Raw genomic sequence first — 57,671 nt, 5'->3', positions numbered from 1 at the left:
AATGCACGTGTTCCCGCCCGCGTCGGATCGCGATGCCGCGCGTGCGGTCACCGCTGCGGACGATGTCCTGCGTTTGCTCGCGCGGTACTGCGGTGCCGCGTGAGCGGCGACCGCTGCAGAGGCGTGGTCCTGGTCCGCGCGGCGCCGTAACGCCTGCGCCCTCGCCAGCACCTCTTCATGCAGAGCCTTCACGCAGTGTCCGAGACGACATCACCGGCGGCGCTGATGCGCGACCGTGACGCCGCGAGGTTGTGGGCTGCGGCCTGCAACGGTCGTGCGCTTCGCGGTGCACGTGTGGGTATGCCACGCACATGTGGGTATGCCGCATCGCGCAGCGGCAGAACGCCTGCCGAGGACGCCCTACGCCCCGCGAGGGCGGGATTAGCGTCGGTTTCCCCGCGGGCAGCACCCATCGCGCAGCGTCTCGCGCACTGCTTCGGTTATTCGCCTGCGTCAGTTATGCCGTTGTCCGGTCTATCCCACTGTTCGCCCGTTTCCCCGTCGGAGTCCCCGTGTCCCGTCGGTCTTCCTCGTCGTGAACCGGTTTTAGGCGGCCACCGATCGCGGCCGCGGTATCCGGCGGCCGAAGGACCGGCCGAAGCCGATCTCCCGGTCGGTCTCGCTCAACCCGCCCCAGACCCCGAACAGCTCGGGAGTCTGCAGCGCGTGGTTCCGGCACTCCCGCAGCACCGGGCAGGTGGCGCAAACCCGCTTCGCGGCGCCCTCGCGCGCCTCGCGATCCCGGATCCGCTCCTTCTCCGGCCCGAAGAACAGCTTCGCGTCGGAACCCTGGCAGGCCGCCTGTTCCTGCCAGCCCAGCCGCAGCTGCGCGACCGGGGGTATTCGGGCGGCGTTGCGCGCCGACCGCCGTTCCGGCAGGACTGTCATCCGCATCCGCGCGGCCCCGTCGCACGTCTCGGTGGCGACCCGGTGCGCCGGCGCGCCACCGTTCGCGGTCTCGTTCTCGTCGACCAACACATTCCCCTCCATGCGTGTCCTTGATCCTGACAACGGATGTGGCGTCACTGGTGTTCCGGTGCGCCTGACCGCACTCCCGCCCTCGCCGGTTGAGACGTCCAAACCCCCTCGAACGTTCCCGCTAAATTCCGGTCATCCCCGCTCCCGCGTGCAGTGCCGCCGTGCCGGACGATCCGCTGCCGCTCCCGGAGAGATCCGGGGGGACTCTCGCCGGACGTCGCCATCCCACGATCGGGTGGAAACAGCAGCCCGGCCGCCGATTGGCCGCTAACGTCTTCCGCGACGATGCCACGCCCCGCGCACACAGCGCGACACTCCACGGTGACCACGGGCACCGGCCACGGCGGAGTGGACGCCGGAGAACCACCGCACGCACCGAACGATGGGAGGCCGGGAAATGCCGCAGACGTCACCGTCACGGCTCGACCGGACGCACGACCGGTCCGCCGGGGCGCCGTCAGGCAACAACGCGCTGCGTCAGCTGAGGCTGCGCCGGTTCTGGACCCAGGCCGACCTGGCCGCGGCGTTCGAAAGCCGCTCCCGCCAGATCGGCCGGCCGCTCTCGCTCTCCGTGCGGCAGGTGCGCCGCTGGGAGAGCGGGGACCCGCCGCTGCCGCTGCCCGCGTACCAGGCGGTGCTCGAGGCGTTGTTCGGGGTGCCGATCGAGGAGATGGGCTTCCAGCCGGAGTGGGCGCGGCGCACGGAGATCTCGGAAGCCGTACCGTATTCGGCGCGGACATTCGGGGAAGCGCCGGTTCCGGCGCGACCCCGGGTGCAGGAACCCGGCGTCGAGTACGACGACGCCGGGCATGGGGGAGCGACAGGGTCAGCACGGTCGTCGCAGGCTGACCAGGAAAGGCAAGACCCTGTGAAGAGACGACAGTTCATGGCGGGCGCGGTGGCGCTCGGTTCGGGCGCCTTGGGCTCCCTCCCACAGCAGGCGACGGCCGCGACCTCGGTCCGCGCGCGCGTCCAGCCCTCCGCTGACACGCCCCAGTCCGTACCAGAATCCGTGGACAAGCCGCCAGCCGTCCCGGGCATGTCAGACGCCGACGGCGCGGGCCTGGCCAACGGATACGCGGTGATCACCTCGCAGCACCGCGCGCTCTACTGGTCGATCCCGGCCGCCGCGATGTTCGCCCCGGTGGCGGCGCACTCCGACCTGGGCCTGGGACTGCTGCGCTCGACCGGTTCCCCGGCGCTGCGCGCGCGCCTCGCCGCGACGGTCGCCGAGACCGCGCTGCTGGCCGCCCGGCTGGCCTTCTTCGACCTGCAACAGCCGCGGCTGGCCGACAGCTTCTTCTCGGTCGCGCTCGACGCCGCCCGCGAGTCCGCGGACCGTCCGCTGACCAGCGCCGTGCTCACGCACATGGCGTTCGTGCCCGCATACGCCGGCCAGGCCCGGCACGCCAGGGACCTGATGGCCGAGGCGCACCGGCAGGCCCGCGGCGCGGTCGGCGCCACCCAGCTGTCGTGGATGTGCGCGGTCGAGTCGGAGGTGGAGGCGAAGCTCGGCGACGGCCGCGCCGCCAACGAGATGATCGCCCGCTCCGAGGGCGCGCTCGGCGGGCTCAGCGGTGCCCGCTCGGCCGAGCCGGACCCGGAGTGGCTGGACTTCTACGACAGCTCGCGCCTGACCGGGTTCAAGGGATTCAGCCAGCTGTCCACCGGACGCTGCGCCGACGCCGCCACCGCGCTGGAGCAGACCCTCCGCACGCTTCCGGCCGGCGCCTCGAAGCAGCGCTCGATCACGCTCGCCGACCTGGCCCGGGCGCGCGCCGGGCAAGGCGAGCTGGAAGAGTCCGCGCTGCTGCTCGGCGGCGCCATCGACCAGCTGCGCAAGCACTGGTATGCGACCGGGGTCGACCGGGTCGACACGGTGCGCCGCCGTCTCGCCGCGGCGGGCGCCCCGGCGCGGGTCCTGGCCCCGGTCGACGAGGCCCGCCACGCCTTGGAGGCCGCCCGCCCGTGCGGCTGAGGCTGCGGAAAGTCCTCTCCAAGTCCGCTCCGGGTCCGATCGCAGACCTCTCAGTCACCGTAGCGCGCCACTCCGCGCCCGTGTCAGCGTAGGTTCCCGTCACGAGTCGAGGCCGCCCGATCGCAGTCGGTGATCGGGCGGTCCCGCGTCAGCGCGGACGGAAGGCGTTGCCGAATCGATGGTCACCAGGTCAGCAACGCGGGCGAAGAATGGTGCGGCGGATGACCGGGAGAGGGATCGGGGACGGTGCCCAGTGCTGGCCGGCGACCTGCCGCCGGGGGAGGCGCCCGCCGGACGCCTCGACTCCGCGGGTCCGGTCGACGCATCGGCCGCTGAGAGCTTCCTCGAACTCTTCCACACCGAGACCGCGAACCTTGCCGCGCTGGACGACCGCCTTTCCCAGGTGCGCGCGGAGATCTCCCGCTACGGCACGTATCAGCACACGCAGGCCGAGCTTCAGTTCGGCGCGCGCGTGGCCTGGCGCAACGCGAACCGCTGCATAGGCCGCCTCTACTGGCGTTCGCTGCGAGTGCGCGACCGGCGCCACGTCGTCGCCGCCGACTGTGTGGCCGCCGAGTGCGTCGAGCATCTGCGCGAGGCGACCAACGGGGGCAGGATCCGCCCGATCATCACCGTCTTCGCCCCGGACACGCCGCACCACCGCGGGCCGCGGATCCACAACTCCCAGCTGGTGCGCTACGCCGGGCACCTTCGCCCGGACGGCGCCGTGCTCGGCGACCCGATGAACATCGCGCCCACGATCCAGGCCCGCGCGCTCGGCTGGGCGCCCTCCCCGCACACCGCCTTCGATCCGCTGCCCCTCATGATCAGCCCGGGACACCGCGAGGACGAGCCGGCCCCCGCGCCGACCGCGTTCCCGCTGCCGTCTGACGCGGTCCTCGAGGTGCCGCTGTCCCATCCCGTCCTGCCCTGGTTCGCCGAACTCGACCTGCGCTGGCACGCCGTGCCCGCGGTCAGCGACATGTGCCTGGAGATCGGCGGGATCTGCTACCGGGCCGCCCCGTTCAACGGCTGGTATCTGGGCACCGAGATCGGCGCGCGCAACCTCGCCGACGAGGACCGCTACGACCTGCTGCCCGAGATCGCCAAGCGGCTGGGCCTCGACGTGTCCACCGAGCGCTCGCTCTGGCGCGACCGGGCGCTGGTCGAGCTCAACCTCGCGGTGCTGCACTCCTTCGACGGCGCCAAAGTCACCCTCGCCGACCACCACAACGAGTCCCGCCGCTTCCTGAGGCACCTGGAGCGCGAGGAGCGGTCCGGGCGCACCGCGCCGGCCGACTGGACCTGGATCGTGCCGCCCGTCTCCGGCAGTGCGACCCCGGTCTTCCACCGCTACTACGACAATCCCGACCTGCGTCCGGCCTACGTGCGGCATTGAGTGTCCCCGAGAGCGGCAGGGTGAAGTTTCGGTCAACTACGGCCTCTTACCCGCCGGTACAGTTGCCATCGCCCAGCTGGCTATTACTGTGACGCGAAGGTGACGGCCCGTACCCATGCCGTCAAATCAGGGAGGGATTATGCGAGCTAAGCTCCGCGTGGCCGCGGTGATCCTCGCCGCCGCGCCGCTAGCCGTTTCGGGGACCGCCTGGGCGCACGCCGACTCCGGCATCGTTCAGGCATCGTCCGGGGATCCGACCGCCTCGTGCACCGTGGGCGCCGAGAGCGGGACCAACTACCCGAACACTGAGGTCGAACCTTACGTGTCGGTCAACCCGTTGAATGCGAGACAGGCGATCGGAGTCTTCCAGCAGGACCGGTGGAGCAACGGCGGCGCCCACGCCGGCGGCGTGGTGCGGACCCGGGACGGCGGCGAGCACTGGTCCGAGGGGCTGCTGCCGTTCGGCACCTGCGGCGCCCCCGGCGGCACCAGCTACGATCGCGTCTCCGACCTCTGGGTGAGCTACGGCCCGGACGGCACCGCCTACGCCGGCGGGCTCGAGTTCGACGCCGCCGACGCCCGCAACGGTGTCGGCGGGGCGACCTCGTTCGACGGCGGCAAGACCTGGAAGTTCGCCCAGCCGGTCATCGCCGACACCGACCCCGCAGTCATCGACGACAAGAATTCGGTGACCGCAGACCCGGTCCACCCCGGCACCGCGTACCAGGTCTGGGACCGAATCGACCAGCCCTTCGACGCGAACGGCAACCCGATCTCCTACGACGGGCCCGGATACATCTCCGTCACCCACGACTACGGCCGCACCTGGTCCACCCCGGCCGTGATGGTGAACACCACCGCCGTGCCCAACTCGCAGACCATCGGCAACATCATCGTGGCCGACCCGCACACCGACACCCTGTATGACCTCTTCGACTGGATCAGCTTCAGCGACGCCACCGCGAACACCGTGACCGACGCCCACTACGCCGTCGAGACCTCCACCGACGAGGGCAAGACCTGGTCCGCGCCGACGCGAATCTCCAACGACACCTCCATCTTCGACGCCGACCCGAACGACCCGACGAACTTCCTGCGCACCGGCAGCGGCCTGCCGAACGTCGCCATCGACCCGGTCACCGGCCAGCTCTACCTCACCCGTGAGGGCACCGATTTCACCGGCGGCCAGGTCGACCAGGTCGAACTCCAGGACTCGACCGACGGCGGCAAGACCTGGTCCGCGTCGACCGTGATCAGCCACGGCGCGCAGGCCCCGTCCTACACCCCGTCGATCGCGGTGGACCCCACCGGGACGGTCAGCCTGACCTACTACGACGTGCGCGACCTGCAGCCCGGCAATGTCACCACCCTGCCGACCTCGACCTGGCTGTACTCCTTCCCGCGCGGACAGCAGCAGAAAGCGACGGAGCGGCGCATCGCCCCGGACTTCGACTGGCTGCTGGCCCCGTCCGCGGGCGGGCACTTCCTCGGCGACTACGAGGGCCTCGCGGCCAGCGGCATCGACAACGCGCAGCCCTTCTTCTCGACGACGATCAACGCGCCGCAGACCAACGTGTACTCGGGCGTCTTCGAGGCCTCAGGCGACTCGTTCGTGCCGCCCGCCGCCTCGCCCGCGCTGCACGGCCAGCTCGGGCCGGTACTCTCCCCGGCTCTGGTGGAGGCGCACGCCTTGGCGCGTAGGACCTCGCGCTAAGCACTGAAAAACGTAGAGCAGGGGCCGCGCGGCCAGCGCGGCCCCTGTGTTTGAGAGCACTGTGCTTATGAGCCCAGTGTTTGAGAACCCTTTGACGTCACCGGGTCGTATGAGTCCCGTAGAAATTCGCGAAGGTCCCTTCTCAGGGCGCGCATACCCGGTGGACATTGTGCGCCGTGACCATACTCGTGCACAGCCGCCCGGCCGGGCCCTCCTCCGCCGTGCGCCGCGCGTTCTCGGGGACGCCGCGCCGCCTGACCGCACTCGGAGCCGGGCTCGTCGCCGCGATCGCGGTGTTCATCGTGGTCCTGACATCGGGGATGGCGGGGGCACGCGGGGGAATGTCGGCGATCTCGGCCAAGGCGGCCGAGGCGAACGCCGCCAACGAACTCTACTTCCGGCTCACCGACATGGACGCGCAGGCAGCCGACGCACTGCTGGTCGGCTTCAACCCGACCACACTCGTGCCCACCGCCGTCAGCGCGGCCGCCGCGATGAAGACCTACCAGGACGACCGCGCCGCCGCGGGCGTCCAACTCCAGCTGCTCGGCCTCAACCCGGCGCTCTCCGGACCGGAGACCGGGCTGCTCGACGACCTCGGCGACTACGAGTCGCTGATCGGCCAGGCGATGAACATCGACCAGAACACGGCGAACGAGGCGCCCGCCGCCCCGCCGGGCGCCGCGCTCACCCTCTATCAGAGCGCTTCGACCGAGATGCACAACCTCGTGCTGAAGGACGCCGCGAAGATCCGGGACGAGGACTTCAGCGAGATCGACAGCCGCTACACCTCGGCGCACGACGCCGCGATCGCTTTCACCGGCGCGATCGTCGTCCTCGGGCTGCTGCTCCTCGCACTGATCGTCGGCGCGAACCAGTACCTGAGCCACAAGTTCCGCCGCATCGTCGGACCGGCGCTGGCGCTCGCGGCCGTCACGGTGATCGCGACCACCGCGGCGGCCGCCGCCGGCCTGGGCCACGAGGCACACCAATACAAGGTCGCGAAGCTCAACGCGTTCGACTCGGTCAGCGCCCTGACAACCGCCAAAGCGGACTCCTACGACGCCAACGCCGACGAGAGCCGCTGGCTGCTCAACCGGACCGAAGACAACCAGACCGGCTTCTACTCCAACGTCGACCAGATCGCCCACCTGCCTGGCCTCGACGTGAGTACCGAGGCCGGGGACCCCGGTGCCTACGACGTCGCCCTGGCCAACGCGGTCCACGCGTTGACGCTGAACAGGGACTCGAACACCGTCTCCAACGTCACGCTCACCGGCGGTTTCCTGGCCACCGAGCTGAACAACATCACCTTCGACAACGAGGCGCAGGGCGCCTACAACAGCGCCCTGGCCTTCAGCCGCTACATCCACGACGACGTGACGATCCGCGACTACGCGGACAACGGGAACCTTTCCGCCGCGGTCGCCGTCGACATCGGGCTCGACAAGGGCCAGTCGAACTACGACTTCGGCCAGTACATCGACGACCTGCAAGGCGTCATCGGCATCAATCAGCAGGCGTTCACGGCCGCCGTCTCAGACGGACAGAGCACCGCAGCGCCGTGGACCTGGCTGCCGTACGTCATTGGCGTCCTGCTGCTGGCACTTGTCGGAGTCGCGCTCTACCCGCGGCTGGCCGAGTACCGGTAGCACGCTGCGCAAAACGCTTGCGGCCGCCCGAGCGGGGCGGCCGCAAGGTGTCTTGATCGGAACTGCGTTCAACCAATCACGAGTGGTGCCATGTGCAGCTGAACGCCGTGCCTCCGGAGATCCCGCTGCACGACGCCTTGGTCGTCGAGCCCGACACCATGTTGATCTCGGTCGGGCTCGAGGCGCCCAGGGTCCCGCCGTTTATCTGTGAGCCGCTGAACGAGACGGTGCCGAAGTTGGCCAGGGGCAGTACGCCGGTGCTCGACGACGGGGCCTCGGCGATCACCTCGGCCGAGGAGCGGGCCAGCGAACTGTTCGTCTTGTGGATCGTGTGGCTCCACCCCCGGGTCGAGTCCTTCAGGATGAGGGTGAAGGCGCCGGACGAGGTCGCGGTGACCGTCGCGGTCACCGTGTCCCCGGCGACGAGGCTGTTGCTGAAGTACACCGGGTTGGCCGGATACATCTCGTACCACGACAACTGACGCGGCGTGCCGCCGACGCACTCGACCAGGGTCCCGGTCTGCTCGACCGAGGAGCTGTTGTAGCCGTCCAGGCCGGTCCAGAAGCTGGCGTACGTGGTGGCCGAGCCGCAGCTCGCGCTCGGCTCCCGCCACGTCGCGGTGACGGAGGTGTACTTCGTCGAGTGGGCCGCGTATCCGGACCAGTTGGTGCTGGTGGCGTTCCGGATCGCTCCGACGGCGCCCGGATCCAGCCGGGCCGCCGCCGAGTGCGGGGCGAACGAGAGCGAGGGGATGCCGGCGGCGAGAGCCGGCGCGGACGCCGCGGGCAGCGCGGCGAGCAGGAGGGCCGCCAGGACCGCACGGGGACCGCGGCGCGGGCGGCGGGTGGCAGCAGCGGTGGGATTTTCCTTTCGGCGCAGGCGCATATGTGCTCCCTGATCCGGTGTGGGCAGGAGCGCGGGGTGCGGGCGGCGGCGGTCCACCTGCCCGGCCACGCGGCTGCGATTGAAGTTAATTCAGAAGTCGGGTAGCGGAAAGGGTGAACAGGATCGTCGACGGTCGAATCGTTGCGAAACGGAATGATCGGGCGCGGCGCTCGTCGGCGCGCCGTGGAGGGACATTGTGGAGCCGGGCGGCGACCGGAGCAGTCGCGGTCCACAACCGCCGGTCAGCGGTGGGAGGATCTGAGTATGCGCGGCAAGCTGCGGGTCTACTTGGGGGCCGCCCCCGGCGTAGGCAAGACCTACAAGATGCTCGAAGAGGCGCACCGCCGGGCGGACCGGGGCGCCGACGTGGTGGTAGCCCTCGTCGAGACCCATGGTCGCGAGCGCACCGAGGCGCTGCTCGAAGGCCTGCCGGTGGTGCCGCCGCTCCCCCGCGTCTACCGGGACCGCGAGTTCAAGGAGATGGACCTGGACGCGGTGCTCGCCCGCCGTCCCCAGGTCGCGCTGGTGGACGAGCTCGCGCACACCAACATCCCCGGCGGGCGGCACGAGAAGCGCTGGCAGGACGTGCAGGAGCTGCTGGACGCGGGGATCGAAGTGATCACCACCGTCAACGTGCAGCACCTTGAGTCGCTCAACGACGTCGTGCAGCGGATCACCGGGGTGCCGCAGCGCGAGACGGTTCCGGACGATGTGGTGCGGGCCGCCGACCAGATCGAGCTGGTGGACATGTCGCCGGAGTCCCTGCGGCGGCGTCTCGCGCACGGGAACGTGTACGCGGCGGAGAAGATCGACGCGGCGCTCGGCAACTACTTCCGGGTCGGGAATCTGACCGCGCTGCGCGAGCTGGCTCTGCTCTGGGTCGCCGACCGGGTCGACGAAGTCCTGCAGCGCTACCGCGAGGACCACGGGATCGGCCGAGTCTGGGAGGCCCGCGAACGGGTCGTCGTCGCATTGCCCGGCGGCGACGCCGGGGACCTGCTCATCCGCCGCGCCGCGCGGATCGCGTCACGCTCGGCCGGCGGCGAACTGCTGGCCGTCCACATCGCCCGCTCCGACGGACTGGCCGGGGACATGAGCCCCAACGCCCTGGCCGCGCAGCGCCATCTCGTCGAGTCGCTCGGCGGCACGTACCACTCGATCATCGGCGACGACGTGCCCCGCGCGCTGATCGAGTTCGCCAATGCCAAGAACGCCACGCAGCTGGTCCTGGGCACTTCGCGGCGCAGCCGGGTGAACCGGTTCCTGACCGGGCGCGGCATCGGCGAGACCACGATCCGGCTGTCCGGCGACATCGACGTGCACATGGTCACCCACGAGGAGCCGAATCAAGAACGCCAGCGCCCCTGGTGGCTGCCGCCCAACCCGCTGCGTGAGGCGGCGTGGGGGAGTGGCGGCCTGCGCGGGCACGTCGCGGCCGTCGTGGTGCCCCCGGCGCTCGCGGCGATCCTGGCCAACGTGCCGCGCGGACTGAACCTGACCAGCAAGACGCTGATCTTCCTGGTCGCCGTCGTGGCCATCGCCCGGCTCGGCGGCCTGCGCTCCGCGTTCATCGCCGCCGTGTGGGGCTCGATCCTGCTCAACTACTACTTCATCCCGCCGGTCCACACGTTCACCATCGCCGAGGCGAACAACTGGATCGCCCTGATCGCGTTCACCGTCGTCGCGCTGACCGTCGCCTCCGTGGTGGACCTGGCGATCAAGCAGTCGCGGCGGGCCGCGAACGCCGCCGCGGAGGCGGAGACGCTGAACGCCTTCGCGGTCTCGGTACTGCGCGGCGACTCGGCCATTTCCGCGCTGCTCGAACGCTTCCGCGAGACCTTCGGCATGGAGTCGGTCGTCATGCTCCAGCGCACCCGCGAAGCGGCCGACGCCGGAGCCCGTGGTACCGGAATACATCGGCCCGACGACAACGACGACCCGGGCCGCTGGACCGTCGTCGCATCCACGGGCTCCACGCCTCCGGCGTGCCCCGGCCAGGCGGACACCGTCGTCGAGGCCGGGCCGGACGCGGTGATCGCGCTGCGAGGGCGAACCTTGCCGGCCGCCGACCAGCGCGTCCTGGCCGCGTTCGCCGCGCAGGCCACGGCAGCCCTCGAACGCCGCCGGCTGGTCAGGGCCGCAGCCGAGGCGGAGACCCTGGCGGCTGCGGACCGGATGCGCACCGCGCTGCTCGCCGCGGTCTCGCACGACCTGCGCACCCCGCTGGCCGCCGCCATGGCCGCCGTCGGCACCCTGCGCGATCCCGATCTCGACGTGTCCGCCGCCGACCGCGCCGAGTTGTTGGAGGCCGCGGAGCAGTCGCTCGACCGGCTCGCCCGGCTGGTCGAGAACCTGCTGGACATGTCGCGGCTGCAGGCGGGCGCGCTCAAGCTGAATCTGGAGTCGGTGGACCTGGTCGAGATCGTGGGGCGGGCCGTGGACGACGAGCCGGACGCAACAGGCCGGGTCACCCTCGAGCCGCCCGCGCCCGGCACCCCGCCGGCCCTGGCGGACGGAGCGCTGCTCGAACGCGCGGTGGCGAACCTCATCGGCAACGCGGCCAAGCACACCGACTCCGATATCATGATCAATATCTCGGCCCTCGGCATTCACGTCGAGCTGCGGGTGATCGACCGCGGCCCGGGCATCCCGGCAGGCGAGCGCGACCGGGTGTTCCGCCCGTTCCAGCGGCTCGGCGACCGGGACAACACCGCGGGCGTGGGCCTCGGCCTCGCGTTGGCCCGCGGACTGGTCGAGGCGATGGACGGGACGCTCACCCCCGAGGACACCCCGGGCGGCGGTGTCACGATGGTGGTGTCGCTGCCCGCCGCGCGCACCGCGCCGGTCCCGGTCAGCGCCGAGGACGAGGAGTTGCTGGCGTGATCCGGGTACTCGTGGTGGACGACGAGCCGCAACTGCTGCGCGCCATGCGGATCAACCTGTCCGCGCGCGGCTACGAGGTGGCGGTCGCGGTGGACGGGGCCTCCGCGCTCGAGGCCGCCGCCAAGCACGTGCCGGACGTGGTCGTGCTGGACTTGGGCCTGCCGGACATGGACGGCACCGATGTGATCGGCGGGCTGCGCGGCTGGACCAAGGTGCCGATCCTGGTGTTGTCCGGCCGCGCCGACTCGGCGGACAAGGTGGACGCGCTCGACGCGGGCGCCGACGACTACGTGACCAAACCCTTCTCGATGGACGAGCTGATGGCGCGGCTGCGGGCCCTGCTGCGCCGCTCCGACGCGGAGAACACCGCGGAACCGGTCGTCACGATCGGGCACTACACGGTCGACCTCGCCGCCCGCACGGTGCGGCGGATGCCGGATGCCCCCGAGCAGGTCCCCGAACAGGTGCACCTGACCAAGACCGAGTGGGCGGTGCTCGAGGTCCTGGTGCGCAATCAGGGGCGGCTGGTCTCCGGCCGGCAGCTGCTGCAACAGGTCTGGGGCCCGGCGTATCACACGGAGACGAACTATCTACGGTTTTATCTCGCGAAGCTGAGACAAAAGCTCGAACCGGAGCCGTCGCGCCCGCGCCAGCTGCTGACCGAGCCCGGAATGGGCTATCGATTCCAGCCTTGACGCCGCGTCGGGTGCGACGCCGCGCTTGCATCAAGGCCGGGTAAAGACACGGTTTAGTGCAACTGTGCATCTGCACTTGACGAGGGTCCCGACCTGGGTACATGCTTGGGCACGGTCATTTTGTAGGTGTTGTGAGCGGTGCGCCCGTGGGGTAGCGGGACATCTGCTGTTCACCTATTGTTTGACTTCACGTTGGCCGTGCGTCACGGCGCACCGGACGAGGGGAGGCGAGACGACGATGGAACCCAGCAGTCCCGGCCATAGTACGGGCCCTGCGAAACCTGGGACCGTCCCCGCGAACACGCCCCTCATCCGCCTTGGCGTGGTCCGCGCCGGCCGCCTGATCTTCTGACGCACTGAGCCCCCTGCGACGCGCTCTGCTCATCGAGCAGCGTCGCCTCCGTGTGTCCGAACGGGTCCGCGGCCGTGGCCCATGGACGACGCCGCCCGACCGCACGCACGCATTCGATCGCGCCAAGTTCCCAACCCTCCTGGCGCGGCCGTGTGCGTGGCGTGGAGGAAGGACGCGCCATGACCGACCTGACTCTTGCCCCCAACGGCTCCGCGACCGTCCCCGTCGTGCGCCACGCAGTGCTCGACGACGCCCACGTCGGCGACATCCGCGGCGCCCTCGGCACCATCAAGCTCGGCGACACCGCCGCCCGCACCGGCCTGTCCGCGAAGGTCAAGACCCTGCTGGCGATCGTCGGCCCCGGCCTGATCGTCATGTGCGGCGACAACGACGCCGGCGCCTTCTCCACCTACGGCCAGACCGGCCAGAACTTCGGGACGCACCTGCTGTGGGTGCTACTGCTGCTGATCCCGGTCCTGTACGTCAACCAGGAGATGGTCGTCCGGCTCGGCGCCGTCACCGGCGTCGGCCACGGCAAGCTGATCCTCGAGCGCTTCGGCAAGTTCTGGGGCGCGTTCAGCATCATCGACCTCTTCCTTCTCAATGCCCTGACCCTGGTGACCGAGTTCATCGGCATCACCCTCGCGGTCGGCTACCTCGGCCTGCCCAAGGTGCCCTCGGTGATCGCCGCCGGGGCCGTGGTCATCGCCGCCGCCTCCACCGGGTCGTTCCGCCGCTTCGAGCGGGTCGTGATCACCCTGTGCGCCGGCACCCTGCTGCTCATCCCGCTCGCGCTGGCGCTGCACCCGGGCGCGGGGCAGATGGCGCGCGGATTCCTGGTGCCCGGCGTGCCCGGCGGCGCGCAGATGTCCACCGTCATGCTGCTGGTCATCGGGCTGGTCGGCACGACCGTCGCGCCCTGGCAGCTTTTCTTCCAGCAGTCGTACGTCATCGACAAGCGGATCACCCCGCGGTTCATGAAGTACGAGAAGGCCGACCTGTGGATCGGCATCGTCGTCGTGGTGATCGGGGCCGCGGCGATCATCGGCTTCTCCGCGGCCGCCGTCGCCGGGACCCACCTGGCCGGCGGCTTCACCGACGCGCAGGGCCTGGCCGGGGCGATCGCCGCGAAGGCCGGGCACCTGGCCGGGATCGTGTTCGCGATCGCGCTGCTGGACTCCTCGATCATCGGAGCGTTCGCGGTGTCGCTCTCGACGGCCTATGCGATCGGCGACACCTTCGGCGTCAACCACTCGCTGCACCGCGGGGTCAAGCAGGCCAAGGGCTTCTACGGGGTCTACGTCGGCCTGATCGCGGCGGCCGCGGCGATCGTGCTGATCCCCGGCTCGCCGCTGGGCGTGATCACCAACGGGGTGCAGGCGATGGCCGGGGTACTGCTGCCCTCCGCCTCGGTGTATCTGCTCGTGCTGTGCAACGACAAGCAGGTGCTCGGGCCGTGGGTGAACGGGCGCAAGACCAACCTGTTCACCTCCACGGTGCTCGGCGTGCTGGTCACCCTGTCGATCATCCTGGTGGCCGCGGTGTTCTTCCCGAACATCACCGCCGGGCAGATCACCGACATCGTCACCGCCTGCGCCGCGGCCGGGTTCGGCGCGGCCGGGTACGTCGTGGCGGCGCGGCGCCGCCGCCCGCACGCGGCGCCGATCGACCGGACCGGCGCCGCGGACTGGCGGATGCCGCCACTGGCGGTGATCGGCCGGGCGACGATGGCCACCAAGCAGAAGGTCGGGATGGGCGTGCTGCGCCTGTACCTGGCGGTCGCTTCAGTCCTGGTTGTGGTGAAGATCGTGGAACTGGCCCTCGGCGGCCACTGAACCCGCAGCAGCTGACCAACGCTGCATTTGGACCAACGCCGCGCCTGAACCGACGCTGAGTCTGAACCAGTTGGCCGACCGCGCCGTGTGCTCCGGCGGCGCTTCGAACATACGAGCCCATTCGGCGCCCGGCCCCCACCACGGCCGGGCGCCGTTGTCTGCCACACCGTCACACGTACGAGTGGTTGTCGGGGTAGAAGTTGTGCCAGTCACCTCGTAGGGTGCCTACACTCGCACACGGGATGGAAAAGCACGTGCAGCCGCAATTGCACGTCTTTCTTCGAGCCCTACAATCCCAGACACAGCGTCAGGAGCCTGATCGTGTCGACCACCCCCACCCCCCTGATCACTCCCGCCCCCGGCCCCGCGCCGCGGGAGGAGACCCGCCACCCTTTCCCCTTCCCGAAGTCCCGCACCGTCGACGCCGTCGTGTTCGACGTCGGCGAGACCCTGGTCGACGAGACCGTCGAGTACCACGCCTGGGCCGACTGGCTCAGCGTGCCCCGCCACACCTTCTCCGCCCTGTTCGGCGCGGTGGTCGGCGCCGGCCGCGACCACGTCGCCGTGTTCGAGTACTTCCGGCCCGGCTTCGACCTCGAGGAGGAGCGCGAGCGCCGCGCGGTGGCCGGCCGCGCCGAGGGATACGGTGAGCCGGACCTCTACTCGGACGCCCGCCCGACCATGCAGGCGCTGCGCGACGCCGGATACCTCGTGGTGATCGCCGCGAACCAGACGGCGCGGTCGCACGACATCCTCGAGTCGCTGCGCCTGCCGGTGGACCTGGTGACCACCTCCGCGGCCTGGGGCGTGGCCAAACCCGATCCGCGGTTCTTCACCAAGATCGTCGAGGTCTGCGCCACCCTGCGGCCGGGCGTGACCGCGCAGCGGATCTGCTACGTCGGCGACCGCCTTGACAACGACCTGCGCCCGGCCTGGGAAGCCGGCCTGCGCACCGCACACGTACGCCGCGGCCCCTGGGGCTACTACTACGCCGATCACCCGGACGTCATAGCCAAGGCCGACTTCCGTCTCAATGCCCTGACTGAGCTGCCCGCCCTGCTCGCCGAAGTCTGAGCCGCGCCGATCGCATCCCTCAGCGTCCGTCCCCGTGTGCCCGCCCCCTACCCGGGGAATGGAATATGGTGGATGCGATCGCCCGGCGACGGCGCGACGCGCGAAATCGGGGAGGGGCGGGGTGGCGACGACGGCGGATACGCCGGCGGTGGAGCCGGGCTGCGCACGGTCGGCTTCGAACTGTTGCCGCCGCTGCGGGTGTGCCGACTAACGTGGTGGCCATGGCATTCCCGGTCTTCGGCCCGCCGACCCGCGAGGCCGTGGACGCCGAGCTGGCCCGGCTCGGCGCCGACGCGGCCCGCATCTCCGAGGCGCTGCTCGCGCTCGCCGACAACTCCGGCTACAAGCTACTCGACAGCGCTCCGCTGACCGGCGTCACCGCGGAGCGCTGGCAGCGCGCCTCGGGCCGGATCGCCGCGCTGTGGGACAACTACACCGCCTACCAGGACGTGCTGAACCGGGCCGGGGAGATCCGCGGCCGACGCCCCAAGCCCAGGCCCGAGGAACTGCTGGCCATCGCCGACCTGCTGCGCGGCAAGTCGATCACGCTGTCCAGCAAGGCGGTCACGCTGTCCGAGCGCACCCTGCTCGGCCCGTCCGTCGTCACCGAGACCTCGACACTGGCCGAGACGCTCTCCCGCATGGAGAACGACTACCAGCTCGCCGCGGACTTCGTGGGCGCCGTCGAGGCCGCCTGGAACCGGCTGTTCCAGCAGGCCGATCCGGTCCAGGAGCGGCTCAAGCAGGTGATCGCCGCCGTGCGCGGCCTCGACGACCGGACGCTGGCCGCCGCCGTCGCGGGCGTCGGCGACGCGTACAGCGCGCTGCGCCGCGAGATCTTCGCCGATCCGATCGGGCTGAGCGCGCCGCGCTCGGATTTCCCGGCCCGGCTGGCCCGGATCCGCGAGGACCTGGAGTCGGTCGCCGCCAGCGTGTCCGGCGCCGCCGACCTGCGCGCGGACTTCGAGCGCCGGGCGCAGCACCTGGCCCGGCTGATCGACCGGATCGACGAGGTCGAGGAAGCGCAGCGCACCGCCGAGGCCCGCGTCCGGGAGAAGATCCTGGTCGCCGCCCTGCCCGCGCGCACTTACCAGGCCGCGGCCCTGCGCGCCCGCCTTGCCGCGCTGACCGATCTGCGCGAGCGCGGCCTGTGGCGGCGGCTGGCGGAGGAGGCGGCAGCCCTCGAGAGCGCCATCGACGCCGCGTCGGCCGTGGCCAACCGCACACATCAGGCGCTGACCGGGCTGTTAGAAAGGCGCGAGGAATTGCGGGGCAGACTCGCCGCCTACCGGGTGCGCGCGGCAAGATTCGGAGCGTCGGAGGATGCCGGACTCGAGGCGTACTATCAAGCCGCGAGGGAGCTGCTCTGGTCGCAACCGTGCGATCTGGCGGCGTCCACGAAGGCGCTCTCGGTGTACCAGAAGGCGGTTCTGGCGCTGGACGAGACCAGTGGTCGAGGGGGAGTGGGAGCATGAGCGGGGCGGTCAAATGCGGTCGGCCCGGCTGTGACGGCACGATCGAAGACGGGTACTGCGACACCTGCGGGCTGGCGCAGAAGTCGGGGACGACGGCGACGGCGGGCCCGCAGCGCTGTGCACGTCCCGGCTGCGGCGGCACCATTGAAGACGGGTACTGCGACACCTGCGGCATAGCCGCGCAGCCGGGCGTCGCCCACACCGGCACCGCTGCCAGCGGACGCACCACCAGCGGCACCCGGAGCACCGGGCGCACCAGCACCGGCCGCACCCGCGGCTCGGCCCGCTCCGCGCGCACGACCACCTCCCGCAGCACGTCCTCCAGCCGCGGCTCCCGCTCCACCGGACGCGGCGGACTCGGCCTCGGACTGGTGGACATCCCCGAGGTCGAATACCGCGACCCCAGCGAGGCGGTGCTGGCCAACCCGCAGGTCCCCGAACACAAGCGGTTCTGCTCGAACTGCGGCACGCAGGTCGGCCGCGGCCGGGACGGGCGCCCGGGCCGCACCAGCGGCTTCTGCGCCAAGTGCGGCGGCGCCTACGACTTCACCCCCAAACTGTCCGCCGGGGAGGTCATCGGCGGACAGTACGAGGTGCTCGGGTGCATCGCCCACGGCGGCCTCGGCTGGATCTACCTGGCCCGGGACAACAACGTCTCAGGGCGCTGGGTCGCGCTCAAGGGCCTGCTCGACACCGGCGACGCGGACGCGATGTCCGCCGCGATCGCCGAGCGCCAGTTCCTGGCCGAGGTCGAGCACCCCAACGTGGTGAAGATCTACAACTTCGTCCAGCACGCCTCCGGCGACTACATCGTCATGGAGTACGTCGGCGGAAAGTCGCTCAAGCAGATCGCCCTGGACTACAAGGAGCAGAACGGCGGCGCCCCGCTGCCGCTCGCGCAGGTACTGGCCTACGCCATCGAGATCCTTCCCGCCTTCGGCTACCTGCACTCGATCGGCCTGCTCTACTGCGACTTCAAGCCGGACAACATCATCCAGTCCGAGGAGCAGCTCAAGCTGATCGACATGGGCGCGGTGCGCGCCTTCGACGACGAGGACTCGGCGGTCTACGGCACCGTCGGCTATCAGGCCCCGGAGATCGCCGACGTGGGCCCGACGATCGAGTCCGACCTGTTCACCGTCGGCCGGATGCTCGCGGTGCTCGCCTTCGACTTCAAGGGCTACACCTCCACCTACGCCACCTCGCTGCCGCCCCGCAAGGACGTGCCGCTGCTGGCCAGGTACGAGTCCTTCGACCGGGCGCTGCGGCGGGCCACCCACGCGCGCCGCGAGCGCCGCTTCTCCGCCGCGGTGGAGATGGCCGCGCAGCTGACCGGAGTGCTGCGCGAGGTCCTCGCCCTGGACAGCGGCCGGCCGCGGCCGGCGATCTCCACGCTCTTCACCGGCGAGCGCGCGGCCGTCGGCACCGACCTGGGCACGCCGAGCGGCGCGCAGTTCGCCGCCGGGCTGCCCATCCCCACCGTCGACCCGACCGACCCCAACGCCGGCACGCTGGCCACCCTAGGCGGGCCGCCCGCCCAGGTCATCAGCGCCCTGAACCGGCTGCCGAAGCCGTCCACCGAGGTCTACTACCGGCTGGTGCGCGCCGCGATCGAGGGCGGCCAGTTCAAGGACGCGTCCGACTGGCTGGACATGCTGCACCAAGAGGACGCCTTCGACTGGCGGGTCGACTGGTACCAGGGCCTGCTCGCCCTTGCGCAGGCGGACACCGACGGGGCCCGCCGCCACTTCGAGCTCTGCTACGACGAGCTGCCCGGCGAGACCGCCCCCAAGCTGGCCATCGCCGTCACGGCGGAACTGGCCAGGCTGCCCGACGACGCCCAGCACTACCACCGGCTCGTCTGGGCGGTCGACCGCTCGTACGTCACCTCCGGGTTCGCCCTGGCCCGGCTGCTCGTCGCGCAGGGCGACCACACCGGCGCGGTCGGCGTGCTCGCGCAGGTCCCCGAGTCGTCGATCCACCACACCGCCGCCGAGATCGAGGCGATCAGGATCCGGATAAACTCGCCGGGCTTCGCCGGTGCGGCCACCCCGACCGAGCTGGGCGACCTCGGTGCCCGCGTCAGAGCGCTCGGCCTGGACGGCGAGGCGTACGAATCCCTGGTGTGCACGGTGCTGCACGGCGCGCTGGAATGGACCTCGGCCAACCCGAGGCTCGCCGGCGACCACCACCGGGTGTTCGACGCCGGCCTCGGTGAACGGGACGTGCGCCGGGCCCTGGAGCGCGCGTACCGGGCCCGCGCCCGGATGGCCCCGGACCGCGCGACCCGGATCGAACTGGTGGACCGGGCCAACTCGGTGCGTCCCAGGACCGTCGTCTGATGAACCCCGACGCCGCCGAGCCGCCCGTCCAAGCCGCCTCCGCCACCCCGGCCTGCCCCGCCTGCGGCGCCGAAGTGCTGCCCGACGACGGGTTCTGCGAAGCGTGCGGCGCCGACCTGAAAGTGCGCCGCGCCGAACCGGTCGGCGACGGCGTGCTGCCCTGCCCGGCCTGCGGCTCGACCGAGTTCACCGACAGGTACTGCGACCAGTGCGGGCGGCTGGCCCCCTCGGCCCGGGACCGGGTCGAGCGCGACCTGGGCGCCGTCGCCGGCGTCAGCGACAAAGGGCTGCGCCACAGCCGCAACGAGGACGCGATGGCGCTCGCCGTGCTCGGCGCGGACACGGACGCGCCGGCCACCGTCGTCGTGGTCTGCGACGGGGTGTCCACCTCCGACGACCCCGACCGCGCCTCCCAGATCGCGGCCGACACGGCGCTCGACGACCTGGTGGCCTCAATGCGCGGCGGCGGGCCCGCGCTCGAGTCGACCGGCGCGGCGATCGAGGCCGCCCAGCGCGCGGTCCTGGAGCTGGCCGAAGGCTATCCGGACCGCGCCAACGCCCCTTCCTGCACCATCGTCGCCGCCGTGATCCAAACGGACCGGGTGACAGTCGGCTGGGTCGGCGACAGCCGCGCCTATTGGCTGGCAGGCGCCGACGGCCAATCCGCGCGCCTGACCGACGACGACACCTGGGCCGGGCAACTGGTCGCGGAGGGCGACGTGGACGAGGGCGAGGCGTATAAGGCCCCGCACGCCCACGCCATCCTGCGCTGGCTCGGCCCGGACGCCCCGGAGGAGCCGCCGAACCTGCGCGAATTCGTCCCCGACGGCCCCGGCCTGGTCCTCGTCTGCTCCGACGGCCTGTGGAACTACGTCTGGGACGCCGCGGATCTCTCCCGGCTCGCGGCGGGCGGCTGGGGCGGCCTCGCGGCGGGCGCGGCGTCGCTGACCGCGGTGGCGCTCGACGGCGGCGGCCAGGACAACATCACCGTCGTGCTGGCCGCCTCCCCGCCGAGGACGCCCGAGCCGGTCGGCGACACCGCGACGATCGAATTACCCGAGATCACAGCCGACATCGACGCGCAACGTGTGCCGTCTGTCGAGGGGAGCGACCAGTGAGCGCGCAGCCACAGTTCAGCGTCAGCGTCTACCAGAACGAATACCTCTCCGACGGGGCGGCCGAGGTCAACGCGATCGTGACGGTCACCTCGACCGGCACCCCGGCCGGGCCGTCGACCGCCCGCGCCGCGCAGATCGTCATGGTCGACTGCTCCGGGTCGATGGACTATCCGCCGACCAAGATGGCCGCGGCCCGGCAGGCGACCAAGGCGGCGATCGACGCGATCCGCGACGGCGTGCCGTTCGCCGTGGTCGCCGGGACGCACGTGGCGCGCATGGTCTTCCCCGGCACCGAGTACCTGGTTCCGGCCGACGCCTCCACCCGGGCCGCCGCGAAGGCCGCGGTGGACCGGCTCACCGCGGGCGGCGGCACCGCGATCGGCCAGTGGCTCGCCCTCGCCGACCGGCTGTTCACCGGGCACGAGGGCGCGATCCGGCACGCGATCCTGCTGACCGACGGCAAGGACGAGCACGAGTCGCCGCCGGACCTCGACGCCGCGATCGCCCGCTGCGAGGGCCGGTTCACCTGCGACTGCCGCGGCGTCGGCACCGACTGGGTGGTGGCGGAGCTGCGCCGGGTCGCCCAGGGACTGCTCGGCACGGTGGACATCGTCGCGGACCCACGGGGCCTGGCCGCGGACTTCGAGGCGATGATCGGCAACGCGATGGGCAAGGCGGTCGCCGACGTGCGGCTGCGCCTGTGGTCGCCGCAGGGTGCCTCGGTGAAGTTCGTCAAGCAGGTCGCCCCGGCCGTCGCGGACCTGACCGCGAAGCGGGTGGCCACCGGACCGCTCGCGGGCGACTACCCGACCGGGGCGTGGGGCGCAGAATCAAGGGATTACCACGTCTGCGTGGCCGTGCGCCCCGGCACCGTCGGAGACGAGATGCTCGCCGCACGCGCCTCGCTGGTCATGATCGACAGCTCAGGCCAGGCATCGGTCCTCGGCCAGGGCCTGATCCGGGCGGTGTGGACGGACGACGCCGCGCTCTCCACCAAGATCAACCGGCAGGTGGCGCACTACACCGGGCAGGCGGAACTGGCCGACGCGATCCAGTCGGGCCTGGAGGCGCGCAAGAACGGCGACCTCGACACCGCGACGGCGAAGCTCGGCCGAGCGGTCCAGCTGGCCGCCCAATCAGGCAACGAAGACACGGCGAAGCTGCTGTCGAAGGTGGTCGACGTCGAGGATCCGGCCACCGGCACGGTGCGGCTGAAGGCACGGGTCGCGGACGCGGACGAGATGGCGCTCGACACCCGGTCCAGCAAGACCGTCAGGGTCGGCAAGGGCTCGAAGAACTAGCGCGCACGTCTCACGGCCACAGGCGGCGGCCGCCGGACACGCGCGGAACCCGGGGAGGATTCCATGGCACGCTGTCCCTCAGGGCACGAATCACAGACCACCGACTACTGCGACACCTGCGGCGCGGTGATGGGTGGCGCGGCGATCACGCCGTCTGCCGCCGCGGGCGTGGCCGAGGGAGCGGGCGCGGCGGAAGCAGGCGGGGGAGCGTTCGCGGCGACCGCGACGGCGGGCCGGCCCGGCGAGGTGTGCCCTGTGTGCGGGGCGGCCCGCAGCGGCCGCTTCTGCGAAGAGGACGGGTACGACTTCGAACTCGCCGCCCTCGTGCCGCCCGGCGCCGAGCCATCTTCCGCCGAGCCATCCTCCGCAGCCAGCGGGCCCCTCACCCCGCCGCCCGCATCCGCCGACCCACTCGCTTCGACCTCCGTCCTCGGGCCCGACCTCGACCTCGAGGCAGAACTCGAGAAAGCCGAGCGCGCCGCCGCTGCTGCCGCCGGGTCCGGCGCTTCAGCCGCGCCTGACCCTGGACTGTCCAGCAGCGCACCATCCGAATCGACACCGTCTGCGCCCGCGCCCACCATCAGCGAGCCGGTGTCGCCTTCCGCGCCGACGGCACTCGCCGCCGTCGTCCACGCCGACCAGGACTACTACACGGCCCAGGTCCAGCGCGGCGACATCGTCGAATCCGAATTCCCCTTCCCCAAGTACACGTCCGAGCGGCGTTTCGCCCTCAGCGGCGATCGGGTGCGCATCGGCCGTGCGTCGGCCAGCCGGGGCATCGTGGTGGAGATCGACCTGACCGGCCCACCGCTCGACCCGGCTGTCTCGCACCTGCACGCGCAACTGCTTCGCGCCCCGGACGGCACGTGGTCGCTGGTGGACCTCAATTCGGCCAACGGAACCCGGCTCAACGGCGCTGAGGACCCGCTCCCCGCCGAGACCGAAGTCCCGGTCAAGGCGGGCGACCGCATCCACGTCGGCGTTTGGACCACCCTCACCCTCGAAGAGGCCTGACGCCGCCTCCCGGTCCCTGCGGCTATGGTTCTGGCTGTGCGCACAGGGCGGTTCACCTACGCCGGTCACGTTCTTCCTGACCGTCAGCACGCTCGCGGCCCCATCAGCAGCCTTCAGCTGAGCTTCTCGGCCAGCGCGACGATGTTCGCCACCGCCCGGGAACCGGCAGCCTCCGGGTATGCCAGCCGACCGCGCGAACTGTGGGGCCCCAGCGCCGGGGCGGGTGGGGGTTCAGCCCGGATCAGTGCACGTGGTCGCTGAGGAATGCCTCGATGTGTTCCAAGACGGTGGTTCGCTGGGAGAGCAGTGCGAACATGTGTCCGCCGTCGAAGACCTCAAGGAGGGCGTCACGGATGCCGCTCTGAGTGGCTTGGGCGGCGGCGAGGGGCATGCTGCGGTCGTTTCGTCCGTGCAGGAGCAAGGTGGGGGCGGTGATCTTCGGCAGCAGGTCGGCGCCGTCGTAGCTGGTGCTGGCGGTGAGCTGATGTCTATACGCGTGGTCGGCCTGCGGATGGGCAGCACGGGGGAGCAGCCGGAGGCGCTTAGCCGTGCGCATCAGGCGTGCGGGCAGGGAGATGTGCAGGCTACCGGTGCCGGTAGCCGCGCTGGAGATCAGCACGAGGCGGTCCACGCGCTCGGGATGCCGACCAGCTATCTCTATTGCGATCCGTCCGCCCATTGACATGCCAATGATGTGGGCGCGAGAGACGCCGAGCGTGTCCATCAGGGCGACGGTGTCCTGGGCCATCATCGGGATGGAGTATGGGGTGTCGGGCTGATCCGTCCGGCCCGCGCCCCGGTTGTCGAAGGTCAGCACGCGGAAGTGCTGCGCGAGCTGTCGCGTCATCGGAGCGAAGAGCGTCAGGTCCGTGCCCAGGCCCCCAATGAACACCAGTGGTGGGCCGTCGCCGTGGAGCTCGTAGTAGACGTTGATGTCTCCCACGCGGACCGATGGCATGGAAGAAGGGTATGCCTCCGCTCGCGTCGTTACTGGATCACGAGCTTTGAGGCCGCCCGGCTCTTCGCTGACCCGGAAGTAACAGAAGATCGCAGCTCAAACCTTGATTGAATACTCACTTCACCAGCCCCGCGAAGGTCGCGAAGCGGCCCCAGACTCTTCGCTCCAGAACCGGACGGCGGCGGTGAGGGCGGGCAGCTATCGGGCGGCCGGTGGCGTGCGTGTGTGGATCGCACGCCACCGGCCGGGTCTGCCCCCGTTCTCGGCTTGCCTTCTCAGGCCTCCTTCTCAGCCTCCGTACTGGACGATGATCTTGGTGAAGTCGTACGGGTTCTGGGTCACGTTCGAGCAGGTGCCGGGCGCCCAGGGCTCGACGACGCCGGCGGGGCACTCGAAGTCGCGGTTGACCGACCAGAACGAGAACCAGGCCGGGTGGTTCGCCTGCGCGAAGCTCAGCAGCGCGTTGAAGTCGGACTGGAGGAACAGCTCGGACGGCTGGTCGGTGTGGCCGTTCATGATCTGGAAGCCGAGGTGCGACCACGCCTGCGCCGCGCTCCAGCCGTAGATCGACTCGAGCTGGCCGACCGCGTCGTTCGCGATCTGCTCGGTCTGGCCGACCTCGGTGCCGGAGGTCAGGCCGGTGTCGAAGTCCATGATGTTGACGACGTCGAGGCGGGCGCCGTTCGCGATCGCCTGACGGATCTCGTCGGTGCCGCTGCCGGGGAAGCCGACCGTGGTCATCGGGATGGTCAGCGAGACCTTCAGGTTCGGGTTGTTCGCCTCGAGGATCTTGATCGCGCCGAAGCGGACCGCGGTGTTGCTGTCCAGCGCGCCGTTTTCGTAGTCGAAGTCGGCTCTGGTCAGCTTGTACTTGTTCACAACCTGCTGGTACGCGTTCGCCAGGGCCGAGGCCGAGCCGCAGGTCGTGCCCAATTCCGTGCCGTTGTAGCCGCCGAACGACACCGCCACGTCACCGCCGGCCGCGCGGATCGCGTTCACGTCGGCCAAAACCGTCGTGTCCGAGGAGACCGGCATCGAGGAGTTTCCGTCCCACGCCGGGGTGCAGCCGCCCGAGTCGAGCACGAACGCCAGGTTGAACTCCGTCTCGCCCGATCCGCTGATGATCGAGGAGATCGACGCCGGGTTGTTGTCCACCGGCATGAAGTAGACCGGGTGCGTGTACGGGCCGTTCCCGCCGGGGCTGGTCGCGCTTGAGGACGGGCTCGGCGACGGGGACGCGCTCGCGGAGGCCGATGCGGACGCGCTGGCGCTCGGGGACGGCGTCGGGCTCGAGCCGGTCGACGACGGGGACGGCGACGGTGAGCCCGTTCCGCCGGGGCCGTCAAGCGCGAGGTCGTCTGCGTAGTACGTGCCCTGCGCATACCAGCCGTGGACGTATACCTGGACGCTGGTCTGGCTCGCGCCCGTGGTGAAGCTCGTGCTCAGCTGCGTCCAGCTGGTCGCCGACGGAGTCCACGTGTCGACGCCACCGGAAACACCGAGGTAGACGTAGTTGCCCTCGAAGTAGCCCGAGAGCGTGTACTGGGTGTTCGGCTGCACGGACACCGTCTGCGTGCACTGGGCATTGTCACTGTTCGTGGCAGCGCCCGACAGCGCGTACTTGCCCGAGTGAACCGGCGAGGTGACGACCGAGCCGGTCCCCGCGTCGCAGCTCCAGCCGGACAGGTTGCCCGTCTCGAAGCCGGGGTTCGTCAACAGGTTGGTCGTGGCGGCGCCCGCGGGCAGCGCCGCGAGCAGGACGGCGCCGGCACCCCCTGCGGCGACGACGAGCGCGACGGCCGCGGCGATGGTCTTGCGGGGCGGCCGGGCCGATCTGGCGGATAGACGACGCACGGATGCGCTCCTTGTCCTCGGGACGGTACGACGGCAGGCCAGGCGTGTGCGTGTCCGGGTCGCCGTACCGGAGGGGGAGCAGGGTGGTGTGGTGCGCCTGCCGGTGAGAGCACTGTGGTCCAGACCAATATGAGCTGTCAAGGGTCCGGCCTGGAGGATTCCTGTTCAGCGGTCGCCGGATTGGGCCAGGCTGCGGGTCATGTCGGACGTCAGGCTGTGCCTAAGGCCATGTGTGCGTCCGTGCGTCCGTGCGTCCGGCCACGCGTTACGCCGGGCTTAAGGCCGCGCTTAAAGCGGTGCGTCGGCTCCGCGCGTCGTGCGCTGCGCGTCGGCCTCCGCGTCGTGTGCTCCTGGGTGTCAGGCCACGAGGTCGGCGCGGTGCTCCGCAGCCTGCCACGGCCCGGGCACTGCACGCGCGAGCGCGATCCGGTGCATCGCCGTGACCAGAGTCTCCGGCGGCAGCGCGTACGGCAGCCGGATGTAGCGCTCGAACGTGCCCGCGTCGGCGCCGAATCTCGGTCCGCTGTGCAGCAGGACGCCGTGCGTCTGGGCCCGATGCGCCAGGCCGGTCGCCTCCTCCCGGTCCATCCGCACCCACAGTGACAGCCCCCCCTCGGGTACCCGGTACGTCCACGCCGGGAACAGCTCGTCCACCGTCCGCATCAGCATCGCCCGCTGCTCGCGCCACCGGTCGCGCTGCCGCTCGAGATGCGCCTCGTCGCCGCGCAGCACCGCCACCGCTACCAACTGGTCGAGCAGCGGTGAGCCCAGGTCCAGCGCCGCGCGGGCCGCGGCCAGTTCGTGCACGATGCGGGCCGGGCCGCGCAGCCAGCCGATACGCAGCCCGCCCCAGAACGACTTCGACATCGATCCGCAGACCAGCACGGACTCGGAGTCGACCGCCCGGATCGCGGTGGCGAACGGCGCGGGCGCGGGCACGTCCAGCGCCACGTCCGTCACCGTCTCGTCGGCCAACAGCCACGACCCGGCCCGCCGCGCCGCCCGGGCGAGCGATGCCTCACGATCGGGGTCCATGAGGTGGCCGGTCGGGTTCTGGAAGTGCGGGATCGCATACGCCAGCCGCGGGCGCAGCTGACCCAGGGCGTCCTCGAACGAACCGGGCACCCAGCCATCGCCGTCCAGGGGCACCGGCACCAGCCGCGCCTGGACCGCCCGGAAGGTGTCCAGCGCGTTCGGATACGACGGGCCCTCGACCAGCACGCGGTCGCCGGGGCGCAGCAGCAGCCGGCCGACGAGCGTGATCGCGCTCTGCGCGCCCGCGGTGACCAGGATCTGGTCAGGGCTGGTCGGCAGGCCGCGGGCGCAGTACCGGTCCGCGATCGCCTCGCGCAGCGCGTCGAGGCCGTACGGCATGAAGTCGGCGATACCGGTTTGGGCGGGAAGCTGTTCGGCCGCGCATCGCAGCGCCGCCTGCACCTCCGGCAGCGGAGCCATCGGCGCCGCGCACATCAGGTCGATGACGTGGTCGCCGCGCACACTGTCGTGCCAGCCGCCGGTAAGGCCGGCGGCGGTCCGGTCCGGCAGCGCCGTGTAAGTGCCCGAACCCTGGCGGCTGACCGCGAAACCAGACTCCCTCAGCAGCGCGTACGCCGCGGTCACGGTGGTGCGGCTGACTGCGGCCGCGTCGCTCAGTGCCCGCTCGGCCGGCAGCCGCACGCCCACGGCGATGCGCCCGTCCAGCACGAGCGCGGTGATCCGCTCGGCCAGCGCCGTCTGCAGCGACTTTCCCCGCGCGGTTCCGTCGGCGCCGCGCCACGGTCCGAGCTGCTGGGCCAGGTGCGCCGCTCCGAGCGAGCCGTTCACCGCCGACATCAGTCCACTCTCCAGTCCACTCTCTGTAGATTGGCTATCGTTGGCAGGTCCAATCTAGGTCCAGAATTGCATTGAAGGGTCGCGCTGGCAAGGCGGCACTCGGCAAGGGCACCGGGCAAACGGGAGAGGTGGGACTGATGGTGACGAGAGTGATCGGCGCTGCGGATCCGCGATACGCCGCAGTGGGAGCGGCTTCCACGGCGCCTGGGTCCGTTGCGCGCGACTGGGACGAATGGGATTTGGACGGACCGACGCACGGCGACGCCCGCCCCGGACTGCTGACCGATGCCGCAGAGCGCCAATACGTCGCGAACCTCGAAAACCGGATCAGCGCCCCGCTCGACCTTTCCGCCCTGCGCGCAGCCGGACGCGCGGGCCGCGCCGTCGCGCGCGCATTGCTGCCGCGCGACCGCTACGCCGTCCGCCTCGGCCAGCTCATGGCCGGCCTGCTGCTGTACGGCGTGAGCGAGGCGCTGATGCTCGCGCCCGCGGTCGGCGTCGATCCCTGGGACGTCTTCCACACCGGCCTGGCCCGCATCACCGGCATCCCGGTCGGCACCGTCCTGATCATCGTCGGCGTGTTCGTGCTGCTGCTCTGGATCCCGCTGCGCCAGCGACCCGGCCTCGGCACCCTGGCCAACATCGTGATCATCGGCGTGGTCGTCGACGTCATCCTCGGCAACGTCCCGGTCCCACACGGCCTCGCGCTGCGCTGGGGCATATTCGCCGCCGGAGTCCTGCTCAACGCGATCGCCACCGGCCTCTACATCGGCGCCGGACTGGGCGCGGGCCCCCGTGACGGCCTGACCACCGGATTCGCCGCGCGGGGACACTCGATCCGGATCGTGCGCACCACCGTCGAACTGTCCGTCCTCGCGGCGGGCTGGCTGCTCGGCGGCAACGTCGGCCTCGGCACCGTGGTCTACGCGGTCGCGATCGGCCCGCTGGTGCACGTGACGATCCCGTGGTTCGGCCGCAGCCAGGACACGCCCACGGCACGAGCGTGCGAGCCCCAGGCACGACCGTCGGGCGCCTGAGACTGCCAGGTTGGTGGAAGCCCGTGTCCGGCGCGTGATCTCGGTCGGCTAGGTTCGGTCGGTCCGTGTACGACCTCTTGAACGGAACGCATGACCGTGATACCTCGTCAGATCGCCGCGCTGTCCCTCGCCGGGGCCGGGCTGGCCGCCCTCGCCGCGTGCTCCTCCGGCGGCTCGAGCCCGGCGGCCGCCGCCGGCACCGCGAGCGGCTCGGCCTCACCGACCACCGCAACATCCAACACCGCGACATCGAACACAGCGGCATCGGCCGCCGCGGCGACCAACGCCGGCCTGAGCGACAGCGCGCTGCGCGCCGCTTTCGTGTCGGCCGCGAACGGCGCGAGCGCCGTCCACGTGAAGGGCGCGGTCACGCAGAGCGGTCAGGTCATCACGGAGGACATCCAGCTCAACAAGAATGAAAGCTGCGACGGAACGCTGTCGATCGGCGCCGCGCAGCTGCCGGTCAAAGCGACCGGCGGCGTCTACTACCTCGAGTTCACCCCGTCGTTCATCCAGTACATCGCCAAACAGCAGGGCGCCGACGCCGCCGCCTTCGCCGCGTACTCGGGCAAGTGGGTCTCCTCGAACGGCACCCTGGGCAAGGACCTGGCCAGCTCGTTCTCCCAGTTCATGTCCTACTCGTCGATGGTCAAGCAGGTCGCGGACAACTCCGACGGGGACAAGGCGACCGCCGCGGGCACCGCGACGCTGAACGGCCAGAGCGTCGCCCTCTACAACACGACGAAGGGCTCGAAGCTGTACTTCGCGGCCAGCGGTCCGGCGTACATGGTCGAGCAGGTCGTCGGCGGCTCGGACGGCACCGGAACCATCGACTACACCTGGAACCAGCCGACGACGGTGAGCCCGCCGCCGGCGTCCCAGATCTACAACGGCTGAGCCGCTGAAGGCTCCAGCCGGCTACAGAGGGCGAGGCCGCGCCTTAGGGCTCAGGCCTCGCCGTCGGGCTCGGGCTCGATCTTCAGCACGACGGCGATCTTGCGCAGCATCTCGTCCTGGGCCTTCAAGTGCTCGCCGACCTTCTCCTGGCCGTACAGCAGCGCCTCGGTGTCCTTGAAGGTCGCCTCGGAGCGCTTGTCGGCCGCTTCCGCCTGGACGTTCTGGCCGACCATGATGATCGACAGCAGGACCAGCTGCAGGAAGGTCTGCGCGATCCAGGCGATCAGCGTGCTGGTGCCGCCGCGGATCGCGTCCGGAAGGCTGATCAAGTCGAGCGCGGCGAACGCATAGGCACACCACATGCTGCCGACGACCTTGGTGACCCAGATCGCCAGCCAGGTGTTGAATCGGGCGAAGACATTGCCCCGCGGGTGCTGGTCGGCCACCTTGATCGGGCCGTGCGCGTTGCGGTGCGCGATGTGCGGGTGGGGCACGTACTCGTACAGCGACGACATGAAGACGCTTCCCCTCGTTCTCGACGCCGGTTATCGGTTCGGAAGTCGGGCCAGCGTAGCGGGGCGCGGTGACAGGGGCAGCGGTCCGGGACGTCTGCCGGGAGTCTGTTGCCCAATTGTGCACAGCCGAGTGATATTCCGCCCTCGTCTCGGCCACCGCGGAACCGCGGACTTGACGGGGGAACTGGACTAGACCGTTTTCCTGGCACAGCGGCTCAAGCCGCCTCAGTCTCGGCCGGCCCGCCGCGCTCGGGCCGCTGCGGGTCGGCCGTCCAACCGCTTCGGTGCGCTTGGCCGTCGCGACTACGCCGCGGCGAGCGGCGCGGGGGCGCCCGGGGCGCCGTTGTAGCCGCCCTGCACGATGAACTGCTCCCAGTCGCCCGGAGTGGTGAACCGCGGCTCGTGGAACGTCGGCCGCGCGAGCCCGACGTTCTCGTACACCCACGCGGCGAGTGAGGAGCAGACGACCTGCGCCGGCGGGCCCTGCCCCTGCCAGTTCTGCGTCCAGAAGTCGGTCGCGTGGATCGCGGTCATCGCGTCCGCGACGATGCCGTCCCAGTCGTAGGGGGTTCCGAGCGCACCTTGGGCCACTTGGGCGATCTGCGCGCGCTGCGCGTCGGTCTTCGCCTGCCCGGCGTTGTTCACGGTCCACGCCGAGCTGAGGTAGGTCGCCGCGTCCGCCCAGCCGACACCGCCCGGCCGTCCCTCCACCACCCACCAGGTGCCCGCGGCGTCCTGGTGGTGCACGATCGCCACGTGGTTGTCGAGGTTCGGCTGGTCCAGCAGCGCCGCCCCCAACCTGATCAACCGCGCCGCCCAATCCGTGCCCCGGACGCACAGCACATCGCCGATGCCGATCATCCGTCTGCCTCCCGTCCAGTAGTTGACCTACTTTGAGTAACGCCATCATGACACCGCGTGCGTGGACGGCAACGTCAGATGGACGGCACCATCGGGAGGCTTCTGAGGCCCTAAGGTGCACCGCTAACCTGTAGCTATGCCCCGTTACGAGTACCGCTGCCGCGCGTGCGGCGAGACGTTCGAGAAGACCCGGCCGATGGCGGAATCGTCCGCCCCGATCGCGTGCCCGAGCGGGCACGACGACACGGTGAAGCTGTTCTCGATGGTGGCCGTCTCCACCGGAGCGGTGTCCACGGCCGCTAAGGCAACGCCACAGTCAGGCGGAGGATGCTGCGGCGGAGGCTGCTGCTCGTAGGTCGTCTCACGGCGCCGAGGCGCCGGGGTGATGTCCGCCGACGCGGTTCCAAGTAGGGTGGGATAAGGGGCCGAGTAGTCGAGCGGTCCCTACCGATACCCACGTGCGGTCAGGGAGGCGCTCGGCAGTGGACGCGCAACAGAAGACGGATCGGCCGGTCAAGGGCCGGAAGAACGGTCTGTACGCCGGCGTCTCCGACGAACTCGACGCGAGCATGCGCTCCGGCTGGGCCGACACCGAGCGGCACGGCCTGGAGCCGTCCGAGCAGTCCGGCTACGCGGCCAAGCGACGCAAGGCCCTGTCCGCCGCGTTCGCCGGCGAGCGCCTTATCATCCCGGCCGGGCGGCTCAAGCCGAGGTCCAACGACACCGACTATGCGTTCCGGCCGTCGAGCGACTACGCCTATCTGACCGGGGATCAGACCGACAACAGCGTCCTGGTGCTTGAGCCGCTCGCCAACGGTGGGCACAGCGCGGTGCTTTACCTGCTGCCGCGCTCGAACCGGGAGAACGGGGAGTTCTGGCTCGACGGCCAGGGCGAGCTGTGGGTCGGCCGCCGACGCTCGCTGGCCGAGGCCGGCGCCGAGCTGGCGATCGAGACCCGCGACAGCCGCACCGCCGCCGACGAGATCGCCATGGCCATCGCCGACGCCCCGGAGGTGAGCACCCGGATCCTGCGCACCCACGACGCGGTGCTCGAAGCCGCGCTCGAGGCGGCCGACGCCGCGCGCCGGCAGAACCCCGAGCAAGCCGCCGAGCACGACCAGCGGCTCAAGGTCTTCCTGCACGGACTGCGGCTGGTCAAGGACGACTGGGAGGTCGAGCAGCTGCGCGCCGCGGTCGCGGCGACCGTGCACGGGTTCGAAGACGTCGTGCGGGAGTTGGCGTGGGCGATCGCGACCTCCGAGCGGTGGATCGAGGGCACCTTCTGGCGCCGCGCCCGGGTCGAGGGCAACGACGTCGGCTACAGCTCGATCTGCGCCGCCGGGCCGCACGCCACCACGCTGCACTGGGTGCGCAACGACGGCCCCGTGCGCCCCGGCGAGCTGCTGCTGCTCGACGCCGGCGTGGAGACCCACACCCTCTACACCGCCGACGTGACCCGCACCCTGCCGGTCTCGGGCGAGTTCAGCGAGGTCCAGCGGCGGATCTACGACGCGGTCTACGACGCGCAGGAGGCGGGCATCGCGGCCGTCCGGCCCGGCGCCCGGTTCCGCGACTTCCACGACGCCGCGCAGCAGGTCCTGGCCGAGCGGCTGGTCGCCTGGGGCCTGCTGGAAGGACCGGTGGAGCTGGTTCTCGAGCTCGGCCTGCACCGCCGCTTCACCCTGCACGGCACCGGCCACATGCTGGGCATCGACGTGCACGACTGCGCCGACGCGCGCTGTGCGGAATACGTCGACGGCGTGCTGGAGCCCGGGATGGTCCAGACGGTCGAGCCCGGGCTCTACTTCCAGGCCGACGACCTGACGGTGCCCGAGGAGTACCGGGGCATCGGGGTGCGGATCGAGGACGATGTCGTGGTGACCACCGAGGGCAACGAGAACCTGTCCGCGGCGCTGCCCCGGCGCGCCGACGAGGTCGAGGCCTGGATGCGCACGCTGCGCGGCTGAGGTCGAGGCTGTTCAGAGCGGACCACGTCGGGCGCCGCGGGGTGGAGGTCCCGCGGCGCCCGACGCATGCGTGCTGGTATCAGCGGCAGTACTCGCTCACAGCCGTCGCCGGGTTGTTCGGGATGCGCATCCGGCTCAGCGTGAACGCGTCGGCGACGTTGCCCCAGAACCGGTCCCAGGTTAGCGGTGCCTGAGTGGCGTCCCGCAGCTGTGCGACTTCGCCGCAGCCTAAGGCGCGCCGCGCGTCCGCGAGCTGCGTCGAGCTGATCCCGGGAATCGACACCGCCGTGCTGTAGTCGGCGGCGACCCATACCGAGGATGCGGTCTTGTCGTGTCCGATCCGGCCGTGCGCGCCGGGCTCGAAGTGCGAGCCGAGCGCGTAGGACAGGCCGTGGGTGTCGATCACGATGCCGTTCAGCGGCACCGCGGCGCCGAGGGTGCCGAGAATATCGCCGGGTACTGCGATCGAAGCGCCCATCCGGTCCAGGGGAACGGCGATCAGCCCGGACGCCGCCGTGGGCTCGAACAGGAGCACCGGAGACTTGGCGGATTCGTCGTGCGCGAGGATCCAGCCGAGGCCGCCCTTCAGGCTCGGCGGTCCGATGATCGCATCAACGTAGGGCTTGGCGGAGGTCGGATTCGCGGACGAGATCCGCACCGTCCAGAACGCGCGCTCGTCGGTGATCCCGGTCTTCGGAATGATCCCGGGCGTCTGGGGCAGCCGCCACTGCGCCGCGCAGACCGCCGCCCACGTCGCGACCAGGGCGGTGCCGACCACGACGGCGGTGAGTCGCCGCGCGATGGATCCGGACTCTTTGACGAGCGCGAACCTGCTGGGCAGCGGTACCGCCATGACCGGCAGCAGAAGCGCGAACGTGCCGGGCAGCAACATCCGCGCGTGCATGAAGTCGCCGCCGATCGCGACCACGTACGCGGTCATCGCCAGAGCGCTGACGACGGCCGCGATGATCGCTGCGCGCGCCGGGATGTCGAGTCTGCGCCACCGCACCGCGAACGGCGTGAGCGCGGCGATGAGCAGGGCCGGCACCCACAGGCGGTACGGCGACAGGAAGTTGCCCAGATACCGCATGCCCAGCGTGACGTTGGTCGCGGAGGCCTCTTTCGCTATCGCCGTGTTCGGCACGAGCATCCCGTAGTAGCCCATGCGGAACAGCTGATAGCCCACCGGCACCGCCGCCGCCACGGCCAACAGCACCGCTGAACGTCGCAGACTCGGCCGCGCGGCGATGAACAATGCTGCGAGGAAACACACGGTGGCCAGGGCCATGTCCGGGCGCACCAGCCAGCCCAGACCCGCCGTGAAGGCGAGGGCGTACGCGCGCCGGGCCGATGAGGCGTCGAGCGACAGCCCCGTCAGGAGCCACCAGCTCAGCCCCAGCCAGCAGAAGATCAGCGACTCCTCGAGACCCGAGGTGGCGAAGTCCCAGAACGGCGGCAGCGCGAGCACCACGAGCGCCCCGACCGGCACGAGCGGCCTGCCGAGCGCGGCGCGGCCGTGCAGGCGGCGTGCGCCCAGCAGCGCGAACAGCAGACCGAGCGGGGCGAGCACGAGGCCCGCCCAGATCATCACCGCGTACACGTCCGCTCCGGACAGCCAGCTGCCGGCGGCCAGCAGCCAGGTCCACAGCGTCGAGGTGTTGGCCTCCACCCGCTCGCCCGCGTTGAAGACCGGCCCGTTCCCGGCGAGGATCTGCCGCACGGTGCGCGCGGCGATCAGGCCGTCGTCGGTGATCCACCTGCGCCGCCAGGCGAGGTAGCACCAGACGAGCGAGGGGAGGATGGCCCAGACCCACCCGCGCGCCCAGCGTATGGCCGCGCGGGACCCGGCCCGCGCGGCCCGCGCCGGCGGTGCGCCGACAAGCTCGACCGTCTGTGTGATGGACGGCATCCGCCACCCCCGTTCCGAGGTCCCTGGATGAGAACGTGGTCACGTCCTCAGAGTCACGGCGGGGACCGGACGGTTGCCCTGTCGGTGCGAATTCATACTTCCGCAATCCAAATCGCACGGTTGTGGAACCCGGCGTGCCGCAAAGTGGGTGTCACGATCGCCGCGTGCGGAGCGGCGACCGGTACAGAAGCGGCGACCGGCTACTAAGGAGCGGCCATGCCCGCAACCACAGTGCAGCCTGCGGCGACACAGCCCGGCCCGGAGCATCTCGATGCCGAGGGCCCGGTGGCCTCAGACGCCCGCCTCCAGGACGCCACCCTCGACTGGCCGAACAGCGTGGCGAACCCGCGCCGCGTGCGGGTTCGCTGAGCGTCCCGCGCGGTGTGGCACGCGGCGGCTACTCGAAGGTCAGCCGGGCCAGCAGCTCGCGCACCGGCGCCGAGGTCGAGTAGACCGCGAGCACCGGGACCAGCCCGCGCAGCCGCCGCCGCGCCAGGGTGACCTCGAGGCGCTCGACCAGGTCCACCGCGTAGTGCGCCGCCTCGATCGCCGGCTCCACTTCTCCCGCCCGGGCGAAGGCGCAGGCGACCTCGGCCATGATGACCGCACGCGACTTGATCTGCTCCGTGCCGACTGTGCGCAGGGCCCACCCGGCGGCGTCGCGGGCGGACTGGATGCTGCCGAGGCGGCCGTGCACGTTGGCGGCCATGGCGGCGAGCGTCGCGCGGTAGAAGAACCGGGTCCACGGCGCCGTGTCGTCCTCGGGCGCCGGTTGTATCAGGGCGCTGCCCAGCTGCATCGCCAGATCCAGCTCGGCGAGCGCGGCCCGGCGCTCCCCGAGCAGAGCCGCCTCCTCGGCCGCCCGCGCGGCCATCCACGAGCGTGCCCGGGCGTCCGAACCGGCGTGGGCGACGGCGGAGTGGGCCAGTTGCCAGGCGGTGGCGGGATCGCCACGCTCCGCGGACGAGTAGGACAGGTAGGTCAGCACGCACGCGAGCAGCGGCCCGTCGGCGGCGTATTTCGCCGCTGCCAACGCGCTGTCCCAGTTGCGGTGCGCGCGGGTGGCGTCGCCGCGGTCGAACGCGAGCCAGCCCGCCAGCGCCGCGGCCTGCCCGCCGGCGACCGCCAGGCGGCGCCGCAGCGACTCGCGCCTGGTCCCGGCCAGAAGGGCTGAAATGTCGTCGAGGTGTCGGCCGACCGTCGGGATCAGCGCCCTGGCCGGGCGGTGGTGCTCGAGGTCGAACAACTGCGAGGTCGCGGTCTCCACGAGGACGATCGCATCGACGTCGGCCTGGCCCGGGCGCTCGAGCGCGTAGCGGAGCCGGTCACCCGGCTCGCTGGCGACGATCGGCGCCTCGTCATCGGCGAAGGACCGTGTGTCCGACGCTGTGCTTGAACGGGTCGCCGGTACGACGGTCGACACCACAGGCGCGGCCGGTCCGCCTGAGAAGCCCAGTTGCTCGTAAGGCGTTCGGGTGACAGATTGAAGCGCGCGCCTATAGTTGGGTCGACATAAGGTATGTTCGCCGGACTCCCACTTCTGGATAAGACGTTTGTTCGCTGTATTGGGTTCGCCTAAGGCATCGCCGGCATGGCGAATGGCGGCGGCGAACTCGCTCTGGCTCATGTGTAAGGCCAGGCGAATGGCACGTAGCGTCTGGTTGGGAACGCGCCGTTCGGCGGGTACTGTCACGGGGGCGACAGTAGAGCCCTGAGCAAAAAGATGAGATCACGAATTCACTCCAACGGGTGGTAGATACACCCAAGCTACGCCTTCGCGGCACCAGAACGGCTACCCCGACAATGAATTCGTGGGCTTATCAGACTGACTTCTCGAATCGAATGCGGGGAGGTCGGTGGGGCCCGGTGCGGGGAGCGTGAGGGCGGGGTGTGAGGGGAGTCAGGGCGGGCGGAGGCGGAGGAGAGTCAGAGTGCGCGAAGAGGTCGGCGGGGTTCGGTGCGGGAGTGTGAGGGGAGTCGGGGTGGGGTGGAGGCGGGGCGGAGTCAGGGTGCGCGGGGAGGTCGGTGGGGTTCGGTGCGGGAGTGTGAGGGGAGTCGGGGTGGGGCGGTGGCGGGGCGGAGTCAGGGTGCGCGGGGAGGTCGGTGGGGCTCGGTACGGGGAGTGTGAGGGGAGCCGGGGTGGGATGGGTGCGGAGCGGAGTCAGAGCGTGCGGAGGGGAGCAGAGTCGGAGTGCGCGGGGGTGTCGGCGGGTGCGGTGTGAGGGCTGAGGGCGGCGAGCGTGAAGGAGCGTCAGTGAGGGGGCCAGGCGGCGGGCGGGTGGGCGTGTCAGGGCGTCAGAAGTCCGCCTGCGGCTCGAGGCGCAGCTCGAACCACACTGTCTTGCCTGTCGTCGTGCGGCGCGTGCCCCACCGGTTCGACAGTTCCTTGACCAGCCGTAGGCCGCGGCCGCCGACGTCGTCGTCCGCGGCGACGCGGAGGCGGGGGACGGTCTCGGAGCCGTCGTAGACCTCGCACAGCAGCGTGCGGTCCCGCATCAGCCGCACGCTGATCGGGCCTTCCGTGTACAGCAGCGCGTTCGTCACCAGCTCGCTGGTCAGCAACTCCGCAGTGTCGCCGAGCTGTTGAAGGCCCCAGCCGCCGAGCGTCGCGCGCACGGTCCTGCGGGACAGCGCCACCGCGGGCGGCTCGGGAGCCACGGTCCACTCCGCGGTGGACGAGGTCGGGATTCCGCGCACCCGGGCTATGAGCAGCGCCGCGTCGTCGAGGGTGCGGTCGCCGCGCAGCCCGGCGATCAGCCCGTCCGCGATCGCCTCGAGCGCCATCGTCGGGTCCTTGACCCCCTCGGCGAGGTCGCGCAGCCCGTCGTCGATGTCCCGGCCCGGCGCGCGGCTCTCCACCAGCCCGTCCGTGCACAGCACCAGCAGGCTGCCGTCCGGCATCGGGATGTCGCGGCTCTCGAAGGTGTGCCCGCCGACGCCCAGCGGCACGCCCGCCGGAATGTCCAGCATCTCGGTGCGCCCGTCCGGCCACACCGCGAGCGGCGGCACGTGGCCGGCCCGCGCGATCCGGCACATCCGCTCAGTCGGGTCGTACACCGCCACGATGCAGGTCGCGAAGTGCGCCGCGGTCATCGAGCCGCCGAGGTGCTCCATCAGCTCGTCGAGGTGGCGCAGCACCTCGGCCGGCTGAAGGTCCAGCGCGGCGAGGGTGCGGGTGGCCGTGCGCAGCTGGCCCATCACGGCGGCCGCACGTACGCCGTGGCCCATGACGTCGCCCACCACCAGGGCGACCCGGCCGCCGCCGAGCCCGATCACGTCGTACCAGTCGCCGCCGACGCCGGTCAGGTCGCTGGCCGGCAGGTACCGGTGTGCGATGTCGATGCCCGCGTGATAGCCCGCGTCGGCTGGCAGCAGCGCCCGCTGGAGCATCAGCGCGGTCTGGCGTTCGTGCGAGTACAAGCGGGCGTTGTCGATGCACAGCGCGGCGCGGGCGGCCAGTTCCTCGCCGAGCACCGCCTCGCCAGGGGAGAAGGGCCGGCGGGAACCCGACCGGATGAAGATCGCCAGGCCGAGCACCGCGCCGCGCGCCTTGAGCGGCACTATCAGCAGCGAGCGGCCGGTGATCGCGGCCGCCACCTCGTCGCCGAGACCGGCCGTCACCTTCTGCGCGGTCTCCGGGTCCAGCGCGGTCAGGGTGCGTGACCTGCCGGTGGTCAGGGCCTGCGCGAATGCCGTGCCGTGGGCGTAGGAAAGGGTGCCGCCGATCGGGAAGACGTCGGATTTCTCGCGGCGGTACGGGGCCGCGGCCAAGCGGCGCAGCACGGTGCCCGCGCCGACCGGGCGGCCGTCCGGCAGCTCGTAGTCCGCGGCGACCGACTCGAGTACGACCAGGCTGGCGGAGTCGGCGAAGCGCGGCACCGCCACGTCCATCAGCTCGCGCGCGGTGGTGGCCATGTCCAGCGTCGAGCCGATCATGGTGTTGGCGTCGGTGAGCAGCTGCACCCGGCGCATCATCGCCACGGCCGCGGCGTGCTCGTGGAACTGGCTGATCGCGTCCAGCGCGGCGTGCGCGGTGCCCAGCGGGGCGTCGGCGGGCGGCTCCGCGGGGCCGTCACCGCGGTCGGTCACCACGATCAGGGCGCCGGGGCGGCCGCGGCGGTCCTGGATCGGCTGCCAGCCGCACTCGACCGGGTGCGCGCGGCCGTCCGCGTCGAGCAGCGGGAGCGCCCCTGACCAGCTGCGCCCGGCCAGCACGCTGCCGAACAGTTCGTCCACGATGGAGCGGTCCTCCGGACGCACGAGCAGGCTTCGTAGCCGACGGCCGCAGGCGCGGGCAGCGGAGAGCCCGAACAGAGCCTGGGCACCCCGGCTCCAGGAGGTGATCCGACCGTCCGAGCCCAGCGTCAGAGTGGCTGGCCAGGGTTGGTCGTGTGCGGAAGAGGCCATCGCGGTGCCGCCGTTTCGCGCGTGCCTTGTTTCGCCTGTCCGGGCGGTGCTGTCGTAGGGGCGTTGCCCCCGGTGTAGTTGTTCACGTACGGGTGATCGGTACGGTAGCACAGTTACGTGTCAGTACTGTGTGTCGTGAGGGCGCGCGGGATCATACGGCGGCTTCTCCCCTTTCCCCGGTACGCACCCGTACGACGGTTTCCACCCGACTTACCCACACCCGCACGGTGTCGTCACCTCCCCGCGCCCTACCCGGGCCGCCCCCGCCGCTCCCGATCCTGGCGAGCACGAGCGCCAGGTCTTCCGCGTCCTCGTCGCGGGCCAGTACGTCGATCCTCAGGCGCGGCACCAGATCCGCGACCAGCACGGTCGCCCGGTAGACCTCCAGGTGCCGGTTCCACAGCGAGGCGGCCAGCAGGGTCGAGACGGTCAGGCCCGGGGCGTGGAAGGCGGCGAGCGCCCGGCGGGCGGTGTCGAGTTCCTGCGCCCTGATGATCGCGGTGACCAGCTTCACCCTGCCCCGCATCCCTCCCGCCCCGCCGCGCGACCGCCCCGGTCCGCGCTGTGGGCCGCATCGTCGAGGCCCGAGGTCCCGCCGCGCCGGTCCGGGGCGCGGCGGGACGTTTCGGCGGTTTCTCAGGATTCCCCGACCGAGGTCGGCGCGGTGGTGCTGTCGGCCTCGGCCTCCTCCCGCGCGATGGCGGCGGAGCGGGCGACTGCGGCCGTGTCGACCGCCGTGAGGGCCTGCGCTGGATAGACGTCTTCGTCGTGGACGGCCAGGTCGCCGGTCTCCAGTACCGAGTCCGGCAGTCGGAGTTTGACGAACAGCCCGACCACCTTGAAGATCAAGAAGGTGCACAGCGCCGTCCACACGATCACCGTTAACCCGGCGCCCGCCTGGACGATCAGCTGGTGCCAGGAGTGCGAGCCGTAGAACAGGCCCGCGACCGAGAACGAGGACGAGCCCTTGGCCTTGCCCGCGAAGTACTCGATCATGTTCGGGTCGGCGAACAGGCCCACCAGCAGACCGCCGCACAGGCCCGCGATGCCGTGGGTGTAGACCACGCCGAGGGCGTCGTCGACCTTCTTGAAGATCCACCGCTTGGACAGCTTGTACCAGGCGAGCCAGACGATGGCCGAGGTGATCACGCCGAGGCAGAGCGCGCCGAAGCCGTTGACGAAGCCGGCCGCGGGGGTGATCGTGACCAGTCCGACGATCATGCCGTTGATCGCGCCGAGCAGGGTCGGCTTCTTGGACGGGCTCAGCGTGTAGTCCATGATCAGCCACACCAGCAGCGCCGCGGCGGTGGCGAGGTTGGTGTTGACCACGGCCGCGGCCGCGTCGGGGCCGGCGAAGTACGGGTCGCCGCCGTTGAAGCCGTTCCAGCCGAGCCACAGGATGCCGGCGCCGGTGGCGCACATCAGCAGGTTGTTCGGCGCGCCGTGGTCGCGGTCCCGCTTCAGGCGCGGACCGAGGACCGCCGCCGCGACGAAGCCGGCGGTGCCGGCGGACAGGTGGATGACGTAACCGCCGGAATAGTCCACGGCGCCCATCCCGGACCAGAAGCCGCCGCCCCAGAGCATGAACGCGTCGACGGAGTACACGAGCGTCGACCACAGCGGCACGATGATCAGCCAGGCCTTGAAGCTCATCCGGCCGATCACGCTGCCGAGCCAGAGCAGCGGGGTGATGGCCGCGAAGACGAACTGGAAGTAGAACAGCGCCGACTGGGAGAAGTTGAACGGCGGCATCAGCCCGTCGAGCAGCGGGATGTTGGCCTGCGCCTCCTGCCCGGCGCCGAGCGCGGCGCCTGGTTTGCCGACGAAGCCGGAGCCGGACCCGGCCACCTTCACGCCGAAGGTGATCCAGGGCTGGCCGAAGCCCATGTTGAAGCCCCAGAGCGACCAGACGATCAGGACCAGCGAGAAGGCCGAGAACGCCATCAGCATGGTGTTCACGGCCCATTTCTTCTGGACCAGTCCGCCGTAGAGGACTGCCAGGCCGGGCAGGCTCATCAAGCCGACGAAGGTGGCCGCGGTCAGCTGCCAGGCAGCGTCGCCGGCCTGGTACCCGGTCGAGGGATATGGAATCAAATCGGTGTGCACAGCGTGCTCCGTCCAAAAGGGGTGAACAGAACCGGAAACGTCGCGCAGGGCGGGAACTCGGGGGGTGCGCAGGAGCGTTGTGCTGGTACGAAAGGTGAGCTTGGCGCGCACCGTGTCAGCCGCGGGTGTCACGGCAATTCCGTATCTGTTTCGCGCAGGCTACGAGATGCGCACAGCGCCGGGTGGGCGGCGTGGCGCGCGGGATGGCGCCGGCAATTCCGGAGAAAACGAATGAAATCCCACGGATCGGGAATTCCGGGAATGTCGGAAATCGGCACCGAATGCCGCGGCGGCCTGCTTCGAAGAGCCCCTGTGCCGGCGGATTGAACCGGAAGGATTCAGCATTCTGAATCGTGGGGGTGAGTCGCCGTGACGCAGTGTACCCGACCGTGTATACCCGACCGTGATCGCGGGTGAAGCGGTCGGCGTGCGCGGTGGCTGTGGCAGTGGGTGTGGCAGCGGCTGTGGCGGCTCAGCCCGCGGCTTCGGCCCGCGCGAAGAGCTGGGCGACCGTATCGCCGAAGGCGACCGAGTAGGAGACGTCCGGAGTGTCCCCGCCCTCCTCGTAGCCGCCGATCACCCCGACGACCGTGCCGAGGCCGGTGACGGGGTCGACGCCGGTCAGGAACGGGCCGCCGCTGGTGCCGCCCGGGAAGCCGGCGCAGTCGAACTCCAGCTGGGTCGCGCTGAACGCCTTGGTGAAGTTCGTGCAGGTGATCGGCTGCTCGGTGTCGTCCGGATAGCCGATCACCCGGGTCAGCGCGGTGGGGGAGGAGCCGGCGCCGAGCGCGTCGGCGCCGACCGCGTCCTGGATCCGCTCGTTCGAACCGCTCTGGTGCACGGTCAGGAACGCGACGTCGTAGTCGGGGTCGGCGTCGTTCATCCACTGCGGGTCGACGACGATGGTGCTCGGGGTCCAGACGCCGTACGGGTCCTCGCCGTCGTGGTAGCCGGGGACGAACGCGATGTCGGTGTAGTAGCTGCCGTCGGAGGCCGAGTAGACGCAGTGCGCCGCGGTCACCACGATGTCGCCGGCGGGGCTGGCGACGACGCTCCCGGAGCAGTAGTGCCCGTCCTGTTGGCCGCCGGTCAGCGAGAAGATCGCGCCGACCTGGGGCAGCCCGGTGAACGCCGTCCCGGCCAGCGGATCGGAGGCGGTCATCGCCGGGGGATCGGCGACCTGCGGCGGGTCGGCGTCCGCGCTCGCCGGGTCGCTCGCCGCGCCCTTGCCGTCCGTCGTCGGGCTCGGTGTCCGCGGGGGCTGCGCGCCCGCGACCGCATGCGCCGTGCCCGAACTGCCCGGACGCGGCACGGCCGGCTGCGCGGACGGCTCCGGCGATTCCAGGCGCTCCGACCAGTACGCCGCGGCTCGGCTGGCCTCCGGTTGCGCCACGGGCAGCACGCCGCGCGGGCCCTGGCTAGCTCCGGGGCGGGCGCGTCCAGACGAGGCCTGGGCGCCTTTGGCACCCGCGGTGAGCAGGCCGGTGGCCACCGCCAACAACAACCCGCTGCACACGACAGCGGCGGTGGAACGCCGCCGCCGCTGCCTGTGCTGATCGGTGTGTCCGCTGCTCGCCGCCATCAACCTCTCGCCATGCCGTCATCGGCCGCCGACATGCTGCGGCGGCGGCGCGGGCCGGACGCGGCCCCGCCCCTCGAGCCCAGCCGCGCGACTCGAAGGCTTTGATCCACAGCCTACAATCTGCCCGGAGCTCAGCCGTTTCGCAACGCTCTCAGCGATTGCTTGAGCGACGAGGTGGTGGCGAGCACCGCCGTGGGCTCGTAGCCGCAGTGCGCCATGCAGTTGTCGCAGCGCGGGTCCTTGCCTCGGCCGTACTTGTCCCAGTCGGTGGTCTCGACCAGCTCCTTGTAGGACTCCACGTACCCGTCGTTCATCAGGTAGCAGGGCCGCTGCCAGCCGAACAGCGAGTACGACGGGATGCCCCACGCGGTGCACTCGAAGTCCATCTTGCCCTCGAGGAAGTCGAGGAACAGCGGCGAGTGGTTCAGCCGCCAGCGCTTGCGGTTGCCGCCGTCGAAGGCCTTCTTGAACAGCTCGCGGGTCTGCGTGACGCCGAGGAAGTGGTCCTGGTCCGGCGCCTTCTCGTAGGCGTACGCCGGGGAGATCATCATCTGGTCGACCTTGACCTCGTCGTTGAGGAAGTCGAGCACGTCGATGACGTTCTGCGGGGTGTCGGTATTGAAGAAGGTGGAGTTCGTGTTGACCTTGAACCCCTTCTCCTTCGCCAGCTTGATCGCGTCGATCGCGCCCTTGAAGCCGCCCGGCTTGTCCACCGCCTCGTCGTGCCGCTTCTCCAGGCCGTCGATGTGCACAACCCAGCTGAAGTAGGGCGACGGGGTGAACTTGTGGATGTGCTTGGGCAGCAGCAGCGCGTTGGTGCACAGGTACACGTACTTCTTGCGCGCGACCAACTGGCGCACGATCTCGTCGATCTGCGGGTGCATCAGCGGTTCGCCGCCCGCGATCGAGACCATCGGCGCGCCGCACTCCTCGATCGCGCCCACGGCCTGCTCGACGGGCATCCGCTGTTTGAGGATCGAGGCCGGATGCTGGATCTTGCCGCATCCGGGGCAGGCGAGATTGCAGGCGAACAACGGCTCCAGCTCGACGATGAGCGGGAACTTCTTCACGCCTTTGATCCGCTGCTTGAACAGGTAGGCGCCGATCCGAGCGGATTGCCGGACTGGGATAGCCAAGGTCGCCTCCTTTAGGCGGTGGGTGCGGTGCTTGTGCCGGCTGCCTGGCGCCGCTCGGTGAGCAGCGTCGGCATGGGCGGCAGCGTGAACTGAAGGTTCTCCTCGACGCCCGTGGGCTCCTCGCGCAGCACCGGGCCGAACCCGGTCAGCGCGTCGGCCACGGCGTCGACGAGCAGCGGCGGCGCGGACGCCCCGGCGGTCAGGCCCACCGACGCGGCTCCGATGAGCCACGCCGGGTCGATCTCGTCCGGGCCGTCGATCAGGTACGCCGCCGCCCCGGCCCGCTGCGCTACCTCGACCAGCCGCAGCGAGTTCGACGAATTGCGCGAGCCGACGACCAGCACCACGTCCACCTCGGCGGCGATGTCGCGGATCGCCCGCTGGCGGTTGGTGGTGGCGTAGCAGATGTCGGAAGACGGGGGCTCGATGATGTTCGGGAACGTGGTGCGCAGCGCCGCGACGATGTCCGCCGCGTCGTCTTCGGCCAGCGTCGTCTGGGTCAGGTAGGCCAGCCGGTTCGGGTCCTCGACCTCGAGCTCCTTGGCCTGCCGCGGGGTCTCGACCAGGCGGATGCGCGGGTTCGCCGGATCCGGGTCCTCGCCCAGCAGCCCCTCGGACTCGTCGTGGTTTGGGTGCCCGATGAACACGACGGTGTTGCCGTCGCGCAGCGCCCGCCGCGCCTCGGTGTGCACCTTGGCCACCAGCGGGCAGGTCGCGTCGACCACCGTCAGGCCGCGGTGCGCGGCGTCCTCGCGGACCGCCGGGGCCACGCCGTGCGCGGACAGCACCACCGGAGCGTCGTCCGGGACCTCGTCGAGCTCCTCGACGAAGATCGCGCCGCGCCGCTCGAGGTCCGCGACCACGTAGGCGTTGTGCACGATCTGCCGCCGCACGTACACCGGCGGTCCGTAGCGCTCCAGCGCCTCCTCGACGATCTCGATGGCTCGCTCGACGCCCGCGCAGAATGAGCGCGGCGACGCTAAGACGACCCGGCGGTGGCTCTGCACCGCCGCACCCCAGCGTTCGAGCGCGGGGACGAGCTTGGTCAGGGTGCGCAGCGCTTCGCGGCCGCGCGGCACCGTGGACGGGCTGTACAGACCGGTGCGCTCGTCGTCGACGATCACCCGCACGACCGCGAACGGCTGGTCGGCGAGCGTGCCGAGCCACGAGGACTCCTGGTCCACCGCCAGCACGCCCTCGGCGGCCAGCGCCCGGCGGCGCGAGCCCAGGGCCAGCTTGTCCGTGGTCGAGATCGGCCCCAGGTGCACCTGCACGCCGGGGCCGAGGTCCAGCGCGCGCAGCGCCGCGGCCAGCAGCGGGGCGGCCGGGCTGCGCACGATCGCGCCCTCGGGCCCGCGCACCTCGGTGGCCACGACGATGTCGCCGGCGCGCACCTGCGACCCGGCCCCGCCGCCGACCCCGGCGACGATGAGCGAGTTGTTGTCGCGCGGCAGCACCCGCATGGCGTGGCGGGCGCGCACTCCGACGCGCACCACCTTGGTACCCCCGGCGCCGGTCAGGCCGCGCTCCAGGGCGCGCGCCTCGATCGCCAGCGCCGCGGCGATCACCAGGCCGGGGGGCGGGTTCGGGGTGCCCTCACCGGTGTGGGGGTCACTGCGGCGCGGGTCACTGCTCGGTCCGTTCACGTGGCCTCCACGAGACGGTCGGCCAGGTAGCGGCCGAGCGCGGTCAGCGGGAAGACGAGCCGGTAGAGGTGGTAGTTGATGTAGAAGTCGCCCGGGAAGCCGGTGCCGGTGAACAGCTCCTCGTCCCAGGTGCCGTCCGCCCGCTGGGTTGCGGCCAGGTACGCCGCCCCCCGGTCGGCGGCGGCCCGTACCGCCTCGGCGCGCGGGTGCGCGCCCTCCTCCTGCGCGGCCAGCAGGGCGAGCATCGCCCACGCCGTCTGCGACGCCGTCGACTCGCCGCGCCCGATCCAGCTCTTGTCCTTGTACGAGCGCAGGTCCTCGCCCCAGCCGCCGTCCGGGTTCTGATGCTCGATCAGCCAGGCGGCGGCGCGCCGGATCGCCGGGTGGTCGCGGGCCACGCCTGCCTCGACCAGGGCGGGGACCGCGGCGCCGGTGCCGTAGACGTGGTTGGCGCCCCAGCGGCCGTACCAGGACCCGTCCTTCTCCTGGTGGTCCAGCAGCCAGCGGATCCCGCGCAGCGACTCGGGGCAGTGCGCCTTGCCCTCCAGCGCGAACGCCTCCACGATGTGCGCGGTGACGTCGGCCGACGGCGGGTCGATGACCGCGCCGAAGTCGCAGAAGGGCAGCTTGGTGATCAGCTCGCGGGTGTTGTCTGCGTCGAACGCGCCCCACCCTCCGTCCTTGCTCTGCATCCCGGCCATCCACACGGTGCCGCGGTCGATCGCGCCGCTCAGCCGCTGGTATCTGTCCTCGTCCGCGTCGCGGGCGGCCCGGCGCAGCGCGATGACGACCTCGGCGGTGTCGTCGGTGTCCGGGTAGCCGTCGTTGGCGAACTCGAACGCCCAGCCGCCCGGCTTGAGGCCCGGCCGGCGCACCGACCAGTCCCCGGGCACCGTGATCTCCTCGTCCAGCAGCCAGTCCGCGGCGCGCACGATCGCCGGATGGTCGCCCGGCACGCCCGCGTCGGTGAGCGCCACCACGGCCAGCGCGGTGTCCCACACCGGGGACTGGCAGGCCTCGAGGCGGCGCACCGGGCCGTCCGGGGATTCCTCCCGCACCATGAATCCCTCAAGGCCTTCGATGGCGGTGCGGATCACCGGATGATCGAGCTGATAGCCCATCAGATGCAGCGCCATGATGGAGTACACCCAGGGTGGCTGGATGCCTCCCCAGCCGCCGTCAGCCTCCTGTCGCGCGACGATCCATTCGACCGCGCGGCGCAGCGCCGCCTTGCGCCCCGGCTTCCGGTGCAGCTTGTCGTATACGTGCAGAGCCCGGTCGGCGCGCTGGAAGAGCCCGGCCCAGCTGGCGAGCGGCGCCGTGGCGGGGTCGGGTGCTCCGGTGCGCAACTCGTCGATGCCGATCGGTATCGGCCGGACCGGCTTGAAGTGCGCGACGACGGTCAGCGGGACCACCGTCTGGCGTGCCCAGCAGCCCCAGTCGTAGATGTTCAGCGGCACCTGCGGGGGCAGGAAGACCAGTTCCGGCGGCATGACCGGCAGCCGCTCCCAGTCCCAGAGCCCGAACAGGGCCAGCCAGATCCGGGTGAACACGCGGGTCGCCTCGACTCCGCCGTTCGCCTGAATCCAGTCCCGCGCGACCTTCATGTGCGGCGCGTCCGGCGCGTCGCCCGCCAGCTTCAGCGCGACGTACGCCTCGACCGTCGTGGACAGCTCAGGCGGGCCGCCGTGGAACGTGGCCCAAGTGCCGTCCTCGCGCTGCTGCGAGCGGATCCACCGGGCCGCCGCGTCGCTGTCGGCGACGGTGCGGATCCCGAGGAATTCGCGCAGCAACAGGTCTTCGGCGTCCATCGTGACGTTGGTCGCCAGTTCCCCCTTCCACCACCCAGTGGTGTCCTGCAGGGCGAGCAGGTGATCCCGTGCGCCCTCGGTGGCTTTGCGCACGGCAGCGAGCGGTCCGGGCTGCGCGCCCTGGGCCTGCTGCCGTTCCGCGATTGCCGTCATCGGTCCTCCTCGTGCGGCCCCCTACCACTCCCGGAACAGAAGAAACCTGGTCACCTCCGTGAGGTCGGCGAAGGCCTCGGCGCCGGGCGCCAAGCGGTCGATGCTGGCCAGAGCCTCGGCGGTGTGCCGGTCGGCCTGCTCGAGGGTCCAGGCGCGGCCGCCGGACTCCTCGACGAGTTTGGCGGCGAGCGCCACGTCCTCCTCGGACAACTCGCCGGGCGCGGCCATCAACGCGGCGAGTCGTTCCCCCTCACGGGTGCCTGAGGTCAACGCGGCGACGACGGGAGCGGAGCGCTTGCGTGCGCGCAGATCTGCCGCGACCGGCTTGCCAGTGCGCTTGGGGTCGCCCCAGATGCCGAGCATGTCGTCGACGAGCTGGAACGCCATGCCCAGGTGGTGGCCGTATCGGGCGAGCAGGGCGGATTTCGCGGGATCGGCTCCGTAGGCGATCGCGCCGAGCGAGGCCGAGGCTTCGATCAGCGACGCGGTCTTGCCCTGTTCCATCGTCAGGCACTGCTCGAGCGTCGCCTCGCCGCCCTCGGCCAGCGCGAGGTCGTCGGACTGACCGGCGATCAGGTGCTGCACCATGCGGCCGAGCGCGTCGAGCGCGGCGGCCGGTGCGGCGCAGCCGTTGTTCTCTCCGTCGCCCACCGCGCGGTGGGCCAGGATCTCGAAGGCGAGGGTGTGCAGCGCGCAGCCGGCCAGCAGCGCCTGGCTGACGCCGTACACGGTCCACGCGGTCGGACGGTGCCGGCGGGTGCGGTCCTCGTCCATGATGTCGTCGTGGAGCAGGGAGAAGTTGTGGATCAGCTCCACCGCGCAGGCGGCGTCGATCACCGCGGGCTCGTCACCTGCGGCGCCGACGGCCCGCGCGCCGAGCACCGCGAGCGCCGGGCGCACCGCCTTGCCGGAGCCCGCGCCGTCGTCCCAGCCGAAGTGGTAGCGGGCGATCTCGCGCATCACCGGGTGCAGGCCGTCGACGTGGCGCTCCAGCGCCGGGTCGACGAGCTTCTTAAGCGAGGAGAGAACAGCCGGGGCCGATCCTTGCATCAGTATTCTCCCGTCGTGGTCCGCCCTTGATGTCCGCCTGCTGCCGCGCCCTCGCGAACCACCAGTGTGGCAGCGTTGATCGCGGAGCGCACCGCACTTTCCATCGTGTCCGGCCACCCCGTGTCGGTCCACGCACCGGCCAGGTAGACCCCTGGCACGGCCGTGCCGGGGCCCGGGCGCAGCGCCGCCGAGCCGCGCGCCTGCCGGAAGGTGGCGTGCTGCTCGCGGGTGACGAAGGCCTCTTCGACCCGGGCGCCGCGGGCCTGCGGCAGCAGGGTGGCGAGTTCGGCCTCGAACAGGGCCGTCAGCTCCTTGGCGGGTGTCCCGGCGAGTTTGTCGGCGGCCGAGACGGTGATCGCCAGGTAGCTGCCGGGGGGTCCGTCCAGGCCGCTGGCGGCGGTCCGGTCGAAGATCCACTGGGCGGGGGTGTCCACCGCGGCGAGGAACGGCCCGTCCAGCACCGGGTCGAGCACGGTGCGGTCGTAGCGCAGGTGGATGTTGAGGATGGGGCTGTGGCCCAGATGCGCGAAGTCGGTGGGGTGCGGCTGCGGCAGGAGCGTGGCGGCGACGTCGTGCGGGACGGCGAGCACGACGGCGTCCGCGGCCAGTTCGGTGCGCTCGCCCGCCCGGTCGGTGACGGTCACCCGGGTCCCGTCCAGCTGCTCGACCTTCGTGGAGTCCAGGACCGTGACGCCGTTCTTGCCGAGAGCCGCCCGCCCCATCTCGTCGTGGATCTTGCCGAGCGGGACCAGGGCGTAGCCAAGGTCGGCGCCGTCCGTGGTCTCGAGCAACCCGGTGCGGAAGACCTTGGCGGCCAAGGCGAGTGACGCCTCGTCGGGTTCGATGTTGAGCGTCGCGGTGGAGATCACCGACCAGAGCCGGTCCACCGCGGCCTTCGACTGGCCGTGCTTGCGCAGGAAGGGGCCGAAGCCTTGGGCGTCGGCGTGCGGAGAGGCCGGGTCGGTGCGCCTTAGGGCGAGCGCCGCGCCGCCGAGCCGGGCCCGGTCGCGCAGCGGCAGCAGCCCGTAGCCGCCGAGCGCGGCGGCCAGGTGCAGGGGAGCGGGCAGCCGGTTGCGGCGCAGCCGGGCCTCGCTGCCGTCGGCGGCCGAGCGCAGGGGGATGTCGAGGCGGTCCTGAAGGAACGTCATACCGGTGTCCGGCCCGGCGCCGAGCCGGTCGAGGAATCCGCGGTACGCCGTGCAGCAGCGCAGGAAGACGTGCTGGCCGTTGTCGACGGTCAGTTCGCCGCGCTGGTAGGAGGTGGCCCGGCCGCCGAGCCGGGGCCGCGCCTCGACCAGCGTGACCTTCCAGCCGCGCTCGGCCAGGATGAGGGCGGTCGCGATGCCGGCGACCCCGCCGCCCACGACGACCGCTTCTCCTCCGGCGCCCGTCATCGGCGTCTCCATCTGTGTCTGCGGTGTGCTCATCTGATGTGCCTTCACCCGCGGGACGCCGGGAGGAGGAGCGCGCCGAGCGCGACGGACAGTTTCTGCGGCGTCGGCACGGAGACCCGGCTGGTGAGGACGGCCTCCGGCTGGGCCGCGATCCGCCGCAGCAGCGCGTGGTAGATCCCCGACAGCGCTCCGCAACACGCGCGCGACCTGCGGTCGAGGTAGGGCAGGAGCCGCAGCCCCTGCGCGTAGAGCCGCTCCGCGCGCTCGGCCTCGAACTTGATCAGCGCGACGAGGCGGCCCTCCTGCGGATCTACGTCGCCCTGTGGGTTGAGCTTGAGGATCACCCCGTGGGCGTCCAAATCCTCCTGAGGGAGGTAGATCCGTCCGTTCGACAGATCCTCGCGGATGTCGCGCAGGATGTTGGTCAGCTGCAGGGCCAGGCCGAGTTGGTCGGCCAGCACGCCGAGGGCCGCGGGTTCGTCGCGCAACGCGGGCGGGTCGAACACGCCGAGCGAGAGGCGCCCGATCGAGCCGGCCACGTTGCGGCAGTAGACGGCCACGTCGTCCCAGGTGTGGTAGACGGTGCCGCGCTGGTCCATCTCGCAGCCGTCGACCAGTTCGCCGAACGCGGACAGGTCCAGCGGGTAGCGCTTCGCGGCGTCGGCGAGGGCGACGAGCACCGGGTCGCCGGGGTATTCGCCGGGCGATTCGGCCTGCTTGCGCACCAGGCCGAGCGCCGTGGCCTTCTCGCCGGCGGCCAGGTCGCCGTCGCCGATGTCGTCGACCCGCCGGGCGAACGCGTAGACAGCGGACAGGGCCTGGCGTTTGGGACGCGGCAGCAGGCGGATGCCATAGGAGAAGTTGCGCGCCTCGGCGCCGACGATGCGCTCGCATTCCGCGTACGCCTCCTCGACCGAGGTGGAGTTCTGGTTCCCCGTCAGATCGCTCACGGCTGGCTCGTTTTCATTGCGGGAGATACTTGCTCGCTCTGTGCTGAAACGCTGTCTACATCAGGGCTGTTCACATCAATGCGCCGGTTGTTCATCGCGGCCGGCCGATCAACACGCCGAAGGCGGCGCGCACGGTCGCTGCCTTGGTGGGGGTCGGGGTGTGGGCGAGCACGTCGAAGTCGGCCCGGCGCAGCGCGGCCAGCGCGGCCCGGCCGCCGGCCACGTAGCCGGTGACCGCGGGCCGGGCCCAGCCGCGCAGCCGTCGTACCAGCGGTACGCCCCGGCCGAGCAGCACCGCGGCCCGGCCGGCTTCCCAGCGCAGCAGGGCCTTGAGGTCCTCGTCGGCGTGCGGCGCGGTCAGCTCGTCCTCGGCGACGCCGAACGAGGCCAGGTCCTCCTGCGGCATATATATACGGTCGGCGCGGCGGTAGTCCTCGGCCACGTCCTGGATGTGCTCGATGATCTGCAGGCCGGTGCACACGGCGTCCGAGTCGGCGACGTTCTGCTCCGTCGCCTGTCCGGCCAGGTACAGCACCACTTGGCCGACCGGGTTCGCGGACAGCTTGCAGTAGTCCACCAGCTCGCCGAACGTGGCGTAGCGCGGCTTGTGCTGGTCCATCAGGTTTGCGGCGACCAGGTCGGTGAAGGGTTGGGTCGGCACCCGTCCGCCCTCGGTCAGCCGTGCCAGCCCGCGTACCGGCGCGAGCTGAAGAGCAGCGCCGGAGGCGAGCCGGGCGATGTCCTCGTCGACGGCGGTCAGCGCGGCGACTCGGTCGCCCTGGTATTCGTCGCCGAGGTCGTCCACGTAACGCGCGAAGCAGTAGAAGGCGCCCAAGTCCTCGCGCGGCCCGCGCGGCAGGAACCGGAGCGCCACCGGGAAGTTCTCCGCCTGGGCCTGGGCCGCGATCGCCGCCAGCGCTGTGTCTGACACCGTCTCAGCCATGTCCGACGCGGCGTCGGGCGGGGCGCCGTGCTTCATGGTCTCCGCTTGAATGGCGGTGTTTTGAATGACGGTGTCCGAGGCGGGTGCGGCGTCAGAACCGGCGTCGTCCGTCGGCACGCTGTTCACCCTCGGCGCATCGCTTGCTTGACCAGGGTCCGGCCGAAGTCCCACATGAGCCCGGTGCCGCGGTGCGCGTCGGCCATCACGTCGTCGAAGGCCTCGATGAACCGGTCGACCTCGGCCTCGGTGATGGTGAGCGGCGGCAGGAGCTTGATCACGTCGATGTGGTCGCCGGAGACCTGGGTCAGGATCCGGTGCCGCTGGAACAGCGGGACCACGACCATCTGGGCGAACAGGCCCTGCCTGGCCGCCTGGAGGGTGCTCCACCCGGCCTTGAGCTTGAGCGAGGACGGCTTGCCGAACTCGAACCCGATCATCAGACCGCGGCCGCGCACCTCGCGCAGCATCTCGTAGCGTCCGATCCGCTCGGCCAGCTTCGCCTGGAGCAGGCCGCCGATCCGCGCCGAGTTCTCCACGAGCTTCTCGTCCTCGAGCACCGTGAGCGCGGCCAGCCCGGCGGCCATCGCCGGCGCGTTCGAGCCGAACGTCGAGTCGTGCACCAGCACGCGGTCCATCGAGGAGTAGACCTTCTCGAAGATCCACCCCTTGGCCATCGTCGCGCCTACCGGGACGAAGCCGCCGGACAGCGCTTTGGCCACGGTCACGATGTCCGGTTCCACGCCCTCGTGTTCGTAGGCGAAGAACTTGCCCGTCCGGCCGAGCCCCGTCTGCACCTCATCGCAGATCAGCAGCGCGCCGTGGGCCCGCAGCCGTTCCTGCGCCGCCTTGAGGAACCCGGGCGGCGGAACGTACACGCCCTTACCCTGGATCGGCTCGATCAGCAGCGCCGCGACGCCGCCGCGGGCCAGCTCCCGCTCCAGCGCCTCGAGGTCGCCGAACGGGATCATCGTGTCCGGCAGCAGCGGGTCGAAGCCGCGCCGGAACTCGTCCTCGCCGTTGACCGACAGGGAGCCGGTGGTCAGGCCGTGGAAGGCGTGGTCGCAGTAGAGGATCCGGCCGCGGCCGGTGGCGTACCGGGCGAACTTGAGCGCCGCCTCCACCGCCTCGGTGCCGCTGTTGCCGAAGTACACCCGGCCCAGATGCGGCGCGCGGGCCAGCAGCTTCTCCGCCAGGAGCCCGGCCAGCAGCGGCGAGTCGAACTGGACCAGGTCAGCTAGCTGCGCGTCGAGCACCTGATGCAGGGCGGCGCGCACGGTCGGATGGTTGCGTCCGAGCCCGAACACGCCGAAGCCGGAGAGGAAGTCGAGGTATTCGTTGCCTTGGTCGTCGTACATGTAGGCGCCCTCGGCGCGCACGTACGTCCGGTCGAAGCCGATCGTGTGCAGCATCCGCGGCAGCTGCGGATTGAGCATCTGCGCCTGTAGCTGGTGAGCCTCGCCGGTGCGCTCCTTGATCAGCGCGGCCAGGTCGAAGCCCGGCTGCGGCAGCGACGCGGGGGAGCCGCCGGGCGATCCGGCGTCGTCGGCGACCGTGGCCCGTTCCGGCTCGACGGTGCCGCCGCTCCCCACTGCCCCGCTTTCGATCGCACTGCCCATCGACGACCTACCGCCCTTCCGTCCGTCGGCACCTGCCGTGGCCGTACCCGTCGGTGATCTTGCCGACACCGCCCCGTCCCGTGGGCGGCGCGCGGCGTGGCCGAGCGGCGTCGGACACACGCGGGCGCTTGCGGATCACCGCCCTCGTGATATTACGGGTCGGTCCGCCGCCAACGGTTGCGCGAGCGGTCTCCCGCGCCGAACGGTCGATTCTGTGCGTTCTCGGGGCCCATTCTTCAGATGGTCTGAACGTGGTCTCAGACGGCGTTCAAGAAGCCGGGGGACAGTCGATGCATGACTGAGACGCAGACTCCCCAGCCCGGCACCGACCCCTCCAGCGGTCCGCAGTGGACTTCTCCGGCGCAGCACGAGCCCGGCTCGATCCGGGCGCGCGAAGGAGAGTACGCATGGCGCGGACCCGGCCCCCAACACGCCGCCCCCCAACCTGTCACACCGCCCTCCGGCCAGGCCCCGGCCTGGGGTTCGGCTCCCTACGGTGCGCAGGCGCCCGCCGCGGCGCCGCCCACGGCTGCCCCTGATGCTCCGACCCCCGGCGGACCGATACCCGGTGGTGGCTGGCCCGGCGGCCCCACTGGCGCAGAAGGCACTGTATTCATGGAGGGCACGGTTCCCCCGGGCGGTCCGGGTGCTCCGAACGGGTGGCCTGGCCCGCCCGCCCCCGCCCCGCGCCGCCGCGCCAGGTTCGGCTTGGGCGTCGTCTCCGCGTTCGTCATCGCGGCGGCCGCGATCGGCGGTGTCGCCGGCTCCTATTTCGGCGGGCACAACGGCACCACCAGCGCCGCCACGGTCTCCACGATCACCGGCTCGAACAGCTCGAAGACCTCGACGACGATCGGGGCCGTGGCCAATGCCGTGCTGCCGAGCGTCGTGCAGGTCAACGAGTCCACCCAGAGCGTGTCCGGCACCGGCTCCGGCATGGTCATCTCGTCGAACGGCCTGATCGTCACCAACAACCACGTCATCGCCGACTTCGTCGCCGACGGCGGCCAGCTCACCGTGACCACCTATGACGGCAAGACCTACAACGCCACCGTGGTCGGCTACATAGCCGCCGACGACGTCGCGGTCATCCAGGCCCAGGGCGTCACCGGCTGGACCCCGGTGACCTTCGCCGACTCCACCCAGGTGCAGGTCGGCGACGAGACCATCGCCATCGGCTCACCCGACCAGCTGCAGAACACCGTCACCAGCGGCATCGTCTCCGCGCTCAACCGCAAGGTGTCGATCACCGAGTCGACCAACGGCGGCGGCGGCTTCCCCGGCTTCGGCTGGCAGGGCCTCGGCTCGAGCACCACCGTCACCTACTCCGCCATCCAGACCGACGCCTCGATCAACCCCGGCAACTCCGGCGGCCCGCTGCTCAACACCTCCGGCCACGTGATCGGGATGAACTCGGCGATCTACTCCTCGTCCTCCGGCAACTCCTCCAACGCCGGGTCCGTCGGCCTCGGCTTCGCCATCCCGTCCAACACCGTCACCGCCGACATCAAGAAGATCGAGGCCGGCGGCGGGGACAGCTCCACCACGGCCTCCTGACGGGCGCGCGCGCCGTGCCTAAGGCATCGCGCGCATATAACTAAGGGCGCGCCATGCGCTTCGTTGGGATCGTCGCACGTGAGCGATACAGTGACCGGCGTGTCGGTAAACCTTCCGACACGCCGGTGGCGTATTCCGGTGTCGGCTCACGAGGCCGGATCCGGGCCGTCGCCGACCTCCATTCCCCGTGCATCCCCTGGAGGCCGAGCCCATGGACGCCGCGCGCCGCGCGCTGCTGCCTACTGAGGAGTCTCAAGAACTCCTCGTCCTGACCGCCGAGCTCGCCGAGAAGGAGCTCGCCCCCCGAGTGTCGGAATACGAGGCCGCCGGGCATTTCCCCCGCGAGGTGTTCCGCACCCTCGGACACGCCGGGCTGCTCGGCCTTCCCTATCCGGAACAGTACGGTGGCGGCGGCCAACCGTACGAGGTCTACCTTCAGGTCGTCGAGGAGCTGGCCCGGCACTGGCTGGCGGTCGGCGTCGGCGTCTCCGTGCACACGCTGTCCTGCCACGCGCTGGCCCACTACGGCGACCAGGACCAGAAGGACCGGTGGCTGCCCGAGATGATCGGCGGCGACCTGCTCGGCGCGTACTGCCTGTCCGAGGCCGCACACGGATCGGACGCCGCGAACCTGACCACTCGCGCCGTCGCCGGCCCCGACGGCATCTACTCGCTGGAGGGCACGAAGGCCTGGATCACCCACGGCGGCGAAGCAGACTTCTACACTGTCATCGCCCGCACCGGCGGCCCTGGTGCCAAGGGCATCACCGCGTTCCTCGCCGACGCCGCCACTCCCGGTCTGAGCGCCGCCCCGCCCGAGCGCAAGATGGGCCTGCGCGCCTCGACGACCGCGCAGGTCCACTTCGACGGGGCGCTCATCCCGGCCGAGCGGCGCATCGGCGCCGAGGGCGAGGGCTTCGCCATCGCGATGGACGCGCTCGACTCCGGCCGCCTCGGAATCGCCGCCTGCGCGGTCGGCCTGACCCGGGCCGCTCTCGAGGCCGCCACCGCCTACGCCCGCGACCGGATCCAGTTCGGAAAGCCGATCATCGAGCACGATGGCGTCGGGTTCCTGCTGGCCGACATGGCGACCCGGGTCGAAGTCGGCCGCGCCGCCTACCTCGTCGCCGCCCGCCTGCGCGACGAGGGCGTCCCCTTCAGGAAGCAGGCCGCGGCAGCCAAGCTCTACTGCTCGGACGCCGCGATGCAGTCGACGATCGACGCCGTCCAAGTGCTGGGCGGCTACGGCTACACCACCGACTTCCCGGTCGAGCGCTACATGCGCGAGGCCAAGATGCTCCAGATCGTCGAGGGCACCAACCAGATCCAACGCCGCGTCATCGCCCGCGCCCTCACGCGGGACTGACGCGCCGTCGGGTGTAGCCTCGCGAGGTTTCTCAAGCCTCATCGCCCTCGTGCGTCACCCGGCGCACGAGGGTCACTCGAGTGGCCTTTGAGCCGCAATCCATCCGAAAGTGGCCAAGTTCATGGACCAGCGGCCAATATTCTTCGGTACGGTGGTCATGGATGTCCGGCCCGGCCGGACGATGTCCTGACGAAAGCAGGCCTTGCGACACTGCGGGTGGTGACGTCTAGCGCGGCAGAGCGCTGATCGAGAGGCGGAGCGGTATGCCGAAGCTGCGATCCGGCCGGACGGGAAGCGGCAATCTCAGGCTGTTCGGGGTCGCGCACACCGTGGCGATCACCTGTCTCCTCCTCGCGTTCCTGGTCGGTGGCCCCCAAGGCTTGGTCATCGCGGCTCTGCTGGGCGTGCTGGAAGTCGCGGTCTCCTTCGACAACGCGATCGTCAACGCGACCGTCCTGGCCCGGATGGCGCCGTTCTGGCAGCGGATCTTCTACACGGTCGGCATCCTGGTCGCGGCCATCGGCATGCGCCTGCTGGTCCCGCTCGCGATCGTGTGCGTCGGCGCGCGGCTCGGCCCGCTCTCCGCGCTGCGCCTCGCCTACCAGGACCCGAACCGCTACCACCAGCTGCTGATCTCCGCGCAGCCGGCCATCGCGGCCTTCGGCGGCGCGTTCCTGATGATGATCTTCCTCGGTTTCGTGTTCGAAGAGCGCGACGAGATGTGGATCGGCTGGATCGAGAAGCCGCTGCGGCGGCTGGGGAAGCTGCCGCGGATCGGCGAGATGTGCGTGCTCGGCTTCGCGATCGCGGCCGCGGCCACCGTTCCGTCCGCCGTCGCGTTCAAGGTGACCGTCGGCGCGGTCGCCGGTCTGCTGTGCTACATGACGGTCGACAGCGTCGGCCAGATGATCGCGCGCGAAGCGGACGCCGACGGCGCCTCCCGGCCCCGGATGACGGTGGCCGGGCGAGCGGCCTTCTTCCTGTTCTGCTACCTGGAACTGCTCGACGCGACCTTCTCCTTCGACTCGGTGATGGGCGCCTTCTCGGTGACCCTCAACCTGTCGCTGATCACGATCGGGCTGGCGATCGGGGCGGCCTACATCCGGGCGCTCACGGTTTACGTCGTGCGCCGGGGCACCCTGGAGGAGTACCGCTACCTGGAACACGGTGCGTACTACGCGATAGGCATGCTCGCGGTGCTCCTCATGGTCCAGGTCTGGCGGGACGTGCCGGACGTGCTCACGGCCAGCGCCGGAGGCTTGCTGATCGTCGCGGCAGTGGCGTCATCCCTCAGATCGCGCAGGCGCCAGGAGCGCGCCCAGCTCGAGGCCGACGCCCGGCGCCCGGTCGCCGACGTGCACAACGTCGCCGACGGCATCGCCCTCGTGGCCAGGGGCAAGAACCAGCACGACCACCCCGCGGCCTGA

At 71.0% G+C, this 57,671-nt stretch carries 42 protein-coding genes; 21 read left to right on the top strand and 21 right to left on the bottom strand.

Annotated features, from left to right (window positions below; all coding sequences use genetic code 11):
• Positions 1–546: 546 nt before the first annotated feature.
• The gene (locus VGZ32_RS05295; RefSeq protein WP_326884681.1) at positions 547–990 is read right to left on the bottom strand and encodes a WhiB family transcriptional regulator; all 444 of its coding nucleotides are present in this window, start codon (positions 988–990) and stop codon (positions 547–549) included.
• Between the two features lie 385 nt (positions 991–1,375).
• On the opposite strand from VGZ32_RS05295, the gene VGZ32_RS05290 reads away from it, so the two are divergent.
• The 4 genes from VGZ32_RS05290 (at position 1,376) to VGZ32_RS05275 (ending at position 7,721) form a co-directional block, all read left to right on the top strand.
• Positions 1,376–2,956, top strand: coding sequence for a helix-turn-helix transcriptional regulator (locus VGZ32_RS05290; RefSeq protein WP_326884680.1), 1,581 nt, complete (start codon positions 1,376–1,378; stop codon positions 2,954–2,956).
• Positions 2,957–3,209: 253 nt separating this feature from the next.
• Positions 3,210–4,355, top strand: a complete 1,146-nt coding sequence (locus VGZ32_RS05285; protein ID WP_326884679.1) for a nitric oxide synthase oxygenase — start codon at positions 3,210–3,212, stop codon at positions 4,353–4,355.
• Between the two features lie 139 nt (positions 4,356–4,494).
• Positions 4,495–6,069: a sialidase family protein gene (locus tag VGZ32_RS05280; protein ID WP_326884678.1), complete on the top strand. Its 1,575-nt coding sequence runs from the start codon at positions 4,495–4,497 to the stop codon at positions 6,067–6,069.
• A gap of 176 nt (positions 6,070–6,245) precedes the next feature.
• Complete coding sequence (locus VGZ32_RS05275) at positions 6,246–7,721, top strand: hypothetical protein (RefSeq protein ID WP_326884677.1); 1,476 nt, start codon at positions 6,246–6,248, stop codon at positions 7,719–7,721.
• A 76-nt stretch (positions 7,722–7,797) separates the two neighbouring features.
• On the opposite strand, the gene VGZ32_RS05270 is transcribed toward VGZ32_RS05275, so the two are convergent.
• The gene (locus VGZ32_RS05270) at positions 7,798–8,607 is read right to left on the bottom strand and encodes a G1 family glutamic endopeptidase (protein WP_326884676.1); all 810 of its coding nucleotides are present in this window, start codon (positions 8,605–8,607) and stop codon (positions 7,798–7,800) included.
• 264 nt (positions 8,608–8,871) lie between these two features.
• On the opposite strand from VGZ32_RS05270, the gene VGZ32_RS05265 reads away from it, so the two are divergent.
• The 9 genes from VGZ32_RS05265 to VGZ32_RS05225 all read left to right on the top strand — a co-directional run bounded on the left by VGZ32_RS05265 (position 8,872) and on the right by VGZ32_RS05225 (position 22,696).
• Complete coding sequence (locus tag VGZ32_RS05265) at positions 8,872–11,490, top strand: sensor histidine kinase KdpD (RefSeq protein WP_326884675.1); 2,619 nt, start codon at positions 8,872–8,874, stop codon at positions 11,488–11,490.
• Positions 11,487–12,185, top strand: coding sequence for a response regulator (locus VGZ32_RS05260; RefSeq protein WP_326884674.1), 699 nt, complete (start codon positions 11,487–11,489; stop codon positions 12,183–12,185). Before VGZ32_RS05265 ends, VGZ32_RS05260 begins: the two co-directional genes overlap by 4 nt.
• Before the next feature lie 531 nt (positions 12,186–12,716).
• Positions 12,717–14,372: an NRAMP family divalent metal transporter gene (locus tag VGZ32_RS05255; protein WP_326884673.1), complete on the top strand. Its 1,656-nt coding sequence runs from the start codon at positions 12,717–12,719 to the stop codon at positions 14,370–14,372.
• Between the two features lie 321 nt (positions 14,373–14,693).
• The gene (locus VGZ32_RS05250; RefSeq protein WP_326884672.1) at positions 14,694–15,446 is read left to right on the top strand and encodes an HAD family hydrolase; all 753 of its coding nucleotides are present in this window, start codon (positions 14,694–14,696) and stop codon (positions 15,444–15,446) included.
• A gap of 221 nt (positions 15,447–15,667) precedes the next feature.
• Positions 15,668–16,921, top strand: a complete 1,254-nt coding sequence (locus VGZ32_RS05245; RefSeq protein WP_326884671.1) for a hypothetical protein — start codon at positions 15,668–15,670, stop codon at positions 16,919–16,921.
• Entirely contained in the window at positions 16,918–19,263 is a 2,346-nt protein-coding gene (locus tag VGZ32_RS05240) for a serine/threonine-protein kinase (RefSeq protein WP_326884670.1), read from the top strand. The genes VGZ32_RS05245 and VGZ32_RS05240 overlap by 4 nt, the downstream gene beginning before the upstream one ends.
• A complete protein-coding gene (locus tag VGZ32_RS05235; RefSeq protein ID WP_326884669.1) occupies positions 19,263–20,381 on the top strand; it encodes a PP2C family serine/threonine-protein phosphatase in 1,119 nt (372 codons plus the stop codon). The genes VGZ32_RS05240 and VGZ32_RS05235 overlap by 1 nt, the downstream gene beginning before the upstream one ends.
• Positions 20,378–21,682: a VWA domain-containing protein gene (locus tag VGZ32_RS05230; RefSeq protein WP_326884668.1), complete on the top strand. Its 1,305-nt coding sequence runs from the start codon at positions 20,378–20,380 to the stop codon at positions 21,680–21,682. The genes VGZ32_RS05235 and VGZ32_RS05230 overlap by 4 nt, the downstream gene beginning before the upstream one ends.
• A 63-nt stretch (positions 21,683–21,745) precedes the next feature.
• Positions 21,746–22,696, top strand: a complete 951-nt coding sequence (locus tag VGZ32_RS05225) for an FHA domain-containing protein (protein WP_326884667.1) — start codon at positions 21,746–21,748, stop codon at positions 22,694–22,696.
• A 241-nt stretch (positions 22,697–22,937) separates the two neighbouring features.
• Here VGZ32_RS05225 and VGZ32_RS05220 read toward each other — a convergent pair whose 3' ends face one another.
• From VGZ32_RS05220 to VGZ32_RS05210, 3 genes are all read right to left on the bottom strand, one after another.
• A complete protein-coding gene (locus VGZ32_RS05220; RefSeq protein WP_326884666.1) occupies positions 22,938–23,654 on the bottom strand; it encodes an alpha/beta hydrolase in 717 nt (238 codons plus the stop codon).
• 288 nt (positions 23,655–23,942) lie between these two features.
• Positions 23,943–25,508 carry a carbohydrate binding domain-containing protein gene (locus VGZ32_RS05215; protein WP_326884665.1) on the bottom strand — a complete coding sequence of 522 codons (1,566 nt, stop codon included), beginning with the start codon at positions 25,506–25,508 and terminating at the stop codon, positions 23,943–23,945.
• Between the two features lie 357 nt (positions 25,509–25,865).
• A complete protein-coding gene (locus tag VGZ32_RS05210) occupies positions 25,866–27,341 on the bottom strand; it encodes a PLP-dependent aminotransferase family protein (RefSeq protein WP_326884664.1) in 1,476 nt (491 codons plus the stop codon).
• 437 nt (positions 27,342–27,778) lie between these two features.
• Between VGZ32_RS05210 and VGZ32_RS05205 the strand changes: the two genes are divergently transcribed.
• Positions 27,779–28,378: a hypothetical protein gene (locus VGZ32_RS05205; protein WP_349263488.1), complete on the top strand. Its 600-nt coding sequence runs from the start codon at positions 27,779–27,781 to the stop codon at positions 28,376–28,378.
• 90 nt (positions 28,379–28,468) lie between these two features.
• Positions 28,469–29,275: a hypothetical protein gene (locus VGZ32_RS05200; protein WP_326884662.1), complete on the top strand. Its 807-nt coding sequence runs from the start codon at positions 28,469–28,471 to the stop codon at positions 29,273–29,275.
• A gap of 50 nt (positions 29,276–29,325) precedes the next feature.
• Here VGZ32_RS05200 and VGZ32_RS05195 read toward each other — a convergent pair whose 3' ends face one another.
• Both VGZ32_RS05195 and VGZ32_RS05190 read right to left on the bottom strand, forming a co-directional pair.
• Positions 29,326–29,790, bottom strand: coding sequence for a hypothetical protein (locus VGZ32_RS05195; RefSeq protein ID WP_326884661.1), 465 nt, complete (start codon positions 29,788–29,790; stop codon positions 29,326–29,328).
• 303 nt (positions 29,791–30,093) lie between these two features.
• Positions 30,094–30,651, bottom strand: a complete 558-nt coding sequence (locus VGZ32_RS05190) for a hypothetical protein (RefSeq protein ID WP_326884660.1) — start codon at positions 30,649–30,651, stop codon at positions 30,094–30,096.
• A gap of 136 nt (positions 30,652–30,787) precedes the next feature.
• Between VGZ32_RS05190 and VGZ32_RS05185 the strand changes: the two genes are divergently transcribed.
• Complete coding sequence (locus VGZ32_RS05185; protein WP_326884659.1) at positions 30,788–31,006, top strand: zinc ribbon domain-containing protein; 219 nt, start codon at positions 30,788–30,790, stop codon at positions 31,004–31,006.
• A gap of 127 nt (positions 31,007–31,133) precedes the next feature.
• Positions 31,134–32,618, top strand: coding sequence for an aminopeptidase P family protein (locus VGZ32_RS05180; protein WP_326884658.1), 1,485 nt, complete (start codon positions 31,134–31,136; stop codon positions 32,616–32,618).
• Between the two features lie 79 nt (positions 32,619–32,697).
• Here VGZ32_RS05180 and VGZ32_RS05175 read toward each other — a convergent pair whose 3' ends face one another.
• Positions 32,698–34,527 (bottom strand): hypothetical protein, encoded by a 1,830-nt coding sequence (locus tag VGZ32_RS05175; protein ID WP_326884657.1) that lies wholly within the window; start codon positions 34,525–34,527, stop codon positions 32,698–32,700.
• A gap of 216 nt (positions 34,528–34,743) precedes the next feature.
• On the opposite strand from VGZ32_RS05175, the gene VGZ32_RS05170 reads away from it, so the two are divergent.
• Positions 34,744–34,896, top strand: a complete 153-nt coding sequence (locus VGZ32_RS05170; protein ID WP_326884656.1) for a hypothetical protein — start codon at positions 34,744–34,746, stop codon at positions 34,894–34,896.
• Between the two features lie 28 nt (positions 34,897–34,924).
• Here VGZ32_RS05170 and VGZ32_RS05165 read toward each other — a convergent pair whose 3' ends face one another.
• The 13 genes from VGZ32_RS05165 to VGZ32_RS05105 form a co-directional block, all read right to left on the bottom strand.
• The gene (locus VGZ32_RS05165; protein ID WP_326884655.1) at positions 34,925–35,950 is read right to left on the bottom strand and encodes a hypothetical protein; all 1,026 of its coding nucleotides are present in this window, start codon (positions 35,948–35,950) and stop codon (positions 34,925–34,927) included.
• A gap of 872 nt (positions 35,951–36,822) precedes the next feature.
• A complete protein-coding gene (locus VGZ32_RS05160; protein WP_326884654.1) occupies positions 36,823–38,934 on the bottom strand; it encodes an ATP-binding SpoIIE family protein phosphatase in 2,112 nt (703 codons plus the stop codon).
• Positions 38,935–39,085: 151 nt separating this feature from the next.
• A complete protein-coding gene (locus tag VGZ32_RS05155) occupies positions 39,086–39,448 on the bottom strand; it encodes a P-II family nitrogen regulator (RefSeq protein WP_326884653.1) in 363 nt (120 codons plus the stop codon).
• A gap of 122 nt (positions 39,449–39,570) precedes the next feature.
• The gene (locus VGZ32_RS05150; RefSeq protein ID WP_326884652.1) at positions 39,571–41,040 is read right to left on the bottom strand and encodes an ammonium transporter; all 1,470 of its coding nucleotides are present in this window, start codon (positions 41,038–41,040) and stop codon (positions 39,571–39,573) included.
• Between the two features lie 472 nt (positions 41,041–41,512).
• Positions 41,513–42,622: a trypsin-like serine peptidase gene (locus VGZ32_RS05145; RefSeq protein ID WP_326884651.1), complete on the bottom strand. Its 1,110-nt coding sequence runs from the start codon at positions 42,620–42,622 to the stop codon at positions 41,513–41,515.
• Positions 42,623–42,753: 131 nt separating this feature from the next.
• The gene (gene hpnH, locus VGZ32_RS05140; RefSeq protein ID WP_326884650.1) at positions 42,754–43,758 is read right to left on the bottom strand and encodes an adenosyl-hopene transferase HpnH; all 1,005 of its coding nucleotides are present in this window, start codon (positions 43,756–43,758) and stop codon (positions 42,754–42,756) included.
• Positions 43,759–43,769: 11 nt separating this feature from the next.
• Positions 43,770–45,404, bottom strand: coding sequence for a 4-hydroxy-3-methylbut-2-enyl diphosphate reductase (gene ispH / locus VGZ32_RS05135; RefSeq protein ID WP_326884649.1), 1,635 nt, complete (start codon positions 45,402–45,404; stop codon positions 43,770–43,772).
• Positions 45,401–47,368 carry a squalene--hopene cyclase gene (gene shc, locus VGZ32_RS05130; protein WP_326884648.1) on the bottom strand — a complete coding sequence of 656 codons (1,968 nt, stop codon included), beginning with the start codon at positions 47,366–47,368 and terminating at the stop codon, positions 45,401–45,403. The genes ispH and shc overlap by 4 nt, the downstream gene beginning before the upstream one ends.
• Before the next feature lie 21 nt (positions 47,369–47,389).
• Complete coding sequence (locus VGZ32_RS05125) at positions 47,390–48,418, bottom strand: polyprenyl synthetase family protein (RefSeq protein ID WP_326884647.1); 1,029 nt, start codon at positions 48,416–48,418, stop codon at positions 47,390–47,392.
• Positions 48,418–49,845 (bottom strand): hydroxysqualene dehydroxylase HpnE, encoded by a 1,428-nt coding sequence (hpnE, locus tag VGZ32_RS05120; RefSeq protein ID WP_326884646.1) that lies wholly within the window; start codon positions 49,843–49,845, stop codon positions 48,418–48,420. Before hpnE ends, VGZ32_RS05125 begins: the two co-directional genes overlap by 1 nt.
• Before the next feature lie 11 nt (positions 49,846–49,856).
• Positions 49,857–50,762, bottom strand: coding sequence for a phytoene/squalene synthase family protein (locus tag VGZ32_RS05115; RefSeq protein ID WP_326884645.1), 906 nt, complete (start codon positions 50,760–50,762; stop codon positions 49,857–49,859).
• A 91-nt stretch (positions 50,763–50,853) separates the two neighbouring features.
• Positions 50,854–51,822: a squalene synthase HpnC gene (gene hpnC / locus VGZ32_RS05110; protein ID WP_326884644.1), complete on the bottom strand. Its 969-nt coding sequence runs from the start codon at positions 51,820–51,822 to the stop codon at positions 50,854–50,856.
• Between the two features lie 5 nt (positions 51,823–51,827).
• Positions 51,828–53,321 (bottom strand): aspartate aminotransferase family protein, encoded by a 1,494-nt coding sequence (locus VGZ32_RS05105; protein WP_326884643.1) that lies wholly within the window; start codon positions 53,319–53,321, stop codon positions 51,828–51,830.
• A 294-nt stretch (positions 53,322–53,615) separates the two neighbouring features.
• Here VGZ32_RS05105 and VGZ32_RS05100 point away from each other — a divergent pair, with 294 nt between their 5' ends.
• From VGZ32_RS05100 to VGZ32_RS05090, 3 genes are all read left to right on the top strand, one after another.
• On the top strand, positions 53,616–54,878 hold the full coding sequence (locus VGZ32_RS05100) for a S1C family serine protease (RefSeq protein WP_326884642.1): 1,263 nt from the start codon (positions 53,616–53,618) through the stop codon (positions 54,876–54,878).
• Positions 54,879–55,089: 211 nt separating this feature from the next.
• Positions 55,090–56,244 (top strand): acyl-CoA dehydrogenase family protein, encoded by a 1,155-nt coding sequence (locus VGZ32_RS05095; protein WP_326884641.1) that lies wholly within the window; start codon positions 55,090–55,092, stop codon positions 56,242–56,244.
• A 263-nt stretch (positions 56,245–56,507) separates the two neighbouring features.
• Complete coding sequence (locus VGZ32_RS05090; RefSeq protein ID WP_326884640.1) at positions 56,508–57,671, top strand: DUF475 domain-containing protein; 1,164 nt, start codon at positions 56,508–56,510, stop codon at positions 57,669–57,671.

Origin of the sequence: Actinocrinis sp. (genome assembly GCF_035938995.1) — a bacterium.
GTDB lineage: Bacteria > Actinomycetota > Actinomycetes > Streptomycetales > Catenulisporaceae > DASZGI01.
Note: the sequence above shows the minus strand (reverse complement) of the source record. Positions and strands in the feature narration are given on the sequence as shown.

Coding starts and splice junctions, on each gene's coding strand:
- VGZ32_RS05295 (WP_326884681.1), bottom strand. CDS start 990: ATGGAGGGGAATGTGTTGGTCGACGAGAACGAGACCGCGAACGGTGGC.
- VGZ32_RS05290 (WP_326884680.1), top strand. CDS start 1,376: ATGCCGCAGACGTCACCGTCACGGCTCGACCGGACGCACGACCGGTCC.
- VGZ32_RS05280 (WP_326884678.1), top strand. CDS start 4,495: ATGCGAGCTAAGCTCCGCGTGGCCGCGGTGATCCTCGCCGCCGCGCCG.
- VGZ32_RS05270 (WP_326884676.1), bottom strand. CDS start 8,607: ATGCGCCTGCGCCGAAAGGAAAATCCCACCGCTGCTGCCACCCGCCGC.
- VGZ32_RS05265 (WP_326884675.1), top strand. CDS start 8,872: ATGCGCGGCAAGCTGCGGGTCTACTTGGGGGCCGCCCCCGGCGTAGGC.
- VGZ32_RS05255 (WP_326884673.1), top strand. CDS start 12,717: ATGACCGACCTGACTCTTGCCCCCAACGGCTCCGCGACCGTCCCCGTC.
- VGZ32_RS05245 (WP_326884671.1), top strand. CDS start 15,668: ATGGCATTCCCGGTCTTCGGCCCGCCGACCCGCGAGGCCGTGGACGCC.
- VGZ32_RS05240 (WP_326884670.1), top strand. CDS start 16,918: ATGAGCGGGGCGGTCAAATGCGGTCGGCCCGGCTGTGACGGCACGATC.
- VGZ32_RS05235 (WP_326884669.1), top strand. CDS start 19,263: ATGAACCCCGACGCCGCCGAGCCGCCCGTCCAAGCCGCCTCCGCCACC.
- VGZ32_RS05225 (WP_326884667.1), top strand. CDS start 21,746: ATGGCACGCTGTCCCTCAGGGCACGAATCACAGACCACCGACTACTGC.
- VGZ32_RS05220 (WP_326884666.1), bottom strand. CDS start 23,654: ATGCCATCGGTCCGCGTGGGAGACATCAACGTCTACTACGAGCTCCAC.
- VGZ32_RS05210 (WP_326884664.1), bottom strand. CDS start 27,341: ATGTCGGCGGTGAACGGCTCGCTCGGAGCGGCGCACCTGGCCCAGCAG.
- VGZ32_RS05205 (WP_349263488.1), top strand. CDS start 27,779: ATGGCCGGCCTGCTGCTGTACGGCGTGAGCGAGGCGCTGATGCTCGCG.
- VGZ32_RS05200 (WP_326884662.1), top strand. CDS start 28,469: ATGACCGTGATACCTCGTCAGATCGCCGCGCTGTCCCTCGCCGGGGCC.
- VGZ32_RS05195 (WP_326884661.1), bottom strand. CDS start 29,790: ATGTCGTCGCTGTACGAGTACGTGCCCCACCCGCACATCGCGCACCGC.
- VGZ32_RS05190 (WP_326884660.1), bottom strand. CDS start 30,651: ATGATCGGCATCGGCGATGTGCTGTGCGTCCGGGGCACGGATTGGGCG.
- VGZ32_RS05185 (WP_326884659.1), top strand. CDS start 30,788: ATGCCCCGTTACGAGTACCGCTGCCGCGCGTGCGGCGAGACGTTCGAG.
- VGZ32_RS05175 (WP_326884657.1), bottom strand. CDS start 34,527: ATGCCGTCCATCACACAGACGGTCGAGCTTGTCGGCGCACCGCCGGCG.
- VGZ32_RS05170 (WP_326884656.1), top strand. CDS start 34,744: ATGCCCGCAACCACAGTGCAGCCTGCGGCGACACAGCCCGGCCCGGAG.
- VGZ32_RS05160 (WP_326884654.1), bottom strand. CDS start 38,934: ATGGCCTCTTCCGCACACGACCAACCCTGGCCAGCCACTCTGACGCTG.
- VGZ32_RS05145 (WP_326884651.1), bottom strand. CDS start 42,622: ATGGCGGCGAGCAGCGGACACACCGATCAGCACAGGCAGCGGCGGCGG.
- shc (WP_326884648.1), bottom strand. CDS start 47,368: ATGACGGCAATCGCGGAACGGCAGCAGGCCCAGGGCGCGCAGCCCGGA.
- VGZ32_RS05125 (WP_326884647.1), bottom strand. CDS start 48,418: ATGCAAGGATCGGCCCCGGCTGTTCTCTCCTCGCTTAAGAAGCTCGTC.
- hpnE (WP_326884646.1), bottom strand. CDS start 49,845: ATGAGCACACCGCAGACACAGATGGAGACGCCGATGACGGGCGCCGGA.
- VGZ32_RS05105 (WP_326884643.1), bottom strand. CDS start 53,321: ATGGGCAGTGCGATCGAAAGCGGGGCAGTGGGGAGCGGCGGCACCGTC.
- VGZ32_RS05100 (WP_326884642.1), top strand. CDS start 53,616: ATGACTGAGACGCAGACTCCCCAGCCCGGCACCGACCCCTCCAGCGGT.
- VGZ32_RS05095 (WP_326884641.1), top strand. CDS start 55,090: ATGGACGCCGCGCGCCGCGCGCTGCTGCCTACTGAGGAGTCTCAAGAA.
- VGZ32_RS05090 (WP_326884640.1), top strand. CDS start 56,508: ATGCCGAAGCTGCGATCCGGCCGGACGGGAAGCGGCAATCTCAGGCTG.